Here is a 57,671-nt window from a genome sequence, read left to right as displayed (position 1 = left end):
CGGGGCCCTCGTCTGCGTTCTTACGCGGGCCATGTGCCATGGCGATCATCTCGGGGTCGAGCGGAAGCAAATGCTCGGTACGAAGAACCTGATCGACGCGGTTGCGAGCGTGATGGTATACGATCTCGACGCGGTCGAGCTGACCCTTGGAGTACTCGTCGCAGATATAGCTCGCGATCATGCGGGCATCCTCGAGGCTCGGGTCGGCCGAGGAACCCTCGAAGTGCATGACCGTGTTGGCACGGCTGCGGAAATACTCGCTCGCCTTGCGACCGCATGCGATGATCTCGCACTCGGCGCCATCATGTGCCCATTCGCGAGCGATTTTCTCGCAGGTGCGCTCAACGTTGACGTTGAAGCCGCCCGCCAGACCGCGATCGGACGTGATCGCGATGATCAGACCGCGCTTGAACTCCTCATGCGTCTTGAGCATGGGGTTGTCGCCGACAGTCTCTGTATCGCTCGCAACGGTGTGCATGACGTCGGTGAGCGCCTTCTTGTAGGGCTCAGCCTGCGTGGCTCGATCGAGCGCGCGACGGATCTTGGCCGTAGAGACCATCTCCATCGTGCGCGTGATCTGCTTGGTGCTCGTGACCGAGGAGATTCGCTTCTTAATGTCGCGAAGGTTAGCCATAGAGCTTAGTTCTCCTCTGCGCCCTCAGCTGCGCTCGCGGTGGAGGCATGCTTGGAGGCGTACTCGTTCTTGAAATCGGTGATGGCCTGAAGCAGCTGCTCTTTGGTCGCGCCGTCGATCTTGTTGGTACGGACCTTCTGCAGCAAGCCGCCAAAGCCAGCATTCATGTACTCGAGCAGCTCGGCGCGGAACGGCAGCACCTCGGAAAGGGGCAGGTCGTCGATAAAGCCCTCGTTGCCGGCGAACAGCGTAACGATCTGCTCGGCGACGTCGAACGGCTTAAAGCGCGGCTGCTTAAGAAGCTCGGTCATGTGCGCACCGTGGGTAAGCTGCTTTTGGGTGGCTGCATCCAGGTCGGAACCGAACTGGGTAAAACCGGCGAGCTCACGGTAGGCGGCAAGGTCCAGACGGAGGTTGCCGGCGACCTGCTTCATGGCCTTGGTCTGAGCGGAGCCACCGACGCGCGACACCGAGATGCCGACGTCGACTGCCGGGCGCTGGCCCTGGAAGAAGAGCTCGGACTGCAGGTAGATCTGACCATCGGTAATGGAAATGACGTTGGTCGGAATGTAGGCCGAAACGTCGCCGTCCTGGGTCTCGATGACCGGCAGGGCCGTCATGGATCCGTAGCCGTTCTTCTTGGACATCTTGACGGCACGCTCGAGCAGGCGAGAGTGCAGGTAGAAGATGTCGCCAGGATAGGCCTCGCGTCCGGGCGGACGATGCAGCGTCAGCGACATCTGACGATAGGCGACAGCCTGCTTGGATAGGTCATCGTAGATGACGAGCACATGGCCGCCGGGGTTGGTCTCGCTGGCGGGCTCGCCGTTCTCGCCGTTGTACATAAAGAACTCGCCGATAGCGGCACCGGCCATAGGGGCGATGTACTGCATAGGGGCCGAGTCGGCAGCGGTAGCCGAGACGATGATGGTGTAGTCGAGTGCGCCGTGCTGGGCGAGGGTCTCACGGATGTTGGCAACCGTAGAGGCCTTCTGGCCGATAGCGACGTAGATGCAGACCATGTCCTTACCGCGCTGGTTGAGGATGGCATCGATCGCGATGGCGGTCTTGCCGGTCTTACGGTCGCCGATGATGAGCTCACGCTGGCCACGGCCGATAGGAACCATGGAGTCGATAGCGAGCAGACCAGTCTGAACCGGCTCGCAGACCGGGGTGCGGTCGATAACGCCGGGGGCCTTGAACTCGATGGGGCGACGGTGCGTGGCGACGATATCGCCCAGGCCGTCGATGGGCTGACCCAGCGGGTTGACGACGCGACCGAGCATGGCGCGGCTCACGGGAATATCCATGACGCGACCGGTGGTACGGCACTCGTCGCCTTCCTTGATGACGTTGACGGCGCCGAACAGAACAGCACCGACCTCATCGCGGTCGAGGTTCTGGGCAAGGCCGTAGACGGTCTCGCCGGTCTCGGAGCTCTTGAACTCCAAGAGCTCGCCGGCCATGGCGTTGCGCAGTCCCGAGACGCGCGCGATGCCGTCGCCAACCTCGTCAACATGGGAAACCTCTTGCGTGTCGACGGTAGCCGCCAGGCCATCGAGCTTCGCCTGCAGGGCGCGGGCGATGCTTTCGGCATTGAGGGTATCGGACATAACTAGGCTTCACCTCCGTTATTCAAAATCGTGGAACCGAGGGCCTCACGCGCTGCGCGCAGCTGGGTCTTGACGGTAACGTCGCGACGCTGGCCGCGGGCCTCGAGAATCAGACCGCCGATGATGGACGGATCGACCTTCTCGATCAGGAACACCTTGCGTTTTAGATCGGCCTCGCATTTCTCGGTAATCGTGCGGCGCAGCTCGTCATCGAGCGGGACAGCCGTGGTGACGGTGACGCCTACGACGTCCTCGTCGGTCGCGGTTACCATCCGATAAGCCGATGCAATCTGCGGCAGAAGATCGAGCTGGCCGCGCTCGAACACGGTACCGAGGACAGCAAGCACCTCGGGGCTGGCGTTCGCGATGACCTCAAGCTCGTGAAGATCGCGGAACACACGGCCCTCGGCCTTAGCGGCCTCCAGGAGGGTGCGTGCATAGGTCTCGAGAACCCTGTTCTCCATGCGGCTGTTAGGCATTCAGGCTACCTGCTTCCTTTATGTAGCGCTCGATCAGACGACGCTGCTCGTCGTCGTTCTCGAGGGCCTCGCCGACAATCTTGGTCGCAACGGAGACGGAAAGATCGGCGATGGAGCCGGCAGCGGCGGCATAGATGGAGTTGCGCTCGTCCTCGGCGTTGGCGTGGGCCTTGGCAATGATGTCCTCGGCCTCCTCGTGAGCCTTGGCGATAATGCGGGCGCGCTCGGACTCGGCGTCCTGACGGGCGGCGGTCACGATGTCGGCAGCCTGACGACGGGCGTCGGTGAGGAGGGCGTCGGACTCCTTGCGGGCCTCGATGGCCTTGCGCTTGGTGGTCTCAGCCTCATCGAGGCTGTCCTTGATGCGCTTGCCGCGCTCTTCCATCGTCTGCAGAATCTGCGGCCAGGCGAACTTGGCCAAAACGATGAAGATGATGAGGAAGGCAATGAGTGCAGGGACGAATTCCGCCATCTTGGGGACGAGGATCTCGGCCTTGTTCTCAGACTCCTCGGCGAATGCCGACACCGGCATGGCGAGCATGGCGCCCGTCAGCGCAGCAGCGACTTTCGCGTGGTTGAAATGCTTCATGGCGACTACCTTCGTGCTCAATTACGAAATCAGCGTAACGACGAAGCCGATCAGGCCCAGAGCCTCGGTGAATGCAGATGCAAGAATGAAGACGGTGAAGGCACGGCCCTGGACCTCAGGCTGACGAGCCATAGCGCCCGTAGCACCGAATGCTGCAAGACCAATTGCGAGACCGGCACCGATAACGCCGAGACCATATCCGATAACTCCCACGATTCCTCCTTTGTCGTGCGCGTGTGCGCAGGATAAATACCTATGTTGTAGAGGCGCACGCGGGTGCCGCGCCTCCGAACACCAAATAAATGCGACCGCTAGTGGGCGTCAGCCTCTGCGATCTGAATGTACACGGCCTCGAGGACCGTAAAAACGTATGCCTGAACAAAGGCAACGATCAGCTCGACGGCGTAGATTACCAAAAGAATCAAAACCCACGCCACGCTGGGCAGGGCGCCCACGGCGTTCATGGCCGTAAAGTGCTCCAGCATCGGCTGGGCAAAGAGCGTGGCCATGATGGCGAACGAGCCCATGACGATGTGGCCGGCGAACATGTTGCAGAACAGACGGACGGCGAGCGTGACCAGGCGCAGGCACAGCGAGAAGAGCTCGATGACCCACACGAAGACGTTCATGGGGAAGGCGACGCCCGCAGGGGCGAGGCTCTTGAAGTACCCAAAGAAGCCGTGCTTCTTGATACCGAAATAGATGAAGTACACAAACGATACGAGTGCGAGGGCGGCGGTACAGCCGATGGCACCGGTGCCGGGCTTCATGCCGGGGATGAGGCCGATAAAGTTGTTGATCAGGATAAAGAAGAACAGCGAGGCCAAAAACGGGAAGTGCTTCTTCCAGTTGTCGCCAACGACACCCTTGGCGATATCGTCCTGCACGTACTCGATGACCCACTCGACGCCGTTAACGAAGAAGCCCTCGGGGACAACCTTCTGCTTCTTAGTAAACGCGAAAAAGACCACGAACATGACGACAGCGGCGATAAGCAGCCAGAACGAGTACTGCGTCAGGCCCGCGTTAAGGTCACCCACGACCGGAGCCGAGGAGAACTCAGCGACGAGCTCGGCGATCGCGCTGGGTAACTTGGCAAATGCGTCCAAGATTCCACCTTCCCTGTTTGCCCGCACCAAGGTGGGGCAACGCCTTTAATCCTTCATAATCACCATGCAGGCGATCACGATCCAACAAATCAAAAACCCGGCGAGCTCGCCGCACAAAAAGGCGATGAGCGCCACGGGGGCTACCAGGTGCACAATTACGACGCCCATAAAGAGCACCGCAAACGACACCATGATACCCAACATGCCTACCGTCATGTTGGCATCGCGTCGATGCGCCAGCACCGAAGCAAGCGCAAGGTACAACGGCAAAAATGCAACAAGACCGACGACGAATCCCGTTGCGATGAACGGCACGTGGCCTGCCAGCTCAACCGGCATGTGCGTTCCCTTCTCGCGACATATAGCCCACATGGAGCCATACCCCGCTCACATCGTCCTAGTATTTTAGGGCGCATGATTGCAAAATCAATGCACTGTTACCCAACCTTAATCGCGTCTTTAGCCCCTTGGGGTGTCAAACGGACAAAAGGCCGAGCACTGAGGACGAATGGGTCGCGATGGCCGACGAGCGTACTTGACAAACGCCGCCGCACCCGCGTAAGCGCAGCGCGACAGCGTTGTTGACTATTGTACGAACCGAACACGCGATGACAAGTGGGAAAACGTAAGTTAATACACAACTGTACATTTTCTTAAGACACTCTTTATACCGTACCTACGGTATAGCGCGTTTTGGGCCCTCGGTGGCTGCGACGACACTCATAAATATGCGTGCAGGCGTCACTCGTACACCCGCACGCACCAATCATGCACGAATGAGCACGTGCAGCTGCCCATGCCTGGCGACTAGAGCGTGCCGTAGATGCGGTCGCCGGCGTCGCCGAGGCCGGGAACGATGTAGGCAGCCTCGTTGAGATGGTCGTCGATGGCACAGGTATAGATATGCACATCTGGGTCCTTCTCGGTCAGCGACTTGAGGCCCTCGGGGGCCGCGACGATGCACAGCATGCGGATGTCCTTGACACCGCGCTCGCGCAGGTAGCTGATGGCCATCTCGGCCGAACCGCCCGTGGCGAGCATGGGGTCGACAACCAGGCAGATGCGCTGGTCGATATCCTTGGGCATCTTGCAGTAATACTCATGCGGTTCGTGGGTAACCTCGTCGCGCTCCATACCGATGTGTCCCACGCGAGCGGAGGGCACCAGGTCGAGGATGCCGTCGACCATGCCAAGGCCCGCACGCAGGATGGGCACGATGGCGAGTTTCTTGCCGGCGAGCTGTTTGAACGTGGCGGTAGTGATGGGAGTCTCGACCTCGACGTCTTCCATAGGCAGGTCGCGCATGGCCTCGTAGCCGTCAAAAAGCGCGAGTTCGCGCACGAGCTGGCGGAACTGATTGGTGCCGGTGTTTTTGTCGCGCAGGATCGACAGCTTGTGCTGAACGAGCGGATGATCGACAAGCGTCACACGGGACGCATCGTAGGTGACGGTCATGGGTCTTGCCCCTTTCGTTGCGGCCGTAAAACGACCTTGCTGGCATGGCGCGCAGCGATGTTGCCGCCGCGCGCCATACACAAGTTTAGCGGTTTGCTGTATCGAGTGGCCCGTCGCAGCCCTACTGTGCGGTACTGAGCGAGCGCTTGACCGCATCGCGCCAGCCCGCAAGGTTTTGCTCGCGGCGCTCGGCGGACATGTGGGGAAGGAAGGTCCTAACGATCTGGGCATTTTGCTCCAGCTCTTCCAGGTCTTCCCAATAGCCGACGGCAAGGCCCGCCAAGTACGCGGCACCGATTGCCGTGGTCTCCACCGTCTCGCATTGCAGCACGGGGATATCCAGCAGGTCGGCCTGGAATTGCATGATGAACTCGTTGCGCGACGCGCCGCCATCGACAGACAGGCGTTCGATCGAAAGCCCCACGTCCTGCTCCATGGCGCGCAGCACGTCGTAGCTCTGATATGCCATGGATTCGCAGGCGGCACGTACGATGGTCGCACGGCTCGAGGCGCCGGTCAGACCGCACACGATACCGCGGGCACGCGGGTCCCACCAGGGAGCGCCCAAACCCGCAAAGGCGGGAACGAAGTAGCAGCCCTCGTTGTCGTTAATCGAAGCGGCGAGTTGTGCCGACTCGCTCACGCTCGAGATGATGCCCATGTTGTTGCGAAGCCAGTTCATGGTGGAGCCGGCGGCAAAGATGGAACCCTCGAGTGCATAGCTGATCTTCCCGTTCGCAGCGATACCGATGGTGGAGACCAGACCGTTCTTGGATTCGATGACCTCGTCGCCGGTGTTCATGAGCATAAAGCAACCAGTACCATAGGTGTTTTTGGTCTGGCCGGGGCGGAAACAGCAGTGGCCGAACAGCGACGCCTGCTGGTCGCCCGCCACACCCATGATGGGTGGCATGTTGGTCATGATGTCGCTCGCGACGCGGCCGTAGTCGCCCGAGCTCCAGCGAACCTCGGGCATCATGGAACGCGGAACGTCAAAGAGCGCCAGCAGGTCGTCGTCCCAATCGAGCGTATGGATATTAAAGAGTGCCGTGCGGCTGGCATTGGTGTAGTCGGTGGCAAAAACCTGACCGCCGGTGAGGTTGTAGATGAGCCAGGTGTCGATGGTGCCAAACATGAGGTCGCCCGCCGCCGCGCTCTCGCGTGCGCCGTCGACGTTGTCGAGAATCCACTGCACCTTGGAGGCCGAGAAATACGGGTCGAGCGTAAGCCCCGTGCGGGAGCGCACCAGCTCTTCTGCGCCCTGCTCAACCAAATTATCGATCAGAGACGCGGTGCGACGGCACTGCCATACGATGGCGTTATAGATGGGCTGGCCGCTCACGCGGTCCCATACCACCGTGGTCTCACGCTGATTGGAGATACCGATGGCGGCGATGCGATCGGAATGAATCCCGCTCTTAAACTGAACCTCCATCATGACCGCAATCTGGCTGGCAAGGACCGCCATGGGGTCTTGCTCCACCCAGCCGGGACGCGGGAAGCTGGTTTTGACGCTGCGGCGCGCTTGGGCGACGATGCAGCCGTACTCGTCGACGATGGTCGCAAGTACCGAGGTGGTGCCGCAGTCGAGCGCCATGATGTAGGAACCGCCAAAGTCAAACGAGGCATCTTCCATGCCCAGGCTGCCCAGATTCAACGACATCGCTTACACCTTTCTGTTGCATCGGGTCGGACAGGACCCGCTCAATCTCTGATGCGGGAAGTGCGCCTTGGCGCAGGATCTGAAGCCCGCCGTGCTGGAACGACACGATGGTCGAAGCGTCGCGGCACGGCGTCTCGCCCGCGTCGACGGCCACGTCAACCCCTTCTAGAATGCGGTCTTCAACGTCGGCAAAGCTTGCCGGCGCGGGCGCGCCGTGTGTATTGGCGCTCGTACAGGCAAGTGGGCTGCCACAGGTGCGAATGAGCGCCTGTACCACGGGCGAGGCCGACGCGCGAAGAGCCACCGTGTCGTCGGCGGCACGCATAAAGGTCGGCACGCAGGGAGCCGCCTTGACCACAATAGTCAGGGCGCCCGGCCAGCATCGTCGGGCAAGTATGCGTGCCTCTTCTGGGATATCCACGCCGTAGCGATCGAGGGCCTCAGCATCATCGACCAGCCAGGCGACCGTTTGGGTGAGCTCGCGCTGCTTGAGGGTAAAGATGCGACGGTAGCCGGTACCGAGCGCGGGCACCGCGGCGCCGTTGACGGCAGCCTGCGGATCGCGCGGCCACGGCAGAGATTCGCTTGTATCTTGGGGCACGGCGTCCGAGAAGGCGTTGACTGCCACAGCGACGCCATAGACGGTCTCGGTTGGGATCAGGGCCAGGCCGCCACGGCCGAGCACCCCGGCCGTACGCTCGACGGCGAGCCGATGCGGCTCGCGCGCTCCCTCGAATACCCGATAGACCGTCTGCATGTGTATGCCAGCCCCTTACACTCTGGTGAAAGTTTGTTTACTGAGGGGCATTCTCGCACGAAACGTTTAACCTATTTGTCCACAGCGCATGTTGGTTTGGTGAGCGGCTATAGCAGTCGGTGAAAGTGAGGGGTAATTGAGCCGTGACAAGCCTCTTTACATTTCCGGCGCAGCGCTCCCGCCGCCGCGCCGCCAATACGCTTCGTACTTTACTGACGTTGTTTGGGCTCGGTGACGATAGCTCGAACGATGCGGGGGCGATCGGTGAGGTCACGGACGATGCGTACGTCCGAAAGACCCGCCTGGCGGCAGAGCTCGGCCGCGGCGTCGAGGGCGCCCTCATAGAGCTCGCAGGCAAACAGGCCGCCGGCGCGCAGCATATAGGGCGCCGCATTGAGCAGGCGGCGGAAGATATCAAGGCCATCGGCGCCGCCCTCGAGCGCCAAATCGGGCTCAAAGTCCTTGACCTCGTGCGGCAGCGAGCGCATGACGTCAGTCGGGATATAAGGCGGGTTGGAAACGAGCACGTCGAAGGTGCCCCACTCCTCGCGGGGGATAGAGCTCACCAGGTTCGTGAGGCTGAAGGCGACCTCATCGGACGTCAGCCCGAGTGCATCGCGGTTTTTGGTGGCCAGGTCGATGGCGCGCGGCTCGATATCGGTAGCGGTGCAGGCGACATGGCCGCGACGCTCCCAAGCAAGGGAGAGCGAGATGCAGCCCGTGCCGCAGCCGACCTCGAGAACGCGGGCAATGCGGGGGTCGGCAGGCACAGACGCGGCGGCATCCTGCACTAGGGCCGTCTCTTGGTCGACGCCTTCGATGGCAATGCCGTATTCGTCGAGCTCGGGCTCAGCGACTTCCGCGGTCTCGGCCTCAGCTGCCTGCGCGGCGGCTTCCTCGGCCTCACGATCGGCCAGCTCCTCGGCATAAGCTCGGCTGCCCAGCACGTCTCCGCCCAACGCCGCCTCATCGGCAGCCGTGAGGTTGGCGGCACGGCGCTCGGCAGTCGCGCGTTCGTCAGCCAATGCGACTTCGGCTTTACGCGCCTGCTCGACCTCGTCGTTCCATGGCAACTCTACGCGCTGGCGGGTGGCAGCCTCGGGGCTCAGAACCTCGGCATCCAGATAATTGAGGACTTCCTCGACGAGCATCTCGGTCTCGGGACGTGGAATGAGCACGCCGGGGGCGCACGCGACGTCGATCATGCGGAACTGCGTGCTGCCGGTGATGTACTGCAGCGGCTCGCCCTTGGCGCGACGGACAACCGCCGCGTGCATGGTCTCGAGCTGCGCTGCATCGAGCGTGTCGTCCATACGCATATATAAGTCGATGCGCGCTAGGCCCGTGGCTGCGCACAACAGCCACTCGGCAGAAAGACGGGGGTGCTCTTCGCCGCGCTCGGCTAGGTACTCCTTGGTCCACTCGAGACAACGCCTGATGGTCCAGATCTCGTTTGCCATGGGTCCTCCCCTCTTAAGCGCCGGGCGGCGCGCGAATGTCGGAGCAGATTGTACGCGAGGGCGGCACGCGGCGAGAGACGATTGGAAGCGATTATCGAGAATCAGCCCAGAATTTTGCACCGGGCTCGCTCAAAGTGTTCATTCGCCGACGTCTAGATTTGCATTCGTCAAGCTTTTGGCAAGGTTGCCCCAAAACTAACCAATATCTAACCAAGAACTTGCCAAATCACTTGACGTGCGACACACCAAAAAGGGCCCCGCGACTTCTTGGACGATTTTTCGAGCAATATTTTCAATAGCAGATGAAGGTTGTTAATTACTTTAAGCAGGTAGACAGTTTAACGGCCATCAAAGCCGATCGAACAACATCTCAAAGCAATGTGCCCAACCTAGTCATTTAAGAACGTCCCCAATGACTACCGCATCCGGAGCAAGGCAACGCCGCGGGCAGAGGACGAACAGCGAGCGCCGCCCAGGGCGAACAAGTTGACTAGTCATTTAAGAACGTCCCCAATGGCTACCTCTAAGGCGCCGCAGGTTGAGCATAAGTCAGCGAAAACGCCCCTAAGCGAGCAAGGTGACGTGAAAGAGGAGGGAAGCGTACTTCGGTACGCGACCGACGATTGAACGTCAGATTGCCGCTTAGGGGCGTTTGCAGCGTCGAGCCGTTACGGCGTTTGGTAAAACGCCGTAACTTAAACTGCTTGTGCCAGCTTCTCGGCACGCTCGGCGGCGGCAAGCGCCTCGATGACGGCACCGAGTTGGTCGCCCAGAAGGACGCCGTTGTAGGTGGAGTTGAAACCGATACGGTGGTCGGTCACGCGGTCCTGGGGCTGGTTGTAAGTACGGATCTTCTCGGAACGGTTACCGTGGCCAATCTGGCTCTGGCGCTCGGCGCCGAGCTCGGCCTGCTGCTTCTCGAGTTCCATCTCGTACAGACGGGCACGCAGCATCTGCATGCAGACCTCGCGGTTTTGAATCTGGGAACGCTGCTCCTGCGACTGCACCACGGTATTGGTGGGCAGGTGGGTAATGCGCACGGCGGAGTAGGTGGTGTTAACGCACTGACCGCCAGGACCGGAGGCACAGTAGGTATCGATGCGCAGGTCGGACTGGTTGATTTGAACGTCGATCTCCTCGGCCTCGGGAAGCACGGCGACAGTTGCCGTGGAGGTCTGGATGCGGCCCTGGGACTCGGTCTTGGGAACGCGCTGGACACGGTGCACGCCGGATTCGAACTTCATGACGGAGTAGACACGGTCGCCCTCGACCTTGAACTCGATGGATTTAAAACCGCCGGCCTCGCTGGGGCTGGAGTCGAGCACGGTGGTCTTCCAGCCACGCGACTCGCAGAAGCGTTGGTACATCTTGTACAGGTCACCGGCGAAAATGGCCGCCTCGTCGCCACCTGCGGCGGAGCGGATCTCGACGATGGTGTTCTTGTCGTCATTGGGGTCACTCGGGATGAGCATGTACTTGATGTCTTCCTCGAGCTGGGGAAGTTTGTCCTCGTTCTCGGAGATGTCCATCTGGAGCATCTCCTTCTCGTCGGCATCGGTAGTGTCACGGAGCATTTCTTTGGCAGCCTCGATGTCGTCGAGCGCGCCGATGTACTCGCGCGCAGCGGCAATGAGGTCGGACTGGTGCGCGTACTCCTTGTTGAGACGCGTGAACTCCTTGATGTCGGAGGCGACGGCCGGGTCGGAAAGCTTCTTCTCGAGTTCCTCGTAGGCCTTGATGATCTTTTCGAGCTTGTCGCGCATGGCGGAACTCCTTTATATGCGTGAAGGTGAAAATCGGCGGAATTGATGGGGCGCATGGCGCCATTGCAGGGGTAAGCCCAGCTAGAACATGTCGATCTTCAGATACATGCGCATCCCTTCGCGTATAGGGTACATAGTTGCGGTCTAACCCATATATGATAGCGTGCGCAGGCAAACCTGCATATAACCCGCACGGAATGAGTGGACGTAGTCGTTGGGGACGTTCCTTAACGACGAGTCGTTTAAGAACGTCCCCAAAGACTACAACGGCTAACAAAGGGACTGTCGCTTTATCACATTCTAGAGCGTTTGAAGCAGAGCGATGAAAAAGTGGACACCTTGGAGGTAGGCACGGCGGGTAATGCGCTCGTTGGTGCCGTGGACACCGCGATCGCACTCGTCATCGTCGACCACAAACGCCGAAAAGCGAATGCATTCAGGGCAAATACGCTGATAGTTAGCCGCATCGGTGGCACCGATCACAGTTGAGGGCACAATGCCGACAGCAGCCCCGCCCGCCGCATTCGGTACGTTTTCCTCCGCCCCCTTTGGATCACGAAAGTAGCGGGCGGCAATAGTGCGAACGGCCTCGAGCCCCGGTCCGCCAACACGTGGGGACGGTGAAGGCTCGGAGCTGCCGGGGCCAAGTTCGACCTCCACGCGCCCGGTGAGGCCCGCCGCGGCAACGGCCTCGCGGCAACGGTCAACAACATCAGCCACGCCCGTGCCCTCGAGCATGCGGAAGTTAATATTGGCCCACATATCCTGCGGCATCACGTTGGCGCCAGTGCTGCCGCCCTCAATCTGCGTGGGCGCACAGGTAGTGGTCACGAGCGGATAGAGCTTGTTGCTGGCGAGGCAGTCGCGAACAATGACGCCTCCGTTGGCGGCAATCTCATCCGCCGTGTAGAGCCCCAACTCGACAAGCTGCGCGGCAAGCAGATCGGTCACGCGCGTCGGCCACTCGATATCGCAGATTGCGGCGATAGCGCGGCTCAATACCTCGAGCGATGTGCCGCCGTAGGGGTTGGACGAATGTCCGCCTTCGCTCTTCGTCTTGAGCACGATATCGGCATAGCCCTTCTCGGCAAGGTCGGCATGCATAAGCCAGCCCTCGCCCGCGCCGTACTCGGCAGCCGAAACAATACGGTAGTCACCCTCGTCGATCAGGTATTCAAGTTCAACGCCGCGCTCCTCGAGCACGCGGCCGATGGCCCCCGCTCCATACTGCGTGGTCTCCTCGTCCTGGCCAAAGGCGAGCAGCAGCGTCCGTTCGTGCTCCCAGCCGTGCACCAACGCATACTCAACCGCCTCGAGAATACCTGCGACCTGGTCTTTCATGTCGATAGCGCCGCGACCCCAAATGTAGGTGTCGTCCACGTGACCGCTAAAGGGGGCATGCGTCCAGTCGGCCTCGGTGCCGGGCACCACGGGAACCACGTCCATGTGGCCCATGAGCATAACGGGCTTGAGGGCAGGGTCGGAACCGCCAAGTGTCACCAGCAGCGAGTGGTCGATGAGTTCGACCTCGCCCGCCGCGAACACATGTGGCCACGCCTGCTGCATATAGGCGCGCAGGTCATCGAACGGCTGCCAGTTCACCGCCTCGGCATCCATACTCGAAACGGTCGGAAACGACAGCACGCGCCCCAGGCGCTCGCACGCGCCAACTTCGTCCAAATCGGCAAAATCATCCTCATGCGCAAAGAAGCGCCAAACCTCGGCCATGGCATCCTTTCGATTGTGATGACGAGGGCCGCCCCACCGGAACGGCCCTGCCATGCAAACATTTGCGGTTGGTTATTTGTCCTCGAGATAGCGCGAGAGGAACTCGCGGGTACGCTGGTGCTTGGGGTTGCCAAAGAGCTCCGCCGGCGCAGCGTCCTCGAGGACCACGCCCTTGTCCATAAAGACCACGCGATCGGACACGGTGCGGGCAAAGGCCATCTCGTGCGTGACGACGACCATGGTCATGCCGTCGGCAGCGAGCTTGCGCATGACCTCGAGCACCTCTCCCACGATCTCGGGGTCGAGTGCGGAGGTCGGCTCGTCGAACAGCATGATCTGCGGATTCATGCATAGGGCACGAGCGATGGCCACGCGCTGCTTTTGACCACCGGACAGGCGACCCACGGCGGCGTGCGCGAACTTTTCGAGTCCCACGCTCGTCAGATGCTCCAGCGCGACCTTTTCGGCCTCGGCCTTGGTCATCTTTTTGAGCGTGGCGGGCGCAAGCGTGCAGTTATCGAGCACGTCCATGTTGTTAAACAGGTTGAAGCCCTGGAACACCATGCCGATGTCCTCACGCAGCTTGTTAATGTTGCAGCGCTCGGCCGTGAGGTCCTGGCCATGGAACCAGATATGGCCCGCGTCCGGGGTCTCGAGCAGGTTGAGGCAGCGCAGAAAGGTCGATTTGCCCGAACCCGAAGCGCCGATAATGGTAACGACCTCGCCGGGGTTAACGGACAGGTCGATGCCCTTGAGCACCTCGAGCGAGCCGAAGCTCTTGTGCAGGCCCTCGACGCGGATGAGCGGCTCATTGATCTGTGCGGCGGCCGCAGCGCCGGTAGTGGCGGTATCTGCCATGATGATTCTCCTCGTCTTGAGCCTAGTTGGAGCTGGGCAGCGTGGCCGGGGCCTCGGCGCCGAGCTTTTTGCCAAAGGCCTCGAGCAGGCGGCTCGCCACGAGCGTCAGGATTAGGTAGACCACGAGTGCCACGCAGTAGACCTCCATCTGGCGGTAGTACACGCCGGCGACGGTGGTAGTGGCGTACATGAGGTCGAACACGCCGATGACCGAGAGCACCGACGAGTCCTTGATGTTGATGATGAGCTCGTTGGTGAGCGCCGGAATCGCGTTTTTAATGCCCTGGGGAAACACGACTTTGCGCATAGCCTGCCACTGCGACAGACCCAGCGAGCGCGCTGCCTCGGCCTGACCGGGGTCGATGGACTCGATGCCGCCGCGCAGGACCTCCATCATGTAGGCGGTGGAGTTGAGCGAGATGGTGACGAGGCCGGCGGTGAAGGTACTCCAAATCTGGTTGGCCTGGGCGGTCTCGAAGCCCATGCCGCGCAAAACGGTGAAGCCCGCGTAATAGATGAGCAGGCCCTGGACCATCATGGGCGTACCGCGCACGATGGTGGAGTAGACGGTCGTAAAGCCGCGGCCGATGCTCTTAAAGAAGCGCACCAGGTCGTTGTCCACGCGATCGAAGGTCTGAATGCGCAAAAACACAAAGAGCAGTGCCAGGAAAAAGGCGATAACGGTACCGAAGGTCGCAAGTGCGATGGTAATCTCGATGCCGCGGATAAAGAAGTCGCCGCTCTTGTAGGTCATGTAGACCAGGCTCGACAAAAAGTCGCTGGGGTTGGAATCCGAGACAATGCTCACCTGCACCAAGTCGATAAACGACATGACGCAGCGATCCACGAAAAAGACCGCCGCGATGGCGACCACGACATAGCTGCCCAAGCGTGCTGCACGACGGAAACGCTCGGATGCGAACGGCGACTTTTCGCGATAGTCGCTCCAGTGCATAAGCTTGGTGACGAATGCCGCCGTCGACACGACGAGCCACGCCCACAGGATCGCCCAAAGGCAATCTTGGAACACGCCCGTGGGGGCCAGGAAGCTCAGCGGCGTGGGGTTGCGCTGGCTAAACGCCAGTCCGAGCGCCGCGATGACGCTCGTGCCCAGGTACACATAACGATGGTCGGCTTTGATAAAGGAGACCAGACGATTGATGGCTTTCATGCTGCCTCCCTATGCCGGCTGACGGTCGAGGCACGCGTCCCACATCTGGTCGCGCTCCTCCTGGCTGACGCCCTTGAGCGTCTTGTCGATGAGCTTAAGCAGCTTGTCCGAGCCCTTGCGGCAGCCGACGTTTGCCGCGACCTCCTGCTTAAAGCCCTCGCCCTCGGCAAAATGAATGGGGACGATACCGGGATTTTGGGCCATGTAGCCCTTTTCGTTTTCGGTGTTGTACGTCACGGCGTCGCAGGTGCCCTGCAGCAGGTTCGAGAACACCGTGGGGACGGAGTCGACCGGGTTTTTGTGAACGACGCCCGGGATCTCGTCGATGACGGTATCGAGCATGGTGTCCTTTTGGCCGAGCACCGTGGCGCCGCTGAAGTCACTGAGCTTGGTGGCGTTTTGGTAGGGGGAACCCTCTTTTACGAACAGGCCGAAGTAGCCAATAAAGTACGGGTCGGAGAAGCCGACCGACTCCTCACGCTCGGGCGTGGCGCTCATACCGGCGATGATGAGGTCGATCTGGCCGTTGTTGAGCGAATCGATAAGGCCCGAGAAGCTCTGCTTGACGGCAACGGGCTCGCCACCGAGGGCCTTGCAGACGATCTTGGCGATCTGCACGTCGTAGCCATCGGCATAGGCGCCCTGTACGTTGTCGATGGGGATGGTGTACTCACTGGCTTCGGAAACCTGCCAGTTGTACGGGGCGTAGGCCGCCTCCATGCCGATGCGGATCTTATCCTTGCCGATCACGGAATCGGACAGGTCGTCGCGACCGCCGCCCGTCGTGGGCTGAACCACCTTGAGCGTGGACGGGCGCTGACAGCCGGCGAGCGCGCCGGCGACGACGGAAGCGCTCGCGGCAAGAGCGCTACCCAAGAAGATGCGACGGCTGCACACCGGCTGTGGATGCACGTCGCGCTGATGGGGAGAATGCATAATCTGCCTTCCCTGTTGAATCGTATGCTAATGACTTAACAGGATACCGCTCAGCGTTACCTCCAGCAGATGCATATATACAAATTAACAAACTGAAAACGATTGGTAGCCGTTGGGGACGTTCTTAAACGACCAGTCAAACAAGTAGTCATCGGGGACAGTCGTTGGGGACGTCGATGATTCGGCAATGCCAGCGAGCGCCACCCAGAGCGAACAAGTTGGCATGAAAAAGGCAAGGCATAGACCTTCTGGTCATGCCTTGCCTTTTGAATGACAAATTGTCGCTCTGGGTGGCGCGCAGCGTCGACCGGTCCGCCGTTCGTTAGAACGGCGGAACCTCTAGAGCAGCGTAACCTCGAAGGCGCGCTTGTCGGTGGCGCCGGGAGCCAAGGTGATGGTGTTGACCTTGTGTTCGAAGACGTCGTCCTCGGTGTCCATGGTGGTATGTCCGGTCCAAGGCTCGAGCGCCACGAACGGGGCGTCGTTGGCGGCAGACCACACGCCAATGTACTTAAAGCCCTCAAAGTCAATCTTGACGCCGTGGCCCGACTTGCGACCGCGCAGCGTGAGCGTGGAGCCCGGGGTATCGGTGAACATGATAGCGTCGTTGTCGAAGCTGCGGTGTGTGATGGGCAGCACGTCCGAGTTATCGGGAGCCTTGTAGCTTCCCTCGAACGTCATAAGGCCATCGGGCGTGATGATGGGGGCCTCGTTAGTCCAAGCCTCGGTAAACGCCAGCTCGTAATCCTCGAACGCCTCGTCCTCGGCACCGGGAACGGGCACGTTAAATGCGGGGTGGCCGCCCACCGAAAACGGCAGGTCCACGTCGCCGGTGTTGGTGACGGCAAAGGTCTGCGTAAGAGTGGCGTCGCCAGTCAGGGCATAGGTCATGTTGAGCTTAAAGTGGAACGGGAAGGCCTTGAGCGACTCGGGCGTATCGGTGATCTCGTAGGTGACGGACGAACCGTCCTCCGACACCTCGACCAGCTTGTGCTCCACAATACGCGCGATGCCGTGGCGCGCCATCTCGCATCTGCCGGCCGCAGACGTCGCCGTGTTGTTGCGCAGCGAGCCCACAATGGGGAACAGGATGGGCGCATGCTTGCCCCAAAAGGCGGGGTCGCCCTGCCACAGATACTCGTTGCCGTTGAGGGCAAGGCTCGTGAGCTGGGCGCCCATGGAATCGATGGCCGCGGTGAGGCCGCCGCGCCTGATGGTAGTGACGGTAGACATGCTACTTCCTCCAAAAGTAAACAATAGTGTCGAGGACTATTGTCCCACTCTTGGCGGCGGGACGGGACGGCAGGCGATTATTGAGTAGCCATAGCGGAAATGGGCGGCGAGCGCCTACTGGGTATCCACGTAAAGGTCAAACCCGCCCTGCGAGGTGGTGTCGACCGTATCGGGCGCCCGCGAGTTAAAGCTCGCGGGAACCATTCTTTTCGAGGCACGAAAACGCGTGCCGTCGGTGGCGACAGGTGGCTCATCGACCGTAAGTTCGTAGTCGCCGGGCTTGAGCTCGATACCGTCACCTTCGGAATTGACGTATTGGTGCTCGTCGATCGCTTGTCCCTTGAGCGTGCGGCCTACGATATGGATGAGCATCTGGCTGTCGCCGCGCGCGGTATCCCACGTCGCGCCGTCCTTGACCTCGACCGACACATGCACCGAGCGCGTACGGCTGAGCGATTGTTCGACGGAGATCTCGACCTTGGCGGCGTCTTGGCGCTGCTGCTCAACATGGCTCCAAACGCTGCCGATTGCCGAGCAGGCGATAACGCCGGCCATGAAGGCGATGAGGATGGGGCCGAGCGGAGAGCGCCGGCCCGCGCCTTCCTCGCGAGCCAGATCGGGGCGATGCGTGGGCGCAGGCGCCTGAGCGCCTTGCGCGGGCACGTCGAGAATGCTAAAGGATGCCGTGCTGTCGGGGTCGATAGTGTGACGCGGCTGCGGGGTCTTTGCCGGCGAGATGGACATGTCGGCCGGCTCACCCAGTGTGGCCGTGGCATCGGCCTTTGCCTCGTCGGCCTCAGCCTGGGCCCAGGCCTGTTCAAAGGTTAGGGGTTCGGCCGAGTCGGAAGCGGCATCCGCCTCGACGGTGTCGTTGCCGCTCTCGTCCTCGTCGCTCGACACGTCATGCGGCGCGGGCTCGTCCCACTCCTCGTCCGGAACCTCGCCCTCGCTATACCACCATTCAAAGTTATCGATATCCATACGGGGCGCCCCTTAGGCCTCGCAAATAAGCACTTGCTAGCCTTATACCCCCAGACGGCACGAGGGCTCGCACGGAATGCGAAAAGGACTGCTCCTTTGTCGCATCGAAACGGATCTGTTTACGTTTAGCCGCGGGTAATCTTATTTCTCAACAAGAAGTCGACTGCCCCCACGATTCTGATGCCATCGATGTCCGTTGGATGGTCGCCATCCCTGACAATCAGGATCTTCTCATACGAATCAGGAATTTTTCCTAGCGTGCTTAGCTTGAGCGGTCGCAGCTCGCGTTCCCTCGTCGCCTCGGCATCGATCCGTTCGGTAACCTGGATATATTTGCGGTCTGATCCCTCGCCGATTGCTACAAAGTCGATTTCCCCCGCGCGTAGATGGCCGCAAAACACTTCGTATCCTTCAAAGACAAGCTGGTTGTAGATAACGTTCTCGAGCATCCTTCCGCTATCGCTACCTCTATATCCGTCAAGATAGCTGCGAATTCCCGTATCAGCTATGTAATATTTACCGCCTGTCTTAAGAAGCTCCCGCCCCTTGATGTCATACCTTTTTACTTTGGTAAACAGGTACGTCTCTTCCAGAGCGTCAATATATGCCGACACCGTCGATGCGTTGGTCTTACCGCCCGCTGATTCGTTGAGCGTCCCTACGATTTTGTTGACCGAGGTTTGGTTGGAGATGTTGTCTGCCAGATACGCACAGAGCCGCTCGAGAACATCGCGCTTGGTGATAGCTCCGCGACCCCTACGCGTCACACGCGACAGGATATCGCGCGCGACGATCGTCTGGTAGAGGCTACGGATATAGTCGCGACACAGCTCACGTCTCGGCTCATCATGGGCCAGAAACGGCATGCCGCCATAGGTTATGTACTGCTCAAGCACGGTATTTGAATTAAGGCGATCGCCCGTCTTGGAAACAAGTTCGACCCTCTCACCAAGCCCTTCAGCGGCGACCGCATCAATCGAGCGAAAATCAAGATATTCGCCAAACGTGAGAGGCTGCATCTTGACCTCGACATATCGGCCCGAGATAAGCGTTGCGAGCTCGCTCGATAGCAAAAAGGCATTGGAGCCCGTGACATAGATATCGCACGGCAAATCCACTCGGAGCGAGTTGACCGCCTTTTCCCAACCTTCGACATTCTGGAGCTCGTCAAAGAACAGGTAGGGATGATCGATGCCGTCGATGCGCTCCCGAACCATACGATAAAACGTCAGATAATCCGTAATTCCCGCGTACTCTAGAGATTCCATCTTAAAGGTCAGCAAACGCTCGGCTGGCACCCCCTGTTGCGCCAGATAGTCCCTCATCATGTCCAATAACGTTGATTTGCCACAACGGCGTATGCCCGTCACGATTTTGATGAGGTCGGTATCCTGAAAAGCAATGAGTCGATCAAGATAACGGCTTCGGCGAACGATATCCATAGAGTCTCCCTAGCGCCCGACCAGACATGAAATCTTATAAACTTGCATTTTTTGCAAGTTTATAAGATGTTACCTTAGAAACTTGAAGAATCTGCAAGTTTCTAAGGCATGGAATGTGACAAACGGACTGTCCCTTTGTCACATCTGGAGGGCGACGGGGATTTGGATGCAGCAGAAGTCCTCTTGGTGAGACTCGTCGTAGCTCGTGGTGTACAAGTAGCAAAAGTCAAAGGCATTGCCGATGGGCTGGAGCGCGTGTCTGTCCATGCAGGCCACGATGGCACGAATGCCCTCGGGCTCGTACGGCATGCCCCAGCGGCTCATGCGGACTCGGCGACAACCGAGACGACGGCGAGGATGAGGAAGGCGCGGGGGAACGGATGCGGGATCAGCAGCGACAGCACAAAGGTGAGCGCGAAGATCGAGATGATGAGCGACTTGGCGTCGCGCACGAACTTGAGCATGAACGCATAGGCAATGCGCTCGCCCAGGCCCGACTCCTTGACCGCGCTGGCAATGAGGTAGGAGCCGATGACGAGCCACATGGTGACCTTGGTCCACGAGCTAAACGTGGAGGCGACCGTCGCCGAGATGCTCGCGGCGCCCGTGTCGTCCACGCACACCTTGAACAGAACGAGCAGCGCGCAGTAGAGTAGGCCCACAAAGCCCGGCTGTGCCACGCCACATGCCCAGAACACCACCGTGGCGAGCGTCAGCGCCAGACAGGTCTGACCGCCGACCGTGAGCTCGACCGTCGAGCTCAACTCCGCCAAAGGAAGAAACTTCACCAGCAAAAAGACAACGATACCCAGCACAAAGCCAATTTCGCGCATGGTGATCTTAAACGCCTTCTTTTCCGCTCCCATCTCCCCACCTTTCTTGTTGGGGGCGCTCCGGATTCGCAGCCACGTTGCCGCTTAAAAAGGGGCTCCCGTTATCGGACACCCCTTACGTTGCGCTGTGTTGCGGCAATACAGTCAAGCGGATTTTTTTGGATGGGGAGCGATCTCCTGGACAAAAACCGTCACAACATTCGACGCTTTTCCTCGTTTTTGAGATTTTCGCCGAATGTTGTGACGGTTTGGGTGCAGCAAAGGGACTGTCCCCATGGAATCTCCTGTCGCCCGCGATGTACCTGAGACCATCTTCGCCTGTATTGCGACTATACAGGCAAGCGCAGCCTGCGACAAAGGGACTGTCTCTTTGTCACATTAGCTTGGCGCTGCTCGTGTACCTTTTCTCGGTGTCATGCATCACGCACTTCATGGGCGTGGCACACCGCCGCCATCCCAAGTCGATGGTACTCGCAAGCTCGGTTGAGCCCATGGGTTTAACGTCGGCATCTCGTTTGGCACCGCAGTGGGCGGCACCGTGGTAGGCAGCGTTGGCATTGCGTACGTGGGCGCAGCGGGCGCCGCGTTCTCGCTTGTTGCCTGGGCGCTCACGCTGGTGACGATTAAGCTCGCCCGCTGGGAACGCCGTCGTCAATCAACACAGCCCCGGATGCAGGCATAGGGGCGAACATAGCCCAAGGTGGCGAGCAACCGGTGAAAACCGTCCCATACGAGTAGTGTCTATCCGCCTGCAAGCTCCGACAGTGCAATTTCGTGTATTTCAGATACACGCTTTTCTACGATTTCGTGTATTTCAAATACACGAAATGCGCGTGGGGCAACTCAAAGGCGGCGGCAGACACATTGTCTGCCACCGCCTTTTATACTGGATTTTATAGATATGTGGGGCGTCTACTCCATACCCAGCAGCTCGCGCATCTGGGTTGCGTAGTTAGATGCCATGTTGCCGTAGACAATCTGCACGCCGCCGTTAACATGCACGATGCCACGCGCTTCGAGCTTTTCGGTAAACTCGGCGTCATCAACCACCTTGTCACAGTCATTGAGCTGGATGCGCAGACGGGTGAAGCAGGCCTCGACAGACTTAATGTTGTTGTCGCCGCCCACTGCCTCAACGATGGCGGGAATGAGGTCGCTGATCACGGTCTTGGGAGCCTTTTCGGCCTCATCGCCAGACTCTTCCTCACGGCCAGGGGTCTTTAGATCCTTCTTAAGAATGATGAACTTGAAGACGAAGTAGTACACCACGAAGTAGATGGGGCCGAGGAACAGGATAACCTGCCAGTTGGAGCCCTTGGCTGCACCCATAATGCCGTTAAAGATCAACGACAAGAGCGGGCCGCCAAAGGATGCGGAGCCGGCCACGTTGAACTGCAGGATATAGGTCAGCGCATAGGCAAGACCAGCCATGAGAGCGTGGAACACGTAGAGGATGGGCGCGATAAACAGGAAGGAGTACTCGAGCGGCTCGGTAATGCCGGAGAGGATGCAAGGCACCACGATGGCAATCATGAGCGCTGCGGTCTTCTTCTTGTTCTTGGGAAGCGCCGTCTTGTAGAAGGCGAGTGCAGCACCGGGCAGGCCGAACATGGCGAAGATAACCTTACCGTTCATGACAAAACGGCTGACCTCGATGTTAAACGGCGTGCTAGGAGAGCCCAGGATCGCGTTGTAGATATTGATAGCGCCCTGAACGGTCTGGCCGTCGATGGTCTCGACGCCACCGAGCGACGTGAAGAAGAACGGTAAATAGACAAAGTGATGCAGACCAAAAGGCAGGAGCATGCGCTCGCCAGCGCCGTAGACAAATGCACCAAAGGCACCCGTAGTCTTGATGAACTCGGACAGCGCACCGAGAGCGTTCTGAATAAACGGGAAAACAAAGGACATGACCAATGCGAGGACACTGCATGAGAGCAGCGTTACCGCCGGGATAAAGCGTGTGCCGTTGAAGATGGAGAACACGGCAGGCAGCTCAATCTTGTAGTAACGGTTATGCAGCCATGCGACGATTGCACCCACCAGAAGACCGCCGATAACGCCCGTGTCGAGCGTGGTGATACCGAGGATCGTGCTCTGGCCCGTCGTAAGATTGGCGGGATCGATAACGCCAGTCGCCGTAAGGAACGTGCCCATCACGGAGTTCATGCACATGTAGCCCAAAAAGCCACAAAGCGCCGCGGTAGCCTTCTCGGACTTGGCGAAGCCATAGGCGAGACAAATCGAGAAGATAACCGGGATGTTGCTCATAACGATGCCGGCTGCGGCCTTAAGAATCGAAAAGAAAATCGCAAAGCCCGGAGCAGCAAGCCAGGGAACAGCTGCCGTAAGGGTGGGGCTGGTAAAGGCATTGCCAAAGCCCTGAAGGATGCCGGCGATTGGCAGGATCAGGACAGGCGTCATGAGGACTTTGCCCAGGCGCTGGAACTTTGCCAGCAGCTCATCTTTGTTCATGGGATACCCCTCTTAAAGAAACGGGGCGTGCAGTTCTACAACCCACACGCCCCATAACAGTTATCAAACGCTATGGAACTAGCTACTTAAGCTCCGGCCAGTAATCCTTATTGGCCTCGATGAGCTTATCGAGCACCTTACGCGCCTTCTTTGCGTCACCGACCAGACGATTAAGCGTGAGTGCCTGCAGGGCCTTCTCGTAGGAACCCTCCATCCAAGCCTCAACAGTCAGGCGCTCATAGGCGTACTGGTTCTCCATAAGACCGCGATAGAAGGTGCCAATCTTGCCAACAGCATAGGGCTGCGGGCCATTGGCGCCCACGCTTGCCGCGACCTCGACCATGGCGTCATCGGGCATACCCTCGATAATGCCGTTGTTGGGCACGATGACAATGAAGGTCTTATTGGTGTTGCGATAAATGGCCGAGGTGATTTCCACGATCATATCGCCATGAGCATCGTTCTGCACAACCGAGGAGTTCTTTGCGGTGCCGACTTTGGCAACACGCTCGCACTCGGCGAACACGCGCTTCTCGCGACCGTTGATAACCTCGTCGGAGCGAGTGTAGTCGGGGTCGAGGTGAGCGACCTTGTACTCGGGATACAGATAGTACTGCAGATAAGTGTTGGGCAGATAGTCGGGGAAGTCCTCGAGCATGTCCTTGACCATGGCGTAGGTATCAAGCCAGGACTGGTCACGCTGCTCGGCATCGGCAGGAAGGAAGCCGTTCTTCTCCGTGTACTCCTTAATCTGCGGGACGAGGTCATGGCCCTCTTCATCGTAGATGTGCTTGAACCAACCGAAGTGATTGAGGCCAAAGTACACAGGCTCCGTCTTGCTCATATCGCGACCGAGCAGGCGACCGTAAGAGCGCATGAGGTTGACAGGCTGGTCGCAGATGTTGAGAACGCGATGCTCATCGGGCAGGACGCGCTCGAGACCATATGCCACAATAGCAGCCGGATTGGTGTAATTGATAATCCACGCCTCCGGGCTATGGGCGCGAACGTCGTTGACGATCTCAACCATGTCATGCATGGAGCGCATACCGTAAGCCATGCCGCCAGGGCCCACCGTTTCCTGGCCGATGATTCCCATATGCAGCGGAATCTTCTCGTCCTTGCTACGCATCTCGTAGCCGCCGGTACGAATCTGGCAGAGCACAAAGTCGACGTCGGTGTAAGCCTCGTCCTTATCGGTGGTGTAACCAAACTCCACACCGGGCTCCTCCTCGGCGAAGAGGATCTTGCCAAACTCGCCGATCGGACGCTGGCGCTCGGCATCGATGTCATAGAGCATCACGCGGTTCAGCGGCAGAATGTCCATGTGCTTGGTCAGGGCTTTAAGAATGCCAGGGCACCACGTGGAGCCGCCGCCAACGATCACAATATTGAGCTTATCCTTCATGTTCCGTCCCTCCAGGGTTGGCTGATCGGTGTTCTCGAAGACCTTGGGCTCCGCGGCTGTCCTCGGCTTGCTTCGTTTCGATTGGTATTTTGCGACATAAGGTCGTTTGCAAGTCCCCGTGTGGGCCAATGCGAAACGGGGACACATGATTTCGCTCACGACACAGATATGTGTAGGCAGACACGCGCGTTTGCCCAGTTCATGGGCAATAGGCAATCTTGACCGATTACCGATTTCTCACCTGGCTACACAAAGCGGTACCATATGTACGGCGAGGTGCGAGGGGCTGAAACATCTTATGAAAGATCAAGAATCCTTTTATGATCATGTGCGAGCTGGCGAGAGCAAGCTCAACGATCTCGAAAGCGAGATCATGCGCTACATCATCGAGCTGCGTGATGATATTGACGATGTCACGCTTAAGAGCATTGCCGAACGGTTCTTCGTCGCTCCCAATACAATCGTCAGGCTTGCCCACAAGCTTGGCTTCTCGGGGTTTACGGAGCTCAAACAATCGTATTCCGCCTCGCTCGATCGCAATCGATTCACTATCGAGGCACTTCCTCTTGATACCCAGCTCGTACAGACCAAAGATCTGCTTAACGACCGGGTCATCGATTCGGTTGTGAGTCTTATCCAGGACGCCTCGCATATCGTGTTCTTCTGCTCGGGCTTTTCGAAATACCCGTGCCTCGAGATGGCTGAAAAGCTCAAAATAATGGGCAAGAATACCGACACGCTCAGTGAACGCCACGTCATGAGGCATTACGCAGAACTCCTCGGCAAAAACGACCTGGTCTTCAGCGTTTCCGTAAGCGGCGAGACGCAGGTGTCTATTGACGCCACATCGATAGCCAAAACGCGCGGGTGCAAGGTCGTCACGCTCACCGGCTTTTCTCGAAATTCCCTCTCGAAACTAGCCGACTACCCTATCTACACCGTGCAAAAAGAAATCCGCTTGGGCAGCATGGACCTCGACAGTCGATTGATGTTCTATTACGTTTTCGAATTGATATTTGAGCGCTACTTCAAACTGGCCAAGAAATAAAACTTGGCATGCGCCCGGCTTCGACTCTTTAGCAGCCTTCTATATGAAAGGTATCGCCCTATGCAACGCGTACTGTTTATCTGCCATGGGAACATCTGCCGCTCGACGATGGCCGAGTCGGTGTTTACCGAGCTGGTGCACCGCGCTGGGCGCGAGGTGGAGTTTGTCATCGATTCCGCAGCGACTTCGACCGAGGAGCTTGGCAACCCGCCACACCACGGCACCGTTGCCAAGCTGCGCGAAGTCGGGATTCCCGTCGTCGCCCACCGCGCACGCCAGGTACGTCGCGCGGAGTATGGCGACTGGGACCACATTGTCTATATGGACGACGAGAACGCGCGTGGCCTGCGTCGCATCTTTGGCGACGACCCCGACGGCAAGATTACGCGCTTGCTCGATTGGACCGAGCGCCCCGGCGACGTGGCCGATCCCTGGTACACCGGCAATTTCGATGCCACGTACCGCGACGTGCTCGCCGGCTGCACGGCCATGCTCGAGCAGCTGTAGGCAAGCGAGGTCGCGGGCCACGCCTTCGGCGCGAAACAAGCGCGGATAATCTTCCACATGAAAAATGAGCGTGGGTTTTCTCCCACTTTGAGCGTTCAAGTGCGCTCTAAACGGGAGAAAACCCACGCTCATGAATGTGACAAAGGGACTAGCCCTAGACCGGCTTGACCTCCAGCTTTATCCCCTCGGCGCAGGAGTCGCCCAAAACATCCGAAAGGGCCCAGGTCGCATATAGCGGCAAATAGAGAACTGCTCCGTTGCGCTCAACGTTGCCTCTCGAGAAAACAATCCCGAGCCTTACGCCATATTCAGCCGTATCAAGCACATGACCGAGCGCTGCGTGCGCGTGGTAATAGGAGCCCGATTTAACCTCGATCGGAACAGCCGTCCCATCCGGTCCATCGACCACAAAGTCCACTTCACCGCGCTTTTTTGTCTGATAGTAGTAAAGCTGGCGATTTTGGGCAGCCAGCTGCTGGGCCACCACGTTTTCGTAAATGCCGCCCAGATTGGGCTCCTTGCCATCAAGATACGCCGCTTGGGCGACTCCAACGGGGTAACGCGCCATCAACATACCCGTATCCGATTGATATAGCTTGAACTGCGATGGCCGTGCCGTCTTGAGCAGGGGCGATTTTGGCTCGGTTACGATATCGGCTTTGAGAGCAACGCCGGCATCGACAAGCCATACAAAATCTCGCTGATACTTCTCGTAGTGAGCCTTGGGGTCAATGGAATTGAGCACGAAGCGCTTGTTTTCGCCCTCGAGCATAATAGGGAGCTGATCATAGATGCTCTGCACCTGAAGGGCTCGCCCGCTTGCATACTTGGAGATATCCCGCCGGTACTGTTCGTTGAGCTCTGACTGCAGCTGACGAACAGAGGCAAGGTCGCCCTGCGTGTCAAGGAAACGCTGCACGACCTCCGGCATTCCGCCGACAACGGTATAGGTCCTGAAGTTTGCCATCATCGCGTCATGAATGTAATCAGGAATGGGCCTCTCGCTGATACACGCGTCACGTATCGTTTGGCGAGCCCCCTCGCTCACCCCGATTGCCCAGCAAAACTCCTCAAAATCGAGCGGGAACATCCTAAGCTCGTGGACATACCCCACGGGATAGGACCTGACGCCCTTGAACTGAGTCCCGAGCATTGACCCCGAAAACGCCCAACGGCACCTCCCGTCCTCAACAAGGAACTTTGCCATCGTCATGATGTCGGGGGCCTCTTGGACCTCATCGATAAACACGAGTGTTTTGCCTGGCGCAATCGACTTTCCCGAAAGAAGCGTCACCCTGCTGATGAAATCATCGGCATCCCGCGCCTCGAGAAGAGCATCTTTTGCCTGGCGGTTTTCCATGAGGTTAAGCTCGATGTAGGTTGCATGGTTGGCTTTGCCAAATGCGCGAATCGAATAGCTTTTGCCAATCTGGCGAGAACCCGTAATGAACAAGGCCTTTTGCTCGGAAGACTTCAGCCAACGCTCCAGCTCTGCCGCTATTTTCCTGCGCAGCATAGGCTCCCCCTCAGTGTCATCAAATGAAATGCAAAGTTTTATACGCTTAATTATCGATGAAACGCAGAATTTTTAGAACCTAAAATCGGATGAAATGCAGAGTTTTGAGATTATAAGCAAAAAGAAGGGGCACCACCGGCGAATGTGGCAAATGGACTGTCCCTTTGCCACATTGCTCTCAACTACTCGTCGACGATCTCGGCAAGCCAGACGTTCAGCGTATCGACCTCGGGGCAGCAGAACTTTGCCGTGCCGGGCTCGTTGCCGGGCACAGTTCCGCCATAGCGCAGAATGTCGATATAGGGAAAGCCAACGTGACAGGCCATGGCGCACATCTTGCCGCGATCGCGGTCGAAGTCGAAGACGTCGCCCGGCTTGTGACCATGGTGGCAGCGGCACGTCCCCAGCTGGTCCACGCAGCTCACGCGGATACGCGGACGCTTGCCCCGCGGCGCACCGAGCGGCTTGTTCTCGCCCGCAGGCCTGATGCCGCCCTCGCCAGCATTACTCATGGTCAATCACATCCAAGCAGGCCTCGATGGGAAGACCGGCCGACTTGTCCTCTTGGTCGGCATTGCGCTCGATAAGCTCGGCCACCACACGCATGGCATCGGACGTCGCGCGCTGCAGACTCCAACCTGCCATAACGCGGCCGACGAGCACTGCCGAGAACGTATCGCCCGTGCCCGGGAAATAGACCGGAATAAGCTCAAAGGGAATCGTAAAGTACTCCCCCGCCACATGGTCGTAACCGATAACCGCGTTCGTGCCATTGACCACGGTGCTCGTAATGACCACCGACTTGGCACCCAGCTCGCGCACGGCGTCCACAAGGGCGCAGGCCTCTTCGGGCGTAATTTGCTCGGCAATAGGCCTATCGGCAAGCAGGCACGCCTCGGTATAGTTGGGCACCGCGTAGTCTGCGCACTCCAGCAGGTGCCGCATAAGGCCAATCGTGGACTCGGGCACGCCCGCATAGAGCTTGCCGTTGTCGCCCATGATAGGGTCGACGAACACCTTGGTGCCCTTTTGCGCGCGACGGTGGCAGAAGTCCGAAATGATGCGCGTCTCTTCCTCGGTCACGATAAAGCCGGTCGAGATGGCGTCGAACTCAAAGCCGAGCTCCTCCCAGATAGCAAGGCTTTGGCGCACGTACTCCGTGGTGTCGTGGATGTAGAACTTGGGATAGTTGAGCGTATCGGACACAAGTGCCGTCGGCAGATTGTGGATACGGTAACCCATGTGCGACAGCACCGGCAGCATGGCGGAAAGCGCGACCTTGCCGTAGCCGCACATATCGTTGATCAGCAACAGCTGAGTGTTCTTCATGAGTGTCCCCCTTGGGTCGGGCGCGGCGCAACGGCGCCACAGTGCAACTAAGTGTAGCGCAGGGAGCACGGCAGGCGGGCGCCGGCGCCGTGGAGGCTACATTGTTGCGGAAAGGTTTCGAAAATGAGAGGGCAGCCTGTCCCCCTTTGTACCAATCCCTTGACAAGGAGTGTCCCCAGCTGCCGGCACAAGAAGAACGTCCCAAGTGCCAAAAAGGGCAACGTCGATGTTTTGGCAACGACAGCGAGCGGGCCGCATTTGAGACAAGGTGACGTGAAACGAAAGGGCGCTGACCTTTTGGTCGCGCCCTTGAAGTTGAACGTCAGATTGTCCAAATGCGGCCCGCGCAGCGTCGAGCCGTTACGGCGTTTGGCAAAACGCCGTAACTATAAGTTTGGTACCTTGACTTTGATTTCTCACGCTCCTAAATTGGTTAGGCACAAAACAATTCCACTACCTAACTAAAGAAAGGAGCAGCACTAATTCATGTGCGATGAACCTCTTAGCCTTTGTTCGCACGAGCCCGGCGGCGACCCGTCACAGCCGGCGGATGTATCCGAAGCGGTTAGCTCGGAAGACAAGCTTGCCAAGCGCATCCTCAATAACCTGGGCTTTTGCGGCCATTACATGCATTTTCATGGCGGAGGCGTGTCCGGCAAGGCGCCCATCATCTGCCTACTGGCCAAGCAGCCCGGCGGCGAGATGTCGCAGCAGGAACTCGGCATGCACTTCGGCCTCAAGCCGGGGTCGCTTTCCGAGATCCTGTCCAAGCTCGAGCTCAACGGCCTCATTGAGCGCAGCCGTAACCCCAAGGATCGACGGCAACTCACCATTCGCCTAACCGAGATCGGCTGGGAGAAGGCCCGCATCGACCAAGCCTCGCGCATCCGCTTTAGGGAACAGGCCTTTAGCGCGCTCACCCACGACGAGCGTGAACAGCTCGCCGAGATGCTCGAGAAAATCCGCGTAACCTGGGAGGAACTGGATGATTAAAACCCTTATGGGCAGCATCCGCGATTACATGAAGGTCACGATCGCTACGCCGTTGCTCGTGCTTGGCGAGGTGCTCTGCGAGATGCTGATTCCATTTATCACCGCCAACCTGATCGACGCCATCAAAGACGGCGCCACCGTAGCCGAGATGCTTCCCACCGCGGGCTTTTTGGTGCTCATCGCGCTGACGTCGCTTGCCTTTGGCGCCGCTGCCGGCGTCACCTGCAGCCATGCGAGCTGCGGGTTCGCCAAGAACCTGCGTCACGACCTGTTCTACAAGATCCAGACGTTCAGCTTTGCCAACATCGATGAGTTCTCGACCTCCTCGCTCGTCACGCGCCTGACCACCGATATCAACAACGTGCAGCAGGCCTTTATGATGATCATCCGTATCGCCGTGCGCGCGCCGCTGGTATTGATCTTCGCCTTTACCATGGCGTTTATCATGGGCGGCAGCGTTGCCATGGTCTACCTGGTTATCATTCCGCTGCTGGGCTTTGGGCTGTTCTTTATCATCTTTAAGGTGCGCCCCATCTTCTCGCGTGTGTTCCACAAGTATGACGCCCTTAACGAGTCCGTCGAGGAAAACGTCACCGGCATGCGCGTGGTCAAGAGCTATGTGCGCGAAGACTTTGAGAAGGAGAAGTTCGCGACCGCCGCACGCGACGTCCAGATGGACTTCACCCGCGCCGAGAAGCTGCTCGCCTTTAACAACCCCATGATGAACATCTGCGTCAATGGCGCGTTTGTCGTCATCATCTACCTGGGCTCCAAGCTCATCATCACGAGCCAGGGCACGCTGTTCGACGTGGGCCAGCTCTCCTCGATCTTTACCTATGGCTTCCAGATCCTTATGAGCCTGATGCAGCTGTCGATGATCTTTGTCATGGTAACTATGGCCGACGAATCGGCGCACCGCATTACCGAGGTGCTGGCCGCCGAGCCCACGATCGCCGATCCCGCCGAGCCCGTGCTCGAGGTGGCCGACGGCTCCATCGACTTTGACCACGTGAGCTTTAAGTATTCCGCGCATGCGAAGCGCCAGGCGCTCGACGATATCGACCTGCACATTAAGAGCGGCGAGACCATCGGCATCATCGGCGGTACCGGCTCGGCCAAGTCCACGCTTGTAAACCTCATCGCCCGCCTGTACGACGCCACCGAAGGCACCGTGCGCGTGGGCGGCGTGGATGTGCGCGACTACGACTTGGACGCCCTGCGCCACCAGGTAGCCATGGTACTGCAGAAAAACGTGCTGTTTAGCGGCACCATCGCCGAGAATCTGCGCTGGGGCGACCCGAACGCCACCGACGAGGAAGTCCGCGAGGCGGCACATCTGGCCTGCGCCGATGAGTTTGTCGACGGCTTCCCCAAGAGCTACGATACCTGGATCGAGCAGGGCGGCTCCAATGTTTCCGGCGGCCAGAAGCAGCGCCTGTGCATTGCGCGCGCCCTGCTGCGTCGCCCCAAGATCTTGATCCTGGACGACTCCACCAGCGCCGTCGACACCAAGACCGATGCCAAGATCCGCGCAGGGCTGGCAAGCTATCTGCCCAACACGACCAAGCTCATCATCGCCCAGCGCATCAGCTCCGTGCAGGACGCAGACCGCATCATCGTCATGGAGGGCGGCCGTATCGCTCAGATCGGCAACCATGAAGAGCTACTCAAGACGAGCGAGATCTACCGCGAGACCTTTACCTCGCAAAACAAGATGTCTGCCGAGGGCGAAGGGGCCGTCGAGGCCGACACCGAGGCATCCGCAACGCAAGCCCAGAACCAGGAAGGAGGCGAGGCACATGAGTAAGGCAACCACCGCCGAGCGCGCGCTCAACCGCAAGAGCGGCACCATGTCGCGCCTCATCAAGACGCTCTTTGGCTTCTACCCCGTGCTTTTGCCCCTCGTCGTCGCCGGCGTGGTGCTCTGCGCCGTCATCAACTCCATCGGCGCGACCTTCCTTCAGAGCGCCCTGCAGATTATTAGCGAATCGTGGCAGTCGGGCGATTGGGAAGCCGCACAGCCCAAGATCGCGCAGCTCGTGACCACCCTCGCCTGCATCTACGGCGTCGGCATCCTGTCCTCGCTGTTCTGGAACCGCACCATGGCCATCATCACGCAGGGCTCGTTGGAAAAGCTGCGCGAGAAGATGTTCAACCGCATGCAGGACCTACCGATCCGATACTTCGACACGCACCAGCGCGGCGACATCATGAGCCACTACACCAACGACATCGACACGCTGCGCCAGATGATCAGCCAGTCGCTGCCCAACCTGCTCATGACGACCATCGTCATCGTCACGGTGTTCTTTATCATGCTGTACTACAGCGTGTGGATGTGTCTGGTGATTATTGCCGGCGTCGCCTTTATGACCTTTATGACCAAGCTGCTCGGCTCCAACTCCGCGCGCTTCTTTATTGCGCAGCAGACCGAGCTCGGCGTGGTCGAGGGCCATATCGAGGAAGTTATGAACGGCCAGAAGGTCGTCAAGGCATTCTGCCACGAGTCTGCCGCCGAGGCCGATTTTGACGAGCGCAACGAAAAGCTCTTCGAGGTATCGCAAAAGGCCAACATGTACGCCAACATCCTCATGCCCATCCTTATGAACCTGGGCAACCTGCTCTACGTGCTGGTCGCGCTGGCGGGCGGCATTTTCCTGGCGCTGGGCGTGCCCAACCTGAGCATCTCGGGCATGACGCTGTCCATCGCCGTCGTGGTGCCGTTCCTCAACATGACCAAGCAGTTCTGCGGACAGATCGGTCAGATCTCGCAGCAGATCAACGCCGTGGTCATGGGTCTCGCCGGCGCCGACCGCATCTTTGAGCTCATCGACGAGAAGCCCGAGACCGACGAAGGCTACGTGACGCTCGTCAACGCGCAGGTGAACCCCGAGACCTGGCAGCTCGAGGAGGCCGACCACCACACCGGCATGTGGGCATGGAAACACCCGCACCGTGCAACCGGCGAGATCGAGTACGTACCGCTGCGCGGCGACCTGGTCATGGACAACGTCGACTTTGGCTACACGCCCGACCACGAGGTGCTGCACGGCGTGTCCGTGTTTGCCAAGCCGGGCCAGAAGGTCGCGTTTGTCGGTGCCACCGGCGCGGGCAAGACGACCATCACCAACCTCATCAACCGCTTCTATGACATCGCCGACGGCAAGATCCGCTACGACGGCATCAACGTCAACAAGATCCGCAAGGCAGATCTGCGCCGCTCGCTGGGCGTGGTGCTGCAGGACGTGAACCTGTTCACCGGCACTGTGATGGACAACATCCGCTACGGCAACCTGGACGCCACCGACGAGGAGTGCATCGCGGCGGCCAAGCTCGCGGGCGCCGACGACTTTATCACCCGCCTGCCCGACGGCTACGACACCATGCTCACCGGCAACGGCGCGCAGCTGTCGCAGGGCCAGCGCCAGCTGATTTCGATCGCACGCGCTGCCGTCGCCGATCCGCCGGCAATGATTCTGGACGAGGCCACGTCGAGCATCGATACCCGCACCGAAGCCATCGTGCAAGCGGGCATGGATAAGCTCATGGAGGGCCGCACGACGTTTGTCATCGCGCACCGCCTGTCCACCGTGCGCAACGCCGACGCAATCATCTGCCTGGATCACGGCCGCATCATCGAGCGTGGCAACCACGACGAGCTGATCGCCAAGCGCGGATATTACTACCAGCTCTATACCGGAGCGTTTGAGCTGGAGTAGCTCAAAACAGCCCCTACGCTCCCAACGGAGCTCCCCGTGGGAGACGGGGTGCTTACTCCGTGCTCAAACATTCTCGCTTCGCTGCGGAACCGCGCGCGGAGCAAACACCCCCGTCTCCCTCGGGGAGCGCCTGCGCACACGGTCTTTTCTCGCAGCCTGAAAAAAGTGGTGAGGCCCTGGCCGTTTGGCCAGGGCCTCGTTTTGTAAGGAGGGACTCCACCGTCTCCCGTCCGCAGTCCCGTAGCTAAAAAAGCCCCGTCCCAAAAAGACTGCTTTGGCAGAACGTCGGGTGGTATCCTTGGTAGCCCTGTGCTGCAAACGCACCTTAAACGCAAGGAGTCCCATGGATCTTATCGCCCAGCTTGCCCACGAGCTCAACCTTAAGGCCGCCAACATCGAGGCAGCCGTCAAGCTCATCGACGAGGGCAACACCATCCCCTTTATTTCGCGCTACCGCAAGGAAGCCACGGGCGGCATGGACGACGTCGCCCTGCGCGCACTCGACGAGCGCCTGTCCTACCTGCGCAATCTTGAGCAGCGTAAAGAGGACGTCATCCTGCTCATCGACGCCCAGGGCAAACTCACGCCCGAACTCGAGCAGCAGATTCGCGAGGCCACGCAGCTCCAGCGTGTCGAGGACCTCTACAAGCCCTACCGCAAAAAGCGCATGACTCGCGCGCAGAAGGCCCGCGAGGCAGGCCTTGAGCCGCTCGCCAACATGATCATCATGCAGGCCTCGGCCAAGGGCAGCGCACTCGACGCCGCCGCGGCATACGTCAACGAGGAGGCCGGCTTCGACACGCCCGAAAAGGCGCTTGCCGGCGCGGCGGACATCGTGGCCGAGACGGTGGCCGAGGACCCCGAGAACGTCGCCGACCTGCGCGCCTTTACGCAGAACACCGCCGACATCGTCGTCGAGGCCACCGACCCCACCGAGAAGACTCCCTACGAGCCGTACTACAGCTATGACGAGCCGCTGCGCCGTATACCCAACCACCGCGTGCTGGCTATCGACCGCGGTGAGCGCGAGGGCAAACTCCGCGTGCGCGTGAACGTCGACGGCACTGCCGCCACGGCACGCCTCGGTAGCCGTTGGCCCCGACGCCAGGGCGTGTTCGCACCCGTCTTTGATGCCGCCATCGCCGACGGTTACAAGCGCCTCATGGCCCCCTCACTGGAGCGCGAGGCCCGCGCCAAGCTCACCGTCCGCGCGCAGACCGAGGCCATCAACGTCTTTGCCAAGAATCTCGAGGGCCTGCTCTCGGCACGCCCCGTGCGCGGCGCCCGTGTGCTCGCACTCGATCCGGGCTACCGTACCGGCTGCAAGGTCGCCGTCATGGACGAGACCGGCAAGCTACTCGACCACGGCGTGGTCTACCCCACCAAGCCGCGCCACGACGTTGCCGGCACCAAGCGCGAGCTCGCCCGCCTCGTCAAGAAGGACGGCGTCAACACCATTGTCATCGGCAACGGCACCGCCAGCCGCGAGACCGAAGAAGTCGTCTCGGAGTTCATCGCCGAGCAGGCGCCTGGACTGCGATACACCATCGTCAACGAGGCCGGCGCATCGGTGTACTCCGCCTCCGAGCTCGCCAGTCAGGAATATCCCGACCTGGACGTCACCGTGCGTGGCGCCATGAGCCTGGGCCGCCGCCTGCAAGACCCGCTGGCAGAGCTCGTCAAGATTCCGCCCCAGTCCATCGGCGTTGGCCAGTACCAGCACGACCTTGACCAGGCCGAGCTTTCGCGCACCCTGGGACATGTGGTGGAGGACGTCGTCAACCGCGTGGGCGTCGACGTAAACACCGCAAGTGCGAGCCTGCTGGGATACGTATCGGGCATCACGCCGAGCGTAGCCAAAAACATCGTGGCCTACCGCGAGGAGAACGGCGCCTTTACCGATCGCCGCCAGCTCAAGAAGGTCCCCAAGCTGGGACCCAAGGCATATCTCAACGCCGCGGGCTTCCTGCGCATCAGCGGCGGTAAGAAGCCGCTCGATGCGACGAGCGTCCACCCCGAAAGCTACGAGGTGGCCACGGCCGTCCTGGAGCGTGCGGGTGTGGCGGCAAGCGAGCTCAGCCGCGGCGGCGTGCCCGACATCGAGCGACGCATCGGCAGCATCTCGGCGCTGGCAAGCGACCTGGACTGCGGCACCCTCACGCTCATCGACATCGTCAACGAGCTCAAGAAGCCCGGCCGGGACCCGCGCGACGACGCGCCCGAGGTGGTCTTTAGCCGCTCAGCACTTTCCATCGACGACCTGGAACCCGGCATGGAGCTCAAGGGCACGGTGCGCAACGTTGTGGACTTTGGCGCCTTCGTCGACGTGGGTGTGCACCAGGACGGCCTCGTGCATATCTCCAAGCTGGCCAACCGCTTTGTCAAGCACCCCAGCGACGTGGTGCGCGTCGGCGACACGGTCAAGGTGTGGGTCGAAAAGGTCGATCGCGACCGCAAGAAGATCTCGCTCACCATGGTGCAGGGCAAATAGCCGCCAAAGCGGACGTCCCCCTCTTCGCGGCGTGCAAAATTGCGAGTATTCAGCATCTCCCGATAGCCCCGCGGCGCTTCAGAGGGCCATAAAAGCAAAAACGGCCCCCGTTTTGGCGTTTTAGGGCCAAAACGGGGGCCGTTCCGCGCTTCAACCAGCTGGTAAAAGTCTTTACCATGCTGAAAACTCGCGATTTTGCACGTCGCTGCAGGGGGTACCCTTGCTTAGGGCAGAATATGGAAACCCAAAGCGGCGATATCCTTGGCAAAACCGCGCACGGTATCGAGCGAGACCTCGTACGGGTCACGGCCGATGTTCTTGCGCTTGGCCAGGATGCTATTTGGCACCGTGATAATCTGGCAACCGCAGGCCTCGGCCTGGTAAATGTTGATGAGCTCGCGCGTGGACGCCCACAGGACCTCGCAGTTGGGCTTGGCGGCGGCCTTCTTGACCGACTCCGTCATAAACGGAATGGGATCGACGCCGGTATCGGCGATGCGGCCGGCAAAAAGCGAGATGATGGACGGCGTCTCGGCGTCAACGGCCTCGACCATCTCATCGACCTGCGTAGGCGTAAAGATAGTGGTGACGTTGACCTTGATGCCATCGGCCGAAAGCTTGCGGACCAGCTCGGAGGTGGACTCGCCCTTGGTGGTCACGCACGGAATCTTGACGTAGACGTTCTCGGCCCAGGTAGCAATCTCGCGCGCCTCGACCTCCATGGTCTCGACGTCGTCGGCAAAGACCTCAAACGAGACGGACACATCGGTGATGTGGGCCAGAACCTCCTTGGCAAACGCGCGGTAATCCGTCACGCCACCCTTCTTCATAAGGGACGGGTTGGTCGTGAAACCCTGAACGTTGCCGTTCTCGTACATGTCGAGCATGCCCTCGAGGTTTGCACCGTCAGCGAACACCTTGATTGCCATCTGCCTGATTCCTTTCGTTTGCATACGGCCGATAAACTGCTAAACACTTTACCTACGTTTATCAAGGCGTAAGCTGCGGTTTTTTATCTTCTCGGCGAACGGTTTTGCAGATTTACCATTTTTATATCGACATTCCAGCGGCAAAACGTTTTTGCCAATCATCGCGGTTGATTCCATTGGCGACTCAGAGACAGCGCTTCACCGGCGCGTTTTCACAACCGCTCCAAAACAAAAAGCGGTGACGCCTCATTTGAGACGTCACCGCTTCCGTGTAGGAGCCGGTTATCGGAGCTCCGCCCGATTAGGGCCTAACGTATGCCTAGATTACTCTTCCTCAACGTGGTTGATCACAGCACCCTTGGTGTGGATGAAGTTGGGGACGAAGGCGACGACCAAAAGGACAGCGAGAATCGCGTAGACACCGGTGGTACCGAAGGCCTCGGCAGCGCGGCCGAGCGTAATACCAATGACGGAGAAGTCGAAGTCGCCAAACGTAGTGTTCTTGAAGCCAAAGACGTCAAGAACGGGCAGGAGCAGGGCCGGGGCAAAGGTGATGAGCAGGCCGTTGACGAAAGCGCCAAGAGCTGCACCCTTGCGACCGCCCGTGGCATTGCCGTAGATACCGGCGGTAGCACCGCAGAAGAAGTGGGGAACCATGCCCGGGATGATGAAGATGCCCAGGGTAGCGCCCACGATGAACATACCGACAACGCCACCGATAAAGGAAGCGACAAAGCCGAGGATGACGGCGGTGGGAGCATAAGGGAAGAAGACGGCGCAGTCGACGGCGGGGATGGCACCGGGGATCAGCTTGTTGGAGATGCCCTGGAAAGCCGGGACCAGGTCGGCGAGAATCATACGGACGCCGTTGTAGACGATAGTGACACCGACGGCGAAGGACAGGGCACAAGTCAGGGCATAGACGATCACATTGTCGCCGCCAGCGGTCTTGGTAACGACCGCAGGGTCTGCGATGTAAGCGGCAAAAGCGGTAACCAGGTAGAAGAAGGCCATGGTAAGAGCCGTGGAGATGGTGGTGTCGCGCAGGAAGGCAAACTTCTCGGGAACCTCGATCTTCTCGGTGCTGTTCTCCTCGGCGTCCTTAGCAAAAAGCGTACCGACTGCAGCGGAGATGTAATAGGCGAGTGAACCGAAGTGGCCCATGGCGATTTCATCGCCATCGGTAACCTTCTCGGTGAAACGCTGACCAACGGCGGGAAGCATAGCACTCACGAGGCCCAGGAACATGCCGCCCACGATGACAAGCTGGACATCCTGGAAGCCAGATGCCTGCAGAACGGCAGACAGCAGGCAAGCCATAAACATGCTGTGATGGCCCGTCAGGAAGATGTACTTAAACTTGGTAAAGCGGGCAATGATAATGTTTACGACGTAGCCGAGAATCAGGATCATCATGGTCTGAACGCCAAGGACGCTCTGAGCCATCGAAACGACGACCTCGTTGTTAGGCACGACGCCGGTGATGTGGAAACCGGTCTCGATGAAGGTACCCAGCGGGGCAAGGTTCTCCTGAACAACAGCGGCGCCGGCAGACAGCATGATGTAACCAAGAATGGGCTTCAGGGTTCCCGTCATCACCTTGTGGGCAGGGCGCTTGAGCGCAACAAGGCCCACAAAGGCAAACAGACCCATGATCCACGCTGGCTTGGTCAGAATCGATTGGATAAACTCAAGTATGGGAAGGATGGCTTGCATCTGCGCTTCCTTTCTCTCTAACGTGGGCGCGTTTCCCTCTTCCACAGGGAACCGCCCTTTTTTTATGCCGCTTTAGGCGTTAGCAGCGGCCGCCTTGATTGCCTCAAGGGCGTCTTCGCGGATCTTCTTCTTGTTCACATAGCTGCGAACGATCACAACGTTGCCGTGGAGCTCGGGGGCGAGCTCCTTAACGGTGATGAACAGATCCGGATTTGCGGAAGAAGCACCGTTCAGGTCCATAGACTCAACGTCGGCCTTGATGCCCTCCTCCTCGCAAAGCTCCTCGACTTTGCCAGCGAGCATCAGGCTAGACCCGATGCCGTTTCCGCATACGGTGATGATATGCATGGCAACCTTCCTCTCCTACACGTGACGGTTTTCCGTCTATCCAAAAGCGGCGACGCATCGCCGTGCCATTAAGGCCTAAAAGAATGAACGCATGGTCTCCAAAACCTGCTCGGGCGTATCGCATGCGCTGAGCTTGGCAACGCAGTCCTCGTCCTCGAACATCTGCGAAAGCTCCGCCAAGCAGCCAAGATGAGCCTTGGGGTCGGGTGCGCAAATACCCACGAGCACGTGAACCGGATCGAAATCCTCATGTCCAAATGCAACGGCAGGGTCAAGCGTGACAATGCAGATGCCGGCCTCGCTCACATTGCCATCGGCCTGAGCGTGAGGCATGGCAATGCCCTCTTCCAAGACCATATAGGGACCGAATTTGTGAACCGACGAAATCATGGCGTCAACATAGCTCTGGTCGCATTTGCCGGCGTCAACGAGCAGCTTACCGCACGCCTTGATCGCTTCCTCCCAATCGGAGGCCTCGACGTGGCAGGCAACAAGCTCGGGCTTAAGAAGATCGGTCAGCATGCTCGCCCCCTACTCCTCGGGCAGGATATGGAAACCAAGTGCCTGAATGTCGCGGGCGAAGCCCTTGACCGTATCAAGCGAGTACTCGAGTAAATCTTTTCCGAAATTCTTGCGCTTGGCAAGAAGGGCATTGGGAACCGTAATGATCTGGCAGCCAACGGACTCCGCCTGGAAGATATTGAGGACCTCGCGCGTAGACGCCCAAAGAACCTCGGCAGCAGGCTTGACGGCAGCCTTCTTTACGGACTCCGCCATGAGGGGCAGCGGATCGACGCCGGTATCGGCAATGCGACCGGCAAAGATGGACAGAATAGAGGGGGTCTCGGCAGAGACGGCATCGACAAACTCGTCGACCTGCTCGGGCGTGAAGATGGTAGTGACATTCACCTTGATACCGTCGGCAGAAAGGCGCTTGACCAGCGCGGCGGTGGACTCGCCCTTGGTGTTGAGTGCCGGGATCTTAACGTAGACGTTGTCTGCCCAGGTTGCAATCTCGCGGGCCTCGGCTTCCATACCCGCCTCGTCGTCGGCAAATACCTCAAAAGAGACCGACACATCGGTGATGTGCTCAAGAACCGTCTTGGCAAAAGCGCGGTAGTCAGTCACGCCACCGGCCTTCATAAGGGAAGGATTGGTCGTGAAACCCTGAACGTTACCATTGTCATGCATGTCAAGCATGCCTTCGAGGTTAGCGCCGTCGGCAAACACCTTGATCGCCATGTTCGGTCCTTTCTCATCTAGCACTATTGCTATCGAAAGCCTTCTTCTTTGTTTCAAAAGCTTTTCGGTTTTCTTTTATAAACCATTTCAAAAGCTATCGAAAGCTCAATTGTCATCTTTCCGTGAACGGTCGAATATCGGGTGTGAACGTACTTCTTTTGGTCGGCACCTTCAGAACAAGACCCTCTACACGCTATTTAAGTGCAAACTATCTGCTACGCATGCATTTGGGACATGCCATTCCGTTCATTTGATTCATTCGATTTTGCCTTGTCCTTTTCATATCGATACGTTATATTTCGATTACGAAAGGCGTATCTTTTGCCTTTCGTTCAAAAGGAGCGGCATATGGCATCTACTTCAGACCTTTCACCGGCCGAGCGTCAGCGATTTATTATGAACTGGCTGGCCGAAAAGCCAAATATCTCGGTATCCGACATCGTTCGCCGTTTTTCGGTTTCGGAAGTCACCGCACGACACGACCTCGTCTCGCTGGAATCCGAAGGCAAGCTGCGTCGCGTACGCGGCGGAGCGGTATCGCTTTCTCGCTCCAACGCAATCTCGTATCCCGAGGAGCGTATCAATGTCCAAGTCGAGGCCAAAGAGGCCATCGCCGCAACCGCGGCAACTCTTGTTGATGATGGCGATGTTCTGGTAATTGATATCGGCACCACAGGCTTTTACTTCGCTAAGGCCCTCATGGACAAGCGTGAGATCACCATTATCACCGGCGATCTTGCAATCGCGAACTATGCCAGCTTTAATCTCCCCAATGCTTCGGTAGTGCTGCTGGGCGGCTCCGTGCGCAAGGGCCACCTCTATCTCGCGGGCGCACTAACGCTCGACTGCATGAGCAAACTCCATGCCGACAAGGCGTTTGTCAGTGCCGACGGATTCCACCCCGACCACGGTTTTACCGTCGAGCACGACTTCTCAGCCATGATCAAGCATATGTACCTGACCAACTCAAACCAGAGTTACATGATGGTTGACCAGGGAAAGTTCAACAAGACCAGTTTTTATCAGTCCGCGCAGATCGATGACCTCGATGGCATCATCGTTGATGGAGACGACGAGGGCATCATGACGGCGGCGATCGAGAACAGTCGCAGCCATCCCAAGCTCTATATTGCAAAATAGCTCAAATGGCCGGGTCGCCCCCCTGCGGGCGACCCGGCCATTTATTCAATCAACCCAAAGTGGCGCATCGCTGTGACGGTGCCGTCGTGTGCGACATCGTCGGTCACGTAGTCGGCGACCGCCTTGACCTCGGGCATGGCGTTGCCCATGGCGACAGCCGTCTCGACCGAAGCGAGCATGCCCAGGTCGTTGCCCGAATCGCCGAAGCCAAAGGTGCGCGCATTTCCTTCGCGGCCCAGATACGCCAGCGCTCGCGCCACGCCCACGCCCTTGTCAATACCCTTGGGGCTCAGCTCGCGATTCTGGCCACCGGTGTTGCACAGCTCAAACTCGCAATCGATAAAGCCGTCATCATTGGCTACGCGAGCCAAACTGGGCACACTGAGGCATACCTTGCCCACGCGCAGACTGCCGTCGACGCGCATTTCCTCGGTGCTGTGCACCACAGAAGTGCCGATCAGAGACGACTGCTCAACGCCCACAGGCTCCAGGGCAAAAGTAGCCACGTTGGTCTCGAAAAAGGCCTCAATCCCTGCCGCGGCCATACGGCGCGCAAGCTCCTCGATAACGTCCTCGTCAAAGCAGTCCTCGTGTACCACGCGTCCCTCGACTTCGAGCGTGGCACCTGCCATGGACACGACGCCCGCGGGGTCGAGCGCACGCAGGCTATCGGCGATAAGCCACAGGGGGCGACCCGTGCAGATAAATGCCTTGTGCCCTGCATCGCGCAGTGCACGGAACGCCTCAACCACCGTCTGCGAGGGGCGAACCGCCGAAAAGTCCTTATCGGTCATATCGTCGGGATCGAACGACGTCAGCGTGCCGTCCACGTCAAAAAAGAGCACGGCGGAATCGGGGCACGCATCAATCATATGGGTTCCTTTCGAGGATAAGGGCAAACGAAGCATCCATCATATAATGGAGCGACGCAACCAGAGAGGTCACCCATGGAATTTTACGCAAGCTGCCCCGAGGGCTTTGAGTCCGCACTCGCCGATGAGCTTAAACGCCTCGGGCTTTCGCATGTCCGCCGGCTGAAGGGCCGCGCTACGTTTGAGGGCGAGCTCGAAGAAGGCTACCGCGCCTGTCTGTGGTCGCGCCTGGCGAGCCGCGTGTTCGTGGTTCTTGGGCGCTTTGAGGCGCAGGATGCCGACGAGCTGTACGATAGCGTTTACGACATCGCCTGGGAGAACATCATCCGCCCCGGCGCAACCATCGCCATCACCGCCCGCGGCGTGACCGAGCAGCTGCGCAACACACGCTTCTCTGCCTTGCGCGCCAAGGACGCATTGTGCGACCGTCTGGCCGAGACCACGGGCCGTCGTGCCGATGTCGATGCCGCCGACCCCGATGTTCACCTGCTGCTTTCGCTGCGTCAGCGCCGCGCGAGCATCAGCCTGGACCTTTCGGGCGACCCGCTGTTCAAGCGCCTGCCGCCCGCAGCGACCCGCGCCGGCGAGGGCGCGCACGTGCTGCGCCCCGACTACGCCGCCCTGGTGCTGGCGCAGGTCGGTTGGACCGCGCTGTGCGAGCGCGAGCTGACGGCCGATGATTACGAGAACGAAGCCCTGCCCACGCTGATCGACGCCTCGTGCGCCGGCGGCGGCCTGCTGCTGGAAGCCGTGAACATTCTGACCGACCGCGCCCCGGGCGCTGCACGCGAGCGCTGGGGCTTTGAGGGCTGGCAGCCGCACGACGCCGCCCTGTGGGAGCAGCTGCTTGCCGAGGCACGCGAGCGCGAGGCGGCGGCGCGCGAGCGCCAGGCGCGCATCGTCGCCGTGGACATTGACCCCGCTGCCCGCAAGACTGCCGAGCGCATGGTCAAGTGCGCCGGCTACAAGCGTTTTGTCGACTTTTGCGCTGCCAAGCCAGCCACCGTGCTGGACCATGCAGGCGCTGTCGCCGGTGCCGCCGTGGTCGCAGACACCACCGAGACCCCGCTTTCGCTCATGCACGACGCCATGACGCTGGTCGGCGAGCTGCGCCGCGCGCCCGAGCTTGCCGCGGCGCCGGTCGCCGCGCTCACCCGCGATGGATTGCTGGCCCGCTCGCTCCACGCCGAGCCCGAGCGCTCGATCGCCGTCATGCCCAACAACGAGGAGGCGACCGTCGAAGTCTGGCCGTCGCTCGACCACGCCGCCGCAGCGTTTGAGGCTGCGACCAGCGCAGATGCCGAGGCCGAGGTTGCGGATACCAACGAAGTCAACGACAAAGCCGCCAGCACCCCCATGCCCGAACCTGCCGCCACACTCGACCTGGGCGACGGCAAGCCGCTGCCCGTGCTCATCCCCGAGTCCGAGCAGTTCGCCAACCGCTTGCGCAAGAACGCCCGTCTGCGTCGCAAGTGGGCAAAGCGCGAGGGCGTGAGCTGCTACCGCGTCTACGATGCCGACCTGCCCGATTACTCCGCCGCCATCGACCTGTACGAGGGCTGCCCACAGACGCCGGGCCGCTGGCTCGTCATCGCCGAATACGCCGCGCCCAAGACCATCGATCCCGCGCTTGCCCAGGCCCGCATGCTCGACATTCTGGCCATCGCGCCGCGCATCCTAGATGTTCCCGCCGAGCACGTGCACGCCAAAGCCCGCATGCGTTCGCGCGGCGGCTCGCAGTACGGCAAGCAGGGCGCCGGCAAGGGCGGCTCGGGCGAGCGCGCCAATATCGCACGCCGTCGTCTGCCGCTCATCGAGGAGGGCGGCCTTACCTTTGCCGTCAACTTTGACGACTACCTGGACGTCGGCATCTTCTTGGATCACCGCGTCACCCGCAACCTGGTGCGCGAGCACGCCAAGCAGGCGCGGCGCTTTCTCAACCTGTTCGCCTATACCGGCACCGCTACCTGCTATGCGGCAGACGGCGGCGTCGAGGAAACTGTGACGGTCGACCTCTCCAACACCTACCTGGACTGGGCCGAGCGCAATATGCGCCAGAACGGCTTTGTTGGTCCACAGCATCATTTTGTGCGCGACGACGTGCTTGCCTGGATTCGCGTCCAGCGCCAGACGCGCAACCGCTGGGACCTGATCTTTGTCGATCCGCCCACGTTTTCGAACTCATCAAAGATGGGCCGCCGCACCTGGGACGTCCAGCGCGACCATGTTGAGCTTTTGGCCGGCGTATCGCGCCTGCTCGCACAGGGCGGCCACGCCATCTTTAGCTGCAACCTGCGCGGCTTCCGCCCCGAGACGCGCAAGCTCGCGCGCGCGGGCATCGTGCTAGAGGACATTACGGCGCAGACCATCCCCGAGGACTTTGCGCGCAACCAGAAGGTGCACCATTGCTATATCGTGCGCCGCCTGCCCATCGAGGACGCCATGGCCGAAGTCGGCTTTAGCGCCGAGGAGATTGCAGAGCGAACCGAAGAGCTGCGCAACCCCGAGGCCCGCAAGCCCCGCGCAACGGCGCCCGCGCACGCGCAGGCCGGAGACCGAGGGTCGCGCGGCGACGGCAAGCCTGCCTGCGCCGGCAAGCCCAAAAAGAAGAAGTTCTACGCCAGCAAGCCCAAGGGCAGATAAACAAAGTTGCGGTGGAATACGGACTGTTTTGCCTGGAATTAGGCAAATTTAGACCGTATTTCACCGCAACTCATATTGGGATGGTGGTTGGCGATCTAGCCCTGGGTGACCAGGCGATAGCCGATACCCACGTGCGTCTGGATATAGCGCGGATGCGCCGGATCGGACTCGATCTTCTTGCGCAACGTGCCCATAAAGACACGCAGGCTCGCCAGGTCGCTCTTAGTTGCCGTGCCCCAAATCTCGTGCAGGATAAACTGGTGCGTCAGCACCTTGTCGGCGTTGTGCGCCAGCAGGCACAAGAGCTTGTACTCGATCGGCGTCAGATGCAGCTCCTCGCCATCCATCGTGGCGATGCCGGCATCAAAATCGATATGCAGCTCACCGGTATCGAACGAGCCCTCGGAGGCAACGCCGCCCGTTTGCGCATACGAAAGGCGCCTGAGCGTCGTGCGAATGCGCGCGAGCAGCTCCTCGACCGAAAACGGCTTGGTCAGGTAGTCGTCGGCACCGGCATCGAGTGCGCGAATCTTGTCCGCATCCTCGCTGCGCGCCGAGACCACAATGATCGGCATGCCCGACCATGCGCGCACCGACTCCACCACCTTGACGCCGTCCATATCGGGCAGGCCCAGATCGAGCAGCACAATGCTCGGTGCCTGCGATGAGGCGGCGGCGATGGCGGCATGGGCGGTCTCCACGGCCATATGGCGCAAGCCGTGCGCCTCGAGCGCGGCAACGATAAGATTGCGGACGGCGGGGTCGTCCTCAACGACCAAGATGAGCGGTTTCATGGCAGAGTTCGACACAGCGTTACTCCTTATCAAACGAAACGTCGGCGGCGGGAAGCCCAATCGTAAAGACCGAGCCGTGCGGGTCCGCCGCGGCAACCTCTATGCTACCGCCATGCGCCAACATAATGGATCGACAGAGCGAAAGTCCCAAGCCCACGCTGCGATGGCTATCAGCCAAGCCATGGTTGACAGTGTAGAACGATTCAAAGATCCGGCCCTGCTCCTCGGGCGCAATACCGGGACCGTCATCGGCGACGGAACATGCCACCTGTCCATCGTTCGCCATAATCGAGATCACGATATGCGAGCCCGACGGCGTATAGGCAATAGCGTTGTTCACCAGGTTCACCACCAGCTGCACCATCAGGCGTGCATCGACGTTGACGAGCGCCGGCTCGTCGCACGGCACCACCTTAAGATCGCGCTCGCGTACAGCCGGATTCACGTGGCGCAGCGCCTCCTCGACGATATCGTCCATGAGCTCGAGCGTGGTCGACAGATGCATGCCGCCGCCCTCGAGCTTTGTGATGGCGAGCAAATTCTCGACGGTGGCGTTGAGCCATTGCGCATCCGAACGAATGGAAAGGAGCATGCCGCGGCGCGTCTGGCTATCGAGCACGGCCGTGCCGGTCGAACCCTGGTCGAGTAGCACGTCGGCATTGCCCGAAATGCTGGTAAGCGGCGTGCGCAGATCGTGCGAGATGGAGCGCAGCAGATTGGCGCGCAGCTGTTCGTTTTTGGCGAGCACCGCCGCCTCCTCGCGGGCCTCCATGGCGCGGGCGCGATCGAGTGCCAGCTCGCCTTCGCTCACGATGGCGTCGGCAAGTGTCCGTTCCTCGTGCGTCAGCACGTCGGGCTCGGCAACGATAGCCAGCACGCCCACCACCGAGGCGGGGTCGCCCGAGCGCACGAAGCTGTCGCCTGCGCAAACCGTCAGGTAGACGCCATAAAACGCCGAGCCGCCATAGGTGGCATCGAGCGGCGTTCCCACATAGGCGGACGCCGAGAGCCGCGGCGGCATCTGGGGCGTCAGCTGGTGCACCGGCGCGGCGTCACCCACGGCCGTGTACGTCGCACGCGGCAGCAAGTCATCATCGTCGGCGTCGGCGCTGTACCACACGACCGGACAGCCCGAAAGACGCGCCAGCTGCGTTGCCATGGCATGCACAATCTGCTGCTGATCGGAACACCGCTGCAGCATGCGGTTGGTCTCGAGCACCATATGCGTGCGACGGTCGCTGGCGGCAGCCTGTGCCAAGGCGCGGCGCAGGGCCAACGCAATCGAGCTCGACACAAGCGAGACCACAAACATGATGAAGAACATGCCGGGATAGACGCGGTCGATAAACGATAGCGAGCAGCGCGGGTCGACAAACAAGAAGTTGTAGAGCGCTACGGCGGCAGCCGAGCTCAGCAAACAATACAGGCGGCTCCAGGTAAAGAATGCGCACAGCTGCACAGAGAACACATAGACGATCATGATGCTCGGCGCGAGACCAGGATGGTCGAGCAGCGCACCCACAATCGTCGCCGCGACCAGCAGCCCCGCCGATACGCAGGCGTCATACAGAGGGCTGCGACGTGTCAGCGTTGTGCGCCGCCACCAAAAGCTATCGGCAATATCGCCGTCCGCACGGACGTCCATCGGCACCCCGCCCCTCTCTTAAAAACAAAAACCACCACAGAGGGGACAGCACCTTTGTGGTGGTTTCCCTTGTGGTGGTTCCAAGTGTATAGCCTTTGCAGTCTGCGGTCGTTAGACAAACAGCACGTGCGCGAGCAGGGCACACACTCTTGTCCATCGAAGGCCAACTCCATGCAACCTGTCGGCGACTACGGGCGCTCGTTGGGGGCCAGGCGCTGCATCTTGTTCACAGCCTTGAACTTGGTGAACAGCGGCACATACTCAAAGCTCACGTTGGAGTTCTCCAGGCCATACCAGCGCGCCGGCGTACCGGCAAAGCGACGGATGATGTACTTGAGCGTGATGGCCGTGCGCTCGCTCGGCTCCACGTCACTCTCGGGCGCCAGGAGCTTGCGGATCATGACGAACTTAAACGTACCGATGTTGCCCGGATCCTTGTAGACCGAGTAGTCATGCACCTGCGGCGGCAGCTCGCCAGTGGCGGCCAGATCCTGAACAACCTGGCGCAGGTAGGCGTTCACGCGCTGGTTAACCTTGTAGCCCAGGTACAGATGCACGCGGAAAACATAGTCGGTGCCAAACGTCTCGACCGAATAGGCAAAGGTATGCGGTTCATCCATGGTCTCGACGTTCACGAACCACCAGGCGCGGGCGCGCTTGGGATGCTTGTCCAGAATCGAGTAGACGATATCGCGGTCGATGTAGTCGGTATTGGTGTCCTTGGTCAGGTACACGATGTTGTCGCTCATAAGCTCATAGCGATCGTCGTCGCGCAGGCGCTTGAGCTGCGGCAGATAGCTGCGCAGCGGCAGCAGCGTAAACTGACGCCGCTCGACCGCCGTGCCGTTGTACCAGCACAGCATAACGCCCATGATGAGCATGGCCATAAGAATAGTGAAATAGCCACCGTGGAAAAATTTGGTGAGCGAACTCACAAAGAAGAAGCCCTCGAGCATAAGGAAGAACACAACGAAGATATACGGGACGACCTTAAGGCCGCGATCAACATGCAAGTAGAAGAAGAGCAGCAGCGTCGTGCACATCATGGTCAGGGTAATCGCCAAGCCGTAGGCGGCCTCCATGTGCGCCGAGCTCTGGAACAGCAGCACCACGATGACGCAGCCCACAAGCATGACGTTGTTGACCATGGGAATATAGAGCTGGCCCTTGGTCTCGGCAGGATAGAAGACCTGCATATGCGGCATGAGGTCCAGGCGGCTGGCCTCGGACACCAGCGAGAAAGCGCCGGTGATGAGCGCCTGCGAGGCAATGATGGCCGCGACGGTGGAAAGGCCGACGGCAAAGGGACGCAGGCCCGGGGTAAGCATCTGGTAGAAGGGGTTGAGGTCGGCGATACCCATGAGCTCCGGGTTGCCGGCGTTGTTGATAAGCCACGCGCCCTGGCCCATGTAGGACAGCAGCAAGCAGCACTTAACGAACGGCCAGGTTGCGTAGATGTTGCCACGGCCCACGTGGCCCATGTCGGAGTAGAGCGCCTCGGCACCGGTGGTGGCGAGGAAGCAGCTGCCCAGAATCATGATGCCCGCATGGTTGTTGGGGCTCAACAAAAAGGCGATGCCGCGCACCGGGTTGAGGCACAGCAGCACGGCGGGGTGCTGGAAGACAAAGAACAGACCCGTGCCGCCCAGGAACAGGAACCACAGCGTCATGATGGGGCCAAAGGCGTGGCCGATCTTGGCCGTGCCGATGCGCTGCACCAAGAAGAGCGCAATGATGATGGCAAGTGTGATGGCCACGACGCGGGCCTGATCGTCGCCCAGCACGGCATGGACTGCCGGAATGGTGCGCAGGCCCTCGATAGCCGTAGTCACGGTAACGGCAGGCGTGAGGATGCCATCGGCGAGCAGCGCCGCGCCGCCCAGCATGGCGGGGATGATGAGCCATTTGCCGCAGCGCTTAACCAAGCTGTACAGAGCAAAGATGCCACCCTCGCCATGGTTGTCGGCGCGCAGCGAGATGAGCACGTACTTGACGGTCGTCAGCAGCGTGACCGTCCATACGACGAGCGAGAGCGCGCCGAGCACGAACTCCTCCGTGACGCTTCCGATGCCGCCGTTGCCGGCAACGAGCGCCTTGGTTACATACATGGGGCTGGTGCCGATATCGCCATACACCACGCCCAGCGTAACGAGCATCGCCGAGATGCTCACAGGAATCGCAGCGTGCGAGGCTGCCTCCTTGGCCTTTTGTTCCATAAGCCGGTTTCCTCCCAACTTTAACGTTCGAGGGGATTATAGATAATCACCCCATGTTTTAATGCAGTGTTTTCCCAGCTAGATAAACATTTATACGGCCTTTAGGCCACCGCGGCGATATGGAATGTGACAAAGGGACTGTCCCTTTGTCACATTCGTCATTTTCCGAGCCAGTTTTTGAACCACCACTCCATGGATCGGCTCATCTCGGCCATAAAGGGGCTCGTGTGCTTGCGGGTGTAGATATCCACGACGCGCTCCCCCACCTCGCGGGCATGCGGACGGAACATCGTGTCCATCTCGGCCACCTGCGCATCCATGGTCGCGGCATCGGCGCGGCGATAGCGCTCCTCGTGCACCAGGTTCACCACGGGATGCGCAATCGCCGGGCGCTCCTTGCGGGGCGTGCCGATGATGAGCATCGACAGCGGCATGGTATGGGGCGGCAAGTCCAGCAGCGCAGCAACTTCCTCGGCGTTCTCGACGACATCGCCGATATAGCAGCTCCCCAGCCCCAGGGCCTCGGCGGCGACCACGGCGTTTTGGGCAGCGATCACGGCATCCTGTGCCGCGATGGCAAAGTCGCCTAAACCCGGCGCACGGCGGGGCGCCTTGCCCGTGCGCTCGACAAACTCGGGCTCAAAGCAACCCACGTGCTCAAACAGATCGATCCACTTGGCATAGTCGACCACAAATATAAGTGCCCAGGGCGCCCTGGCGATCATGGGCTGGTGGTCGCACAGGTCGGCCAGGCGATCGAGCGTTGTCTGCTCGCGGATACTCACGATGGAATACATCATCATGGCGCCTGCCGACGGCGCGCGGCTCGCCGCATGCAGAATCGCCGCCCGCTGCTCGTCGGTCACCGCTACGGGACGGTCGTTGTCATCGCGCGCAAAAGCGCGCGTGGACGAACGGTGCTCCAAAATGTCCAGCACCGCGTTGCCCGTGGTCTCGACCGGATAGCCGCCCGCGCCCATGCCAGCGCCCACGTCGCCCGCACTCGTCATACAAACCTGCTCGTTCATCGCCTTAACCTCGCCATTTCTTTAAGAAGCCTTTACGTTTCCGTGTAATTCCCGTCCATTATCGCGCAGGTCGCCACTACATTGCGCCACACCGCCACACATGCGCGCTAATATGGCTGGTTGTTGTGCGCAGCCACCAATCGCAGCGCATATCTTGGTAACAATCGGGTAAACCCCCGCTTTCGTAGTTTTAAGTTTGTGAGGAGTCTCAGCATGTTCGCAGCCGCCATCTCGCTCGTCGGTCTTGCGGCGACCGTCTTCCTTGTCTTGCGCGAGGCCAAAGCCATTCGCGCGCAGTCGGGCACCGTTGCCAAGGGCGCTCTTGGATGGAGCGTCGCCTTCGGTCTGTTCCAGGTCTTTTTGACCATTTGGGGCGCCATGGGCCTCGTCGCCCAAAACGAGCCGCTCGCCTTTGTGATGCTCATCCTGACCAACGCCATCCTCACCGGCTGCGCCTGGGCCAGCATCGCACGCGACCGCATCGCCCCGCGCGTCTTTGCGTTCGCCGCGCCCGACGCCCCCGCCCCCACCGGCAAGCTCGCCCGTCTGCGCGGCGCCTTTGTGGGCAAACCGCTCGTCGCCGCCGTGCTGTGCCTGCTGCTCGCCGGCGTCTTTGCGCTGCTGGGCATGGAGGTCTCGTCCAACCACGACTTAACCTGGGTCTACCCCCTGTGCATACTGCTCGAGTGGGCCATCATCACCACGCTCATGGTCGGCCTGTTCTTCCTGTTCCAGCGCCGCGGCGCAGCTCCCGCCGCCCTGGCCTTCGCCCTCTTTATCCTGGGCATTGCCGAGTTCTTCGTCATCACGTTTAAATCCATGCCCATCCAGCCGGGCGACCTTTCGGCCATCTCCACCGCCGCCGCGGTCGCCGGCAACGGCTACACCTACTCGATCTCGCTGTTCTGCGTGCTGTCCATGGGCTTTACCGCCATCGCCATGCTGCTATGCGAGTACGCCGGCCTGGTAGCACCGCACCGTCAGAAGGGTGCCGCCAACGCCAAGCGCATGCTGCTCACCAACCTGCTCGTGGCGGTGCTGTGCCTGGGCGGCGTGACCGCGCATGTCACGCTTATCGACTACTACAACACCCTCGGCATCACCGTCTACACCTGGCGCCCGCTCGAGAGCTACTGGCGCGAGGGTTATCTGCCTGCCTTTATTAGTGCGGCACAGTCCATCAAGCCGCCCAAACCCGCCAACTACTCCGCCGACGACGCCAAGGCAACGCTCAAAAAGTATGCCAAGGCCTATGACAAGTCCGATGCCGCCACAAGCGACGCCCGTACCGCCGCCCAAGAGCAGTTCGATAGCGAGAAGCCCACGGTCATCGCCATTATGAACGAGACCTTCTCGGATCTTTCGATCTATCAGGAGATGCACGCCGGCTACGAGGGCCCGCAGTACTTTAAGAACCTGTCCGACTGCCTCAGCCGCGGCAAGCTCTACGTGAGTGCCTACGGCGGCGGCACCGCCAATACCGAGTTTGAGTTTATGACCGGCAACTCCATGGCCAACCTGGGCTCGGGCGTGTACCCCTACACCATCTACAACATGGAAACGACCGGGAACCTGGCAGAGCAGTTCAAGTCGCTCGGATATTCCACGACGGCCATGCACCCCAACCACGCAACCAACTGGAACCGCGAGAACGTCTACAAGGACTTTGGCTTTGACCAGTTCCTGTCTATCAACGACTTCCAGGGAGCCGACACCTTGCGCGGCATGGTGACCGACCAGGCAACCTACGACAAAATCCTTGAGCTGCTCAACCAGAACGCCGACCCGCAGTTCATCTTTGACGTGACCATGCAGAACCACTCGGGCTACGATACGGGCCTGCTGCCGGCAGATAAGCAGATGCACCTGAACATCGACACGACCGATCTGGACGCCAAGACCATCGAGGACGGCACACTCTCCGATGTCGACGAGTACGTCTCGTGCATCGAGCAGTCCGACCAGGCGCTGCGCTACTTCCTCGATGCCCTGCGCAATCTCGACCGCAAGGTGGTCGTGGTGTTCTGGGGCGACCACCAGCCGTTCTTCCCGTCCAAGTTCAACGATAAGTGGTTTACCGGCGAGGACGACGCTACGCATCAGGAGCGCCTGTGGCAGACCGACTACATCATCTGGGCCAACTACGACGTTGCCGGCTGCGACCAGGCGAGCGAGGTCGACGACCTGTCCACCAACTACCTGTCCACCCAGCTGATGCAGCTGATCGGCGCACCACTGACCGACTACCAGAAAGCGCACATGACGCTGCGCAAGTCGCTGCCCGCCATCAACTCGGTGGGCTACGAGGACGCTAGCCTGCGCTGGGCGCTCTCCTCCAACGTCACCGGCGAAGACGCCGTCGCCGCGGCGGCCACCAAGGCGCGCGAGGATTACGCCAAGATGCAGTACTACGAGATGTTCCGCGACGGCAAGAACGTGTACACCGAGCACCTCCAGACCGAGGCCAACGAGACCGACCCCAACCTGGCGCCGGGTACGACCAAGATCAAGTAGCGGCGCGTCTTACCTGGTTCGTCTGCCCGGCGGCGCGGAACGTAAGGTTCCCTGCTCGGACAGTCCTGCTCGGACAGTCCTGCTCGCACGGAGAGCACATTGAGTGCTCTCCGGCTCGTGCGGAACTCGCGATGAACCTTACGTTCTGCGTCGCCGGGCAGACGCCTCGGTGTTGAAGCGCGGCTTGTCATGGGGGCATCTGCAACATATATAAGATGAAGGCCACGTCATGTGGCCTTTTTTGCATCCGGAAACCGTGTCCCGGAATCTGCCTTCGGAATGGGACGCAGTTTCCGCTTGAGGGCCTGTTGGGAAAGCGCATCCCACTTCAAGAGTAAATTCCGGATCGCACTTTCCGCTAAGGCTCTCAACCGGAAAGTGCATCCCATTCCAAGCCTTAATTCCGGGACACAGTTTCCGGACAAGGCGTAAAGCGGAAAGTGTATCCCAGTCTGAGCGCCGATTCTGGGACACACTTTCCGAAACCCTGCCCATCTGGAAAGCCCGTCCCACGCTCAATACATCCAGCAGACGCATTGAGCGTGTCTTCCAGGACGGCCTCGTCATCGGGGTGATGGAAAATGTCGCCCCACACGCTTGCCACGGTTGCTCCCGCGAGTGTCAAGAAAAAGCCTCGAGAATTTCGGGGCTTACGCTTCTGTATTATTTCGCACGCACGACGGCGATAGATCTACTCGCCCAGCACGGCCTTCTTGGCGGCTGCCGCCATGTTGTCCAGATCTTCCTTGGTCGGATGGTCCTTCGCGGCAACCCAGTTGTCGAGCAGCATCTTAGCGCGGGCGTTGTCGGAATCTTGCTCGAGCATGGCCTCGTAGCGCTGCTTGACCGCAGGGCCCATCTTGCCCTGGCACATCGCCCAACCTACAAGCTCGGCATCATTGGCCAAATTGGAGGTCACGCGATCGATAATCTGCTGATAATAGCTCTGGTCGGCGCCAAAACCGCAGGTGCCAAACAAGAAGACGCGCTTGCCGTGCAAGGTGGAGAGCAACGCCGCGACCGAAGGCGTGCACGCGCCCTTGTCACACCAAAAACCGACGAGCACCGTGTCGGCCGCGCAGGCGCCCTGCGCCTCGAGCGCAACCTGATCTGCATCCGCATCGTCGCTCAACGCCGCGGCATGGACAAACTCAACACCCGCAGCCTGCAGAGCGCGCTTGATCGCGCCCGAAACCATCCTGGTATTACCGCTCTTGCTGTTAACCACCAAAGAGCACGTCATAGTCACGTTGCCTCGTTTCCCCCAAAACTAAAGCCACTAATGCAATTTATTAGATGAATATCTTAGTACCAACGTGACAGATGTAAACCACCTGCCGCTAATCGGTGGCCCCTACTGGGCAAACTGGCTGCGGTAAAGATCGGCATAGAAGCCGTCTGCCGCCAGCAGCTCGTCGTGTGTGCCGCGCTCGATAATCTCGCCGTCGCGCATCACCAGAATGCAGTCGGCGTTGCGAATGGTGCTCAGGCGGTGCGCCACCACAAAGCTTGTGCGACCGGCCATGAGCTCGTCGAATGCCGCCTGTACCTGCAGCTCGGTGCGGGTATCGATGCTCGAGGTCGCCTCGTCCAGCAGCAAGATCGCCGGGTCGGTGAGCATGACGCGCGCGATGCACAGCAGCTGTTTTTGACCCTGGCTAAACGTGCCGCCGTCCTCGCCAATCACCGTGTTGTAGCCCTGCGGCAGCTGCACGATAAACTTGTGCGCATGCGCGCGCTTGGCAGCTTCGATAACCTGCTCGCGCGTGGCATCGGGACAGCCGTAGGCTATGTTATCTGCCACCGTGCCCTCGAACAGCCACGTATCCTGCAACACCATGCCAAAGGCACGGCGCAGGCTTGCGCGCGTGTAGTCACGCGAGGAACGGCCATCGACCGCAATGCGGCCGGCATCGATATCATAGAAACGCAGCAGCAAATTGATGAGCGTTGTCTTGCCACAGCCCGTAGGGCCGACCAGGGCAAAGCGCATGCCGGGCTTGGCCTCGATGCAGATATCCTGCAGCAGCTTGCGGTCGGACACGTAGCTAAAGTCCACATGCTCAAAGGCGACCTCGCCCTGCGGTGCGGCAAGCTCTACAGCGTCCGACGCGTCGGGCTCCTGCTCGCGCGCATCGAGCAGCGCAAACATGCGGCGCGCCGAGGCATACGCCGCCTGGATCTGCGTAATAACGTTGGTGACCTCGTTGAACGGCTTGGTGTACTGGTTAGCATAGGACAGAAAGATCTGCACGCCGCCCACCGTAAGCGCCGCGGGCACGCCCGTGATCACGCCCGCGCAGCCGATCACAGCGACCACGGCATAGATGATGTTATTGATAAAGCGCGTGCCGGGGTTGGAGAGCGAACCCATAAACTGCGCGCGCTCGCCCGCGGTGTAGAGCTCGGCATTGAGGGCATCGAAGCTCGCTTGCGCGTTGGAGCCATAGGCAAAGGCGTCGACAAGCTTCTGCTCGCCCACGTACTCCTCGATATGACCGCCGAGCTGGCCTTGGATGCGCTGCTGTGCCGTAAAGCTCTTGTTGGAGAGCTTGGCAATAGCACCGGCTGCAAAAATGGAAAGCGGCGTGACGAGCACCACCACGAGCGTCATGGTCAGGTTGATGGAAAGCATAAACGCGAGCGTGCCCACGATGGTGATAACGCCGGTGAAAAGCTGGGTAAAGCCCTGCAGCAGGCCATCGCCCACCTGATCGACGTCGTTAACCACGCGGCTCATGAGGTCGCCGTGGGCGTGGCTGTCGATAAAGCTGAGCGGCATGCGGCTGAGCTTGTCGCTCGCCTCCACGCGCATGTCGCGCACCGTCTCGTAGGACAGGCGGTTGACGCAGTAGCCCTGCAGCCACTGGAAAGCCGCAGCACCTACGACGACAATCGCGAGCTTGGTGACAAGCGGCAGCAGCGCATCGAAGTCCACCTGCCCGGCGGCGACGATCAGGTCGATGCCCTCGCCGACGAGGATGGGCGTGTAGAGCTGCAAGATCACCGAAGCGGCGGCACTCACAAACGACGCTACAAACGAAATGCGGTGCGGACGAACATAGCCCAGCAGGCGGCGAGTTACCGCGCCCACGGGATAGCGCTCGGGATCGCCGGGCTGACGCGGGCCGTCACCCAAGTCACTGAGGTTATCGTTGCCGGACACGTTGGCCGTCATCGTGGCGACCGAACCGGAGGAAGTGTAGGGATTCATTTAGCAGCCCTCCTTTGCGCAGACGGATGCGGGGGCGGTCGGGGCGCCTGGGACGGGCGCGGGGCTTGGAGCGGGCGTGGGCGCCGTACTCCCCTGCTGACCCTCGAGCTCCTCGCGGCGAAGCTGCGACTGGCAAATCTCTCGGTAGAGCTGGCAGCTTGCATACAGCTCATCGTGCGTGCCCAGGCCCGCGACCGAGCCATGGTCGAGTACGCAAATCACGTCGGCGTCGCGCACGGTCGAGACGCGCTGGCTCACGATGATGGTCGTCAGCGGCAGCCCGCCCTCGGCGGCACCGCGCACGCTGCGCTCGCGAATGGCACGGCGAAGCGCCGCATCGGTCTTAAAGTCGAGCGCCGAGGCGGAGTCATCCATAATCAGAACCTGCGGAGAGCCCACCAGGGCACGTGCGATGGTCAGGCGCTGGCGCTGGCCACCGCTAAAGTTCTTGCCGCCCGCCTCGACCGGGGCATCTAAGCCCTGCGGCTTGTTGCGTACGAACTCGCTGGCCTGCGCCATATCGAGCGCCGCCCACAGCTCCTCGTCGGTTGCCGCCTCGTCGCGCCAGGTCAGGTTGCTGCGGATGGTGCCGCTCACCAGCGACGCGCGCTGCGGAACGGTCGCGACCACACGGCGCAGCTGGTCGAGCGGCCAGGTGCGCACGTCGGCACCCATCACGCTCACGCTGCCGGTGCTCGCATCGTACAGGCGTGGGATAAGCGAGACGAGTGTGGACTTGCCGCTGCCCGTGCCGCCGATAATGCCGAGCGTTTTGCCCGCCGGCAGCTCCAGGGTCACATCGTTGACGGCGTTGGCAGCGCCCGCGCCAAACGAAAAGCTCGCATGGCTCAAGCTCAGCGCGGGGACTGGAGCCGAGCCACCCGCCAGTTCGCTCGGCTTGGGCAGCGCGACCGGCTGGTTGCCCTCGTCGGTGATGCTCGGCTCACAATTGAACACCTCGTTGATGCGCGACGCGCTGGCGCTCGCCTTGGTAAAGACCACGACCAGGTTGGCGACGTACACGATGGAGGTGAGCGTCTGCGTCATGTAGTTCACAAACGCCATAACCTGGCCCTGCGTAAGCTCGCCCACGTTGACCTGGATGCCGCCCACCCACAGGATGGCGCACACGCCCAGGTTCATCATCAAAAACGTGACGGGGTTAAGGATCGACGAGAGC

At 60.0% G+C, this 57,671-nt stretch carries 49 protein-coding genes (2 of these 49 cut by a window edge); 10 read left to right on the top strand and 39 right to left on the bottom strand.

The window, feature by feature from the left end:
• The 21 genes from atpG to ACTNB2_RS04680 all read right to left on the bottom strand — a co-directional run.
• Window positions 1-634, bottom strand: the 5' portion of a protein-coding gene (gene atpG / locus ACTNB2_RS04780) for an ATP synthase F1 subunit gamma (protein WP_441041458.1). It extends 275 nt beyond the left edge of the window; the window shows 634 of its 909 coding nt (coding positions 1-634); it begins with the start codon at window positions 632-634; its stop codon lies beyond the left edge, outside the window.
• 5 nt (window positions 635-639) lie between these two features.
• Window positions 640-2,247, bottom strand: coding sequence for a F0F1 ATP synthase subunit alpha (atpA, locus tag ACTNB2_RS04775; protein WP_441041456.1), 1,608 nt, complete (start codon window positions 2,245-2,247; stop codon window positions 640-642).
• A gap of 2 nt (window positions 2,248-2,249) precedes the next feature.
• The gene (locus ACTNB2_RS04770; RefSeq protein WP_441038863.1) at window positions 2,250-2,711 is read right to left on the bottom strand and encodes a F0F1 ATP synthase subunit delta; all 462 of its coding nucleotides are present in this window, start codon (window positions 2,709-2,711) and stop codon (window positions 2,250-2,252) included.
• A gap of 7 nt (window positions 2,712-2,718) precedes the next feature.
• On the bottom strand, window positions 2,719-3,315 hold the full coding sequence (gene atpF / locus ACTNB2_RS04765) for a F0F1 ATP synthase subunit B (protein ID WP_427727741.1): 597 nt from the start codon (window positions 3,313-3,315) through the stop codon (window positions 2,719-2,721).
• Window positions 3,316-3,336: 21 nt separating this feature from the next.
• Window positions 3,337-3,528, bottom strand: coding sequence for an ATP synthase F0 subunit C (locus ACTNB2_RS04760; RefSeq protein ID WP_303941830.1), 192 nt, complete (start codon window positions 3,526-3,528; stop codon window positions 3,337-3,339).
• 98 nt (window positions 3,529-3,626) lie between these two features.
• Window positions 3,627-4,424: a F0F1 ATP synthase subunit A gene (atpB, locus tag ACTNB2_RS04755; RefSeq protein ID WP_441032000.1), complete on the bottom strand. Its 798-nt coding sequence runs from the start codon at window positions 4,422-4,424 to the stop codon at window positions 3,627-3,629.
• A gap of 45 nt (window positions 4,425-4,469) precedes the next feature.
• Complete coding sequence (locus tag ACTNB2_RS04750) at window positions 4,470-4,763, bottom strand: hypothetical protein (protein ID WP_441031998.1); 294 nt, start codon at window positions 4,761-4,763, stop codon at window positions 4,470-4,472.
• Window positions 4,764-5,231: 468 nt separating this feature from the next.
• Window positions 5,232-5,879 (bottom strand): uracil phosphoribosyltransferase, encoded by a 648-nt coding sequence (upp, locus tag ACTNB2_RS04745; protein WP_040359658.1) that lies wholly within the window; start codon window positions 5,877-5,879, stop codon window positions 5,232-5,234.
• A gap of 121 nt (window positions 5,880-6,000) precedes the next feature.
• The gene (glpK, locus tag ACTNB2_RS04740; RefSeq protein ID WP_427727734.1) at window positions 6,001-7,542 is read right to left on the bottom strand and encodes a glycerol kinase GlpK; all 1,542 of its coding nucleotides are present in this window, start codon (window positions 7,540-7,542) and stop codon (window positions 6,001-6,003) included.
• Window positions 7,496-8,299: an L-threonylcarbamoyladenylate synthase gene (locus ACTNB2_RS04735; protein WP_441041453.1), complete on the bottom strand. Its 804-nt coding sequence runs from the start codon at window positions 8,297-8,299 to the stop codon at window positions 7,496-7,498. Before ACTNB2_RS04735 ends, glpK begins: the two co-directional genes overlap by 47 nt.
• 209 nt (window positions 8,300-8,508) lie before the next feature.
• A complete protein-coding gene (locus tag ACTNB2_RS04730; protein ID WP_154518369.1) occupies window positions 8,509-9,759 on the bottom strand; it encodes a N5-glutamine methyltransferase family protein in 1,251 nt (416 codons plus the stop codon).
• Window positions 9,760-10,454: 695 nt separating this feature from the next.
• Window positions 10,455-11,522 carry a peptide chain release factor 1 gene (gene prfA / locus ACTNB2_RS04725; RefSeq protein ID WP_154518366.1) on the bottom strand — a complete coding sequence of 356 codons (1,068 nt, stop codon included), beginning with the start codon at window positions 11,520-11,522 and terminating at the stop codon, window positions 10,455-10,457.
• A 300-nt stretch (window positions 11,523-11,822) separates the two neighbouring features.
• A complete protein-coding gene (locus ACTNB2_RS04720; RefSeq protein ID WP_441041451.1) occupies window positions 11,823-13,250 on the bottom strand; it encodes a M20/M25/M40 family metallo-hydrolase in 1,428 nt (475 codons plus the stop codon).
• Between the two features lie 72 nt (window positions 13,251-13,322).
• Window positions 13,323-14,108, bottom strand: coding sequence for an amino acid ABC transporter ATP-binding protein (locus ACTNB2_RS04715; RefSeq protein WP_441041449.1), 786 nt, complete (start codon window positions 14,106-14,108; stop codon window positions 13,323-13,325).
• Window positions 14,109-14,130: 22 nt separating this feature from the next.
• Window positions 14,131-15,279, bottom strand: a complete 1,149-nt coding sequence (locus tag ACTNB2_RS04710; protein WP_441041447.1) for an amino acid ABC transporter permease — start codon at window positions 15,277-15,279, stop codon at window positions 14,131-14,133.
• 9 nt (window positions 15,280-15,288) lie between these two features.
• On the bottom strand, window positions 15,289-16,215 hold the full coding sequence (locus ACTNB2_RS04705; protein ID WP_441041446.1) for a transporter substrate-binding domain-containing protein: 927 nt from the start codon (window positions 16,213-16,215) through the stop codon (window positions 15,289-15,291).
• Between the two features lie 339 nt (window positions 16,216-16,554).
• Window positions 16,555-17,448: an aldose 1-epimerase family protein gene (locus tag ACTNB2_RS04700; protein WP_441041444.1), complete on the bottom strand. Its 894-nt coding sequence runs from the start codon at window positions 17,446-17,448 to the stop codon at window positions 16,555-16,557.
• A gap of 114 nt (window positions 17,449-17,562) precedes the next feature.
• The gene (locus ACTNB2_RS04695; RefSeq protein ID WP_441041442.1) at window positions 17,563-18,429 is read right to left on the bottom strand and encodes a hypothetical protein; all 867 of its coding nucleotides are present in this window, start codon (window positions 18,427-18,429) and stop codon (window positions 17,563-17,565) included.
• A 125-nt stretch (window positions 18,430-18,554) separates the two neighbouring features.
• Complete coding sequence (locus ACTNB2_RS04690) at window positions 18,555-19,871, bottom strand: ATP-binding protein (protein WP_427719709.1); 1,317 nt, start codon at window positions 19,869-19,871, stop codon at window positions 18,555-18,557.
• Between the two features lie 138 nt (window positions 19,872-20,009).
• Window positions 20,010-20,195, bottom strand: a complete 186-nt coding sequence (locus ACTNB2_RS04685; protein WP_441041440.1) for a hypothetical protein — start codon at window positions 20,193-20,195, stop codon at window positions 20,010-20,012.
• The gene (locus ACTNB2_RS04680) at window positions 20,192-20,737 is read right to left on the bottom strand and encodes an anion permease (RefSeq protein ID WP_441041438.1); all 546 of its coding nucleotides are present in this window, start codon (window positions 20,735-20,737) and stop codon (window positions 20,192-20,194) included. The genes ACTNB2_RS04685 and ACTNB2_RS04680 overlap by 4 nt, the downstream gene beginning before the upstream one ends.
• Before the next feature lie 493 nt (window positions 20,738-21,230).
• Here ACTNB2_RS04680 and ACTNB2_RS04675 point away from each other — a divergent pair, with 493 nt between their 5' ends.
• On the top strand, window positions 21,231-21,386 hold the full coding sequence (locus ACTNB2_RS04675) for a hypothetical protein (protein WP_441045721.1): 156 nt from the start codon (window positions 21,231-21,233) through the stop codon (window positions 21,384-21,386).
• 230 nt (window positions 21,387-21,616) lie between these two features.
• Here the strand turns inward: ACTNB2_RS04675 and ACTNB2_RS04670 are convergent, their stop codons facing one another.
• Window positions 21,617-23,179: a PTS transporter subunit EIIC gene (locus tag ACTNB2_RS04670; protein ID WP_427794056.1), complete on the bottom strand. Its 1,563-nt coding sequence runs from the start codon at window positions 23,177-23,179 to the stop codon at window positions 21,617-21,619.
• 82 nt (window positions 23,180-23,261) lie between these two features.
• The gene (locus tag ACTNB2_RS04665) at window positions 23,262-24,587 is read right to left on the bottom strand and encodes a 6-phospho-alpha-glucosidase (RefSeq protein WP_089573127.1); all 1,326 of its coding nucleotides are present in this window, start codon (window positions 24,585-24,587) and stop codon (window positions 23,262-23,264) included.
• Window positions 24,588-24,885: 298 nt separating this feature from the next.
• Here ACTNB2_RS04665 and ACTNB2_RS04660 point away from each other — a divergent pair, with 298 nt between their 5' ends.
• Window positions 24,886-25,635, top strand: coding sequence for a MurR/RpiR family transcriptional regulator (locus ACTNB2_RS04660; protein WP_441041434.1), 750 nt, complete (start codon window positions 24,886-24,888; stop codon window positions 25,633-25,635).
• 60 nt (window positions 25,636-25,695) lie between these two features.
• Window positions 25,696-26,142 (top strand): low molecular weight protein-tyrosine-phosphatase, encoded by a 447-nt coding sequence (locus ACTNB2_RS04655; protein WP_441041433.1) that lies wholly within the window; start codon window positions 25,696-25,698, stop codon window positions 26,140-26,142.
• 154 nt (window positions 26,143-26,296) lie between these two features.
• Here ACTNB2_RS04655 and ACTNB2_RS04650 read toward each other — a convergent pair whose 3' ends face one another.
• The 3 genes from ACTNB2_RS04650 to ACTNB2_RS04640 all read right to left on the bottom strand — a co-directional run bounded on the left by ACTNB2_RS04650 (window position 26,297) and on the right by ACTNB2_RS04640 (window position 28,987).
• Window positions 26,297-27,658, bottom strand: a complete 1,362-nt coding sequence (locus tag ACTNB2_RS04650) for an ATP-binding protein (protein ID WP_441041431.1) — start codon at window positions 27,656-27,658, stop codon at window positions 26,297-26,299.
• A gap of 182 nt (window positions 27,659-27,840) precedes the next feature.
• Window positions 27,841-28,170: a TIGR04076 family protein gene (locus ACTNB2_RS04645; RefSeq protein ID WP_427747806.1), complete on the bottom strand. Its 330-nt coding sequence runs from the start codon at window positions 28,168-28,170 to the stop codon at window positions 27,841-27,843.
• Window positions 28,163-28,987, bottom strand: a complete 825-nt coding sequence (locus tag ACTNB2_RS04640; RefSeq protein WP_441041429.1) for a PfkB family carbohydrate kinase — start codon at window positions 28,985-28,987, stop codon at window positions 28,163-28,165. Before ACTNB2_RS04640 ends, ACTNB2_RS04645 begins: the two co-directional genes overlap by 8 nt.
• 486 nt (window positions 28,988-29,473) lie before the next feature.
• Here ACTNB2_RS04640 and ACTNB2_RS04635 point away from each other — a divergent pair, with 486 nt between their 5' ends.
• The 4 genes from ACTNB2_RS04635 to ACTNB2_RS04620 all read left to right on the top strand — a co-directional run bounded on the left by ACTNB2_RS04635 (window position 29,474) and on the right by ACTNB2_RS04620 (window position 36,190).
• Window positions 29,474-29,980 (top strand): MarR family winged helix-turn-helix transcriptional regulator, encoded by a 507-nt coding sequence (locus ACTNB2_RS04635; RefSeq protein ID WP_441017125.1) that lies wholly within the window; start codon window positions 29,474-29,476, stop codon window positions 29,978-29,980.
• Window positions 29,973-31,787, top strand: a complete 1,815-nt coding sequence (locus tag ACTNB2_RS04630) for an ABC transporter ATP-binding protein (protein ID WP_441041427.1) — start codon at window positions 29,973-29,975, stop codon at window positions 31,785-31,787. Before ACTNB2_RS04635 ends, ACTNB2_RS04630 begins: the two co-directional genes overlap by 8 nt.
• Window positions 31,780-33,699 (top strand): ABC transporter ATP-binding protein, encoded by a 1,920-nt coding sequence (locus ACTNB2_RS04625; protein ID WP_441041425.1) that lies wholly within the window; start codon window positions 31,780-31,782, stop codon window positions 33,697-33,699. Before ACTNB2_RS04630 ends, ACTNB2_RS04625 begins: the two co-directional genes overlap by 8 nt.
• 343 nt (window positions 33,700-34,042) lie before the next feature.
• Entirely contained in the window at window positions 34,043-36,190 is a 2,148-nt protein-coding gene (locus ACTNB2_RS04620) for a Tex family protein (RefSeq protein WP_441041424.1), read from the top strand.
• 224 nt (window positions 36,191-36,414) lie between these two features.
• On the opposite strand, the gene ACTNB2_RS04615 is transcribed toward ACTNB2_RS04620, so the two are convergent.
• From ACTNB2_RS04615 to ACTNB2_RS04595, 5 genes are all read right to left on the bottom strand, one after another.
• Window positions 36,415-37,119 (bottom strand): transaldolase, encoded by a 705-nt coding sequence (locus tag ACTNB2_RS04615; RefSeq protein ID WP_441041423.1) that lies wholly within the window; start codon window positions 37,117-37,119, stop codon window positions 36,415-36,417.
• Window positions 37,120-37,443: 324 nt separating this feature from the next.
• Complete coding sequence (locus ACTNB2_RS04610; protein WP_089573144.1) at window positions 37,444-38,835, bottom strand: PTS ascorbate transporter subunit IIC; 1,392 nt, start codon at window positions 38,833-38,835, stop codon at window positions 37,444-37,446.
• 72 nt (window positions 38,836-38,907) lie between these two features.
• On the bottom strand, window positions 38,908-39,183 hold the full coding sequence (locus ACTNB2_RS04605; RefSeq protein ID WP_022094539.1) for a PTS sugar transporter subunit IIB: 276 nt from the start codon (window positions 39,181-39,183) through the stop codon (window positions 38,908-38,910).
• Window positions 39,184-39,258: 75 nt separating this feature from the next.
• Entirely contained in the window at window positions 39,259-39,705 is a 447-nt protein-coding gene (locus ACTNB2_RS04600) for a PTS sugar transporter subunit IIA (RefSeq protein ID WP_154517874.1), read from the bottom strand.
• Window positions 39,706-39,714: 9 nt separating this feature from the next.
• A complete protein-coding gene (locus tag ACTNB2_RS04595; RefSeq protein WP_117564350.1) occupies window positions 39,715-40,425 on the bottom strand; it encodes a transaldolase in 711 nt (236 codons plus the stop codon).
• Window positions 40,426-40,773: 348 nt separating this feature from the next.
• Here ACTNB2_RS04595 and ACTNB2_RS04590 point away from each other — a divergent pair, with 348 nt between their 5' ends.
• On the top strand, window positions 40,774-41,565 hold the full coding sequence (locus ACTNB2_RS04590; protein ID WP_320677128.1) for a DeoR/GlpR family DNA-binding transcription regulator: 792 nt from the start codon (window positions 40,774-40,776) through the stop codon (window positions 41,563-41,565).
• 41 nt (window positions 41,566-41,606) lie between these two features.
• On the opposite strand, the gene ACTNB2_RS04585 is transcribed toward ACTNB2_RS04590, so the two are convergent.
• Entirely contained in the window at window positions 41,607-42,437 is an 831-nt protein-coding gene (locus ACTNB2_RS04585) for an HAD-IIB family hydrolase (RefSeq protein WP_441044901.1), read from the bottom strand.
• 75 nt (window positions 42,438-42,512) lie between these two features.
• Between ACTNB2_RS04585 and rlmKL the strand changes: the two genes are divergently transcribed.
• A complete protein-coding gene (gene rlmKL / locus ACTNB2_RS04580; protein WP_441041420.1) occupies window positions 42,513-45,080 on the top strand; it encodes a bifunctional 23S rRNA (guanine(2069)-N(7))-methyltransferase RlmK/23S rRNA (guanine(2445)-N(2))-methyltransferase RlmL in 2,568 nt (855 codons plus the stop codon).
• 95 nt (window positions 45,081-45,175) lie between these two features.
• Here rlmKL and ACTNB2_RS04575 read toward each other — a convergent pair whose 3' ends face one another.
• From ACTNB2_RS04575 to ACTNB2_RS04560, 4 genes are all read right to left on the bottom strand, one after another.
• Complete coding sequence (locus ACTNB2_RS04575; RefSeq protein ID WP_370450656.1) at window positions 45,176-45,889, bottom strand: response regulator; 714 nt, start codon at window positions 45,887-45,889, stop codon at window positions 45,176-45,178.
• Between the two features lie 4 nt (window positions 45,890-45,893).
• Window positions 45,894-47,519, bottom strand: a complete 1,626-nt coding sequence (locus ACTNB2_RS04570) for a sensor histidine kinase (protein ID WP_441041418.1) — start codon at window positions 47,517-47,519, stop codon at window positions 45,894-45,896.
• A gap of 188 nt (window positions 47,520-47,707) precedes the next feature.
• Window positions 47,708-49,735, bottom strand: a complete 2,028-nt coding sequence (locus ACTNB2_RS04565) for a KUP/HAK/KT family potassium transporter (RefSeq protein ID WP_441041416.1) — start codon at window positions 49,733-49,735, stop codon at window positions 47,708-47,710.
• A 158-nt stretch (window positions 49,736-49,893) separates the two neighbouring features.
• Window positions 49,894-50,763, bottom strand: a complete 870-nt coding sequence (locus ACTNB2_RS04560) for a nitroreductase family protein (protein ID WP_441041415.1) — start codon at window positions 50,761-50,763, stop codon at window positions 49,894-49,896.
• Window positions 50,764-50,976: 213 nt separating this feature from the next.
• On the opposite strand from ACTNB2_RS04560, the gene ACTNB2_RS04555 reads away from it, so the two are divergent.
• Complete coding sequence (locus tag ACTNB2_RS04555) at window positions 50,977-53,277, top strand: LTA synthase family protein (protein ID WP_441041413.1); 2,301 nt, start codon at window positions 50,977-50,979, stop codon at window positions 53,275-53,277.
• A gap of 691 nt (window positions 53,278-53,968) precedes the next feature.
• On the opposite strand, the gene bilS is transcribed toward ACTNB2_RS04555, so the two are convergent.
• The 3 genes from bilS to ACTNB2_RS04540 form a co-directional block, all read right to left on the bottom strand.
• Window positions 53,969-54,520, bottom strand: a complete 552-nt coding sequence (gene bilS, locus ACTNB2_RS04550) for a flavodoxin family protein BilS (protein ID WP_441041411.1) — start codon at window positions 54,518-54,520, stop codon at window positions 53,969-53,971.
• A 111-nt stretch (window positions 54,521-54,631) separates the two neighbouring features.
• A complete protein-coding gene (locus ACTNB2_RS04545) occupies window positions 54,632-56,491 on the bottom strand; it encodes an ABC transporter ATP-binding protein (RefSeq protein ID WP_441041409.1) in 1,860 nt (619 codons plus the stop codon).
• A protein-coding gene (locus ACTNB2_RS04540) for an ABC transporter ATP-binding protein (protein WP_441041407.1) crosses the window boundary here: on the bottom strand, window positions 56,492-57,671 show its 3' portion. 704 nt of this gene lie beyond the right edge of the window; 1,180 of the gene's 1,884 nt are visible here — the last part of the coding sequence; its start codon lies off the right edge, out of view; it ends in the stop codon at window positions 56,492-56,494.

Origin of the sequence: Collinsella sp. HCP28S3_G2, from assembly GCF_052065125.1 — a bacterium.
Classification (GTDB): Bacteria; Actinomycetota; Coriobacteriia; order Coriobacteriales; family Coriobacteriaceae; genus Collinsella.
Note: the sequence above shows the minus strand (reverse complement) of the source record. Positions and strands in the feature narration are given on the sequence as shown.

Coding starts and splice junctions, on each gene's coding strand:
- ACTNB2_RS04555 (WP_441041413.1), top strand. CDS start 50,977: ATGTTCGCAGCCGCCATCTCGCTCGTCGGTCTTGCGGCGACCGTCTTC.
- ACTNB2_RS04625 (WP_441041425.1), top strand. CDS start 31,780: ATGAGTAAGGCAACCACCGCCGAGCGCGCGCTCAACCGCAAGAGCGGC.
- ACTNB2_RS04715 (WP_441041449.1), bottom strand. CDS start 14,108: ATGGCAGATACCGCCACTACCGGCGCTGCGGCCGCCGCACAGATCAAT.
- ACTNB2_RS04615 (WP_441041423.1), bottom strand. CDS start 37,119: ATGGCAATCAAGGTGTTCGCTGACGGTGCAAACCTCGAGGGCATGCTC.
- ACTNB2_RS04595 (WP_117564350.1), bottom strand. CDS start 40,425: ATGGCGATCAAGGTGTTTGCCGACGGCGCTAACCTCGAAGGCATGCTT.
- ACTNB2_RS04655 (WP_441041433.1), top strand. CDS start 25,696: ATGCAACGCGTACTGTTTATCTGCCATGGGAACATCTGCCGCTCGACG.
- ACTNB2_RS04630 (WP_441041427.1), top strand. CDS start 29,973: ATGATTAAAACCCTTATGGGCAGCATCCGCGATTACATGAAGGTCACG.
- ACTNB2_RS04620 (WP_441041424.1), top strand. CDS start 34,043: ATGGATCTTATCGCCCAGCTTGCCCACGAGCTCAACCTTAAGGCCGCC.
- ACTNB2_RS04585 (WP_441044901.1), bottom strand. CDS start 42,437: ATGATTGATGCGTGCCCCGATTCCGCCGTGCTCTTTTTTGACGTGGAC.
- ACTNB2_RS04590 (WP_320677128.1), top strand. CDS start 40,774: ATGGCATCTACTTCAGACCTTTCACCGGCCGAGCGTCAGCGATTTATT.
- atpF (WP_427727741.1), bottom strand. CDS start 3,315: ATGAAGCATTTCAACCACGCGAAAGTCGCTGCTGCGCTGACGGGCGCC.
- ACTNB2_RS04660 (WP_441041434.1), top strand. CDS start 24,886: ATGAAAGATCAAGAATCCTTTTATGATCATGTGCGAGCTGGCGAGAGC.
- atpA (WP_441041456.1), bottom strand. CDS start 2,247: ATGTCCGATACCCTCAATGCCGAAAGCATCGCCCGCGCCCTGCAGGCG.
- ACTNB2_RS04670 (WP_427794056.1), bottom strand. CDS start 23,179: ATGAACAAAGATGAGCTGCTGGCAAAGTTCCAGCGCCTGGGCAAAGTC.
- ACTNB2_RS04735 (WP_441041453.1), bottom strand. CDS start 8,299: ATGCAGACGGTCTATCGGGTATTCGAGGGAGCGCGCGAGCCGCATCGG.
- ACTNB2_RS04690 (WP_427719709.1), bottom strand. CDS start 19,871: ATGGATATCGTTCGCCGAAGCCGTTATCTTGATCGACTCATTGCTTTT.
- ACTNB2_RS04685 (WP_441041440.1), bottom strand. CDS start 20,195: ATGAGCCGCTGGGGCATGCCGTACGAGCCCGAGGGCATTCGTGCCATC.
- ACTNB2_RS04730 (WP_154518369.1), bottom strand. CDS start 9,759: ATGGCAAACGAGATCTGGACCATCAGGCGTTGTCTCGAGTGGACCAAG.
- rlmKL (WP_441041420.1), top strand. CDS start 42,513: ATGGAATTTTACGCAAGCTGCCCCGAGGGCTTTGAGTCCGCACTCGCC.
- ACTNB2_RS04565 (WP_441041416.1), bottom strand. CDS start 49,735: ATGGAACAAAAGGCCAAGGAGGCAGCCTCGCACGCTGCGATTCCTGTG.
- ACTNB2_RS04610 (WP_089573144.1), bottom strand. CDS start 38,835: ATGCAAGCCATCCTTCCCATACTTGAGTTTATCCAATCGATTCTGACC.
- ACTNB2_RS04605 (WP_022094539.1), bottom strand. CDS start 39,183: ATGCATATCATCACCGTATGCGGAAACGGCATCGGGTCTAGCCTGATG.
- ACTNB2_RS04560 (WP_441041415.1), bottom strand. CDS start 50,763: ATGAACGAGCAGGTTTGTATGACGAGTGCGGGCGACGTGGGCGCTGGC.
- ACTNB2_RS04700 (WP_441041444.1), bottom strand. CDS start 17,448: ATGTCTACCGTCACTACCATCAGGCGCGGCGGCCTCACCGCGGCCATC.
- ACTNB2_RS04600 (WP_154517874.1), bottom strand. CDS start 39,705: ATGCTGACCGATCTTCTTAAGCCCGAGCTTGTTGCCTGCCACGTCGAG.
- ACTNB2_RS04705 (WP_441041446.1), bottom strand. CDS start 16,215: ATGCATTCTCCCCATCAGCGCGACGTGCATCCACAGCCGGTGTGCAGC.
- ACTNB2_RS04710 (WP_441041447.1), bottom strand. CDS start 15,279: ATGAAAGCCATCAATCGTCTGGTCTCCTTTATCAAAGCCGACCATCGT.
- ACTNB2_RS04750 (WP_441031998.1), bottom strand. CDS start 4,763: ATGCCGGTTGAGCTGGCAGGCCACGTGCCGTTCATCGCAACGGGATTC.
- bilS (WP_441041411.1), bottom strand. CDS start 54,520: ATGACGTGCTCTTTGGTGGTTAACAGCAAGAGCGGTAATACCAGGATG.
- ACTNB2_RS04680 (WP_441041438.1), bottom strand. CDS start 20,737: ATGGGAGCGGAAAAGAAGGCGTTTAAGATCACCATGCGCGAAATTGGC.
- ACTNB2_RS04570 (WP_441041418.1), bottom strand. CDS start 47,519: ATGGACGTCCGTGCGGACGGCGATATTGCCGATAGCTTTTGGTGGCGG.
- ACTNB2_RS04635 (WP_441017125.1), top strand. CDS start 29,474: ATGTGCGATGAACCTCTTAGCCTTTGTTCGCACGAGCCCGGCGGCGAC.
- prfA (WP_154518366.1), bottom strand. CDS start 11,522: ATGCGCGACAAGCTCGAAAAGATCATCAAGGCCTACGAGGAACTCGAG.
- ACTNB2_RS04650 (WP_441041431.1), bottom strand. CDS start 27,658: ATGCTGCGCAGGAAAATAGCGGCAGAGCTGGAGCGTTGGCTGAAGTCT.
- ACTNB2_RS04545 (WP_441041409.1), bottom strand. CDS start 56,491: ATGAATCCCTACACTTCCTCCGGTTCGGTCGCCACGATGACGGCCAAC.
- ACTNB2_RS04640 (WP_441041429.1), bottom strand. CDS start 28,987: ATGAAGAACACTCAGCTGTTGCTGATCAACGATATGTGCGGCTACGGC.
- glpK (WP_427727734.1), bottom strand. CDS start 7,542: ATGTCGTTGAATCTGGGCAGCCTGGGCATGGAAGATGCCTCGTTTGAC.
- ACTNB2_RS04645 (WP_427747806.1), bottom strand. CDS start 28,170: ATGAGTAATGCTGGCGAGGGCGGCATCAGGCCTGCGGGCGAGAACAAG.
- ACTNB2_RS04720 (WP_441041451.1), bottom strand. CDS start 13,250: ATGGCCGAGGTTTGGCGCTTCTTTGCGCATGAGGATGATTTTGCCGAT.
- ACTNB2_RS04770 (WP_441038863.1), bottom strand. CDS start 2,711: ATGGAGAACAGGGTTCTCGAGACCTATGCACGCACCCTCCTGGAGGCC.
- ACTNB2_RS04665 (WP_089573127.1), bottom strand. CDS start 24,587: ATGAAGGATAAGCTCAATATTGTGATCGTTGGCGGCGGCTCCACGTGG.
- ACTNB2_RS04695 (WP_441041442.1), bottom strand. CDS start 18,429: ATGGATATCGATAACTTTGAATGGTGGTATAGCGAGGGCGAGGTTCCG.
- upp (WP_040359658.1), bottom strand. CDS start 5,879: ATGACCGTCACCTACGATGCGTCCCGTGTGACGCTTGTCGATCATCCG.